Raw genomic sequence first — 57,671 nt, 5'->3', positions numbered from 1 at the left:
GTCCTCGCCGTAGCGCACGCCCATGATCCGCAGGGTCTCCCGGGTCGCCATGACGGTCCGGTGGCCCGAGCGGGCATGGTCCGAATGACCGTGGGTGATCAGCGCCCGCTTCACGGGCCTGACCGGGTCGATGTGGAAGTCGCCGAGGGGGCAGTAGAGCCCTTGCGGGGTCTGGGTGAGGATGTCGGTGGAACGCAGCGCCATGGTGGGAATATAGGGTCCGGCTTGGTGATGTCAGGCCGAGGGATAACGCCGAACCAGCGCCTTCGGGCCCGCAGCGGGTGGGCTGCGAGCCGTCGGGTGAGATCGAGGGAGGCGTGCTGGGCAGCCCGGCTCGATGGGTGTGGTGAGAAGTGAAGAGCCGGACCTGCTCGTCACGCGCGGTTTGTTTCAGCGGACCTGGATCTGCGCCAGGATCGGCCACCCGCGATCACAGGCGTGCGAGACCTGCGGCGGGACCGCTCCTTCGTCCCGCATCTGCGACGCCTCGCGAGCGCGCCCCTCTGTGGACGAGGATGAACCATGATATAGCCCAGCTTAGGACAGAAGTCAAGAACAAAGTGAGAACAAGACGTAGCCTCACACCCGTAGCCCTCATCCTGAGGAGGTTGCCTAGGCGACCGTCTCGAAGGAGGCACCAGTGCTCTCTGGATCCTCCTTCGAGACGCAGCCTCACGGCTGCTCCTCAGGATGAGGGCGGAGGAAGACCAGACGTGGATCCCCGGACCGAGGCCAGGGATGATACAGGGCTTGCGCACCATTGACAGCCTCTCCACTCTCCCGCATCCACACGCCATGCCGCAGACCCAGACTGCCCGATCCACCGGCGATTTTCGCGCCGACCGCCGCTATGAATATGCCCGCGCCGCCTTCGACGAGCGCGACTTCGCGGCCGCGGCCGATCTGGCCCGGCAGGTGCTGGAGCTCGCGCCGGATTTCGCAGCCGCCCATGCCATGCTGGGGCGTTCCCTGGCTGAACTGGGCACACGGGACGAGGCGGTCGAGGCACTGCGTCGGGCGCTGACGCTTGAGCCTGCCGACGAACTGGGTGTGCGGCTCGACCTCGCCAAGCTTGGAGCGTTGGCGCCCGATGAGGCGATCACGGAGGGCTATGTGCGGGCGCTCTTCGACGATTATGCGCCGAAATTCGACCGGCACCTGACCAAGAGCCTCGCCTATCGCGGGCCGGAGCTGATCGCCGACGCCCTGCGCCGCGCCTGCTCCACGCAGATCCGTGATTACCGCTTCGGCCTCACCCTCGACCTCGGCTGCGGCACCGGACTCATGGCGCAGGCGCTCGACGGGACGTGCGCCTCCATCGAAGGTGTCGACCTCTCGCCCGGCATGCTGGAGAAGGCGCAGAAGACCAAGCTCTACGATGCCCTGCACGAGGGCGAGCTGGTGTCGTTTCTCGCAGGTCGCGCAACCGCGGAGGCCGATCTCGTGGTGGCGGCCGACGTGTTCGTCTACATGGCGGCGCTCGACGCCGTGTTCCGCGAGGCACACCGGGTCCTGAAGCGCGAAGGGCTCTTCGCCTTCACGGTGCAGGCCCATAAAGGCGAAGGCTTCATCCTCGGCGAGGACGCGCGCTACGCGCACAGCGAACCCTACGTGCGTGAGCTCGCCGAGACGGCGGGCTTCACGATGGTGATCTTCGAGCGGGTTTCGACCCGGGAGGATCGCGGCGTGCCGGTTCCCGGGTTCTTATGCGTGCTGCAGCGTTGATTTCCAACGTTGGAGTCACCTGAAGCCTCACCCTGAGGAGGTCGCTTCAGCGACCGTCTCGAAGGAGGCTCCAGTTCTCTCTTGACCCTCCTTCGAGACGCAGCCTCACGGCTGCTCCTCAGGATGAGGTTGAGTTTGTGGGAGCGGTCTACTGCCCCGGCGTCGAGGGATGCGGCGCGCTCTCGTAGCAGCCCATCACCGACTGGTCGAAGTCGATGATCGAGCCGGTCATCATGCCGGATTCCGACGAGGTCAGGAAAGCCACGGCGCGGGCGACCTCGCGTGGGTCGAGCAGGCGGCCGAAGGGCTGTTCCTTTTCGGCCTTCTCGAGCCAGCCGTCCTGGGCGCCGTGGTAGAGACGCACGATCCGGTCTTCGCCGGGCGTGTTCATCCAGCCGATGTTGAGGCCGTTCACGCGGATGCGCCAGGGCATGAGGCTGAAGGCGGCGTTCTTGGTCAGCGTGGCGAGCGCCCCCTTCGAGCCGCAATAGGCCGCAATGAAGGGCTGTCCGCCATGGGCCGACATGGACAGGATGTTGACCATGCTGCCTTCGATCTTCTCGCGCCGCATGATCTTGGCGGCCTCCTGCATCAGGAAGAACGGCGCGCGCACGTTGACGGCGAACATGCGGTCGAAGAGCTCGGGGCTCGTGTCGAAGATCGTGCCGCGGTCGGTGATGCCGGCGGCGTTCACCAGCACGTCGACACGCCCGAAGACGCTGTCGGCCCGCGCGGTGACCTGACGCGCCTCGTCGATGTTTTCGAGGTCGGCCCGCACGAATTCCGTGTGGCAGCCCTGGTTGGAGATCTCGCGGGCCACCGCATGCCCGCGCTCCTCGTTGCGGCCGCAGATCACGATGCCCTTGGCGCCGCGCTCGGCCAGCGTGCGGGCGATGGCCTCGCCCACCCCTTGCGTGCCTCCGGTGACGACGGCGACGGCGTTCTCGAACTGGGTATCGTGCGGCATAGCGTTGGTCCTCTACGGTATCGTTTTTGGCGTTGGTTGAACTGAGGCGATCCTGGGCTGGATGGCAAGCGGTCAGACAGGGGCTTTCACATGTTCCGAAATCGTGCCGTGGGTGTCATCCCCGGCGAGCGAAGCGAGGAAAGGGATCCACGATCGAACGCGGGCTATGGATTCCCTTCCCCTCCGCTACGCTCCGGCCGGAAATGACAACAGGGTGGGGCCCGGCCATGGCGGAACCTTCCCGGCGGCCTTATCTTGAGGATTCATGTCTCAAGCGTCCCTTCTCCCTAAGACCTTTCGTGACTGGTTCAAGAGCCGCGGCTGGAAGCCGAGGGCGCACCAGCTCGACCTGCTCGCCAAGGCGCGAGAAGGCCGCTCGGTGCTGCTCGTGGCGCCCACCGGGGCGGGCAAGACGCTGGCCGGATTCCTGCCGAGCTTGGTGGAGCTCTCGGAGCGGAGGCCAAGCCGCGGCACGGCCAAGGACAGGCGCGGGCTCCACACCCTCTACATCTCGCCCCTGAAGGCGCTCGCCACCGACGTCGCCCGCAACCTCGAAATCCCGGTCGCCGAGATGGGGCTCCCCATCCGCGTCGAAACCCGCACGGGCGACACGCCCTCGCACAAGCGCGCCCGCCAGATCGAGCGGCCGCCGGACATCCTGCTCACCACGCCGGAGCAGCTGGCGCTGCTGCTGGCGCACGCGGAGGCGCGGGAGTTCTTCAAGGACCTGCGGCGCGTGGTGCTGGACGAACTGCACTCGCTGGTCACCTCGAAGCGCGGCGACCTGCTGTCGCTCGGCCTTGCACGGCTGATGATGATCGCCCCGCAGGCGACGGCCGTTGGCCTCTCCGCGACGGTGCGCGAGCCGGATGATCTCAGGCGGTACCTGGTGCCGCAGCGTTCCGCAGATTCCCTCCCCCTGGCGGGGAGGGATAAAGGGTGGGGGTCGGAAAGCCAGAACTCCGCGCGTTCTTCGGCTCGCGAAAGCATCGCTGCAACGGTGGACTCGAGCGAGCGCTTACCCGGTCGCACCACCCCCACCCCTAGCCCCTCCCCGCAAGGGGGAGGGGAAACACCGATGGCCGACCTCGTCGTGGTCCAAGGCGGCGCGCAGCCGGACATCCGCATGCTCGACCTCGACGAGCGCCTGCCGCTCGCCGGCCATACGGCCTCCCTGTCGATGCCGGCGATCTACGATCTCATCCGCGGCCACAAGACCACGCTCGTTTTCGTCAACACGCGCCTGCAGGCGGAGTACACATTTCAGGAGCTCTGGAAACTCAACGACGACAACCTTGCCATCGCACTCCATCACGGCTCCCTCGACGTGTCGCAGAGAAGGCGCGTCGAGGAGGCGATGGCGGCGGGAAAGCTGAAGGCGGTGGTCTGCACCGCGACGCTCGATCTCGGCATCGACTGGGGCGATGTGGATCTCGTGGTGAATGTGGGCGCGCCGAAGGGGGCGTCGCGCATCATGCAGCGCATCGGCCGCTCGAACCACCGCATGGATGAGCCCTCGGAGGCCTATCTCGTGCCGGCGAACCGCTTCGAGATTCTCGAATGCCGTGCAGCGCTCGATGCCGTGCACGAGGCCGCGCAGGATACGCCGGATGCGCGTGTCGGTGCGCTCGATGTGCTCTGCCAGCACATCCTCGGCATGGCCTGCGCCGGGCCGTTCGACCTTGCGGAGCTGTACGAGGAGGTGCGCTCGGCGGCGCCCTATGCCGGCTTGAGCTGGGAGGATTTCGAGGCCTGCGTCGCCTTCGTCGCCACAGGCGGTTATGCGCTGCGTGCCTACGAACGCTTCGCCAAGATCGTACGGGGTAACGATGGCCTGTGGCGCGTGCGCGATGCCAGGGTAGCGCAGCAATACCGGCTCAACGTCGGCACCATCGTCGAGTCGAGCATGATCAAGGTGCGGCTCGGCAAGAGCATGCGCTCGCGGCCCGGCACCGTGCTGCCGCGTGGACGAATTCTCGGCGAGATCGAGGAATACTTCGCCGAGACGCTGACGCCCGGCGACACGTTTCTCTTCTCCGGCGAGGTGCTGCGCTTCGAGGGCATCTCCGAGGATGAAGTGCTGGTCACCCGCGCCGGCTCCGGCACCGATCCGATGATCCCGTCCTATGAGGGCGGCAAGTTCCCGCTCTCAACCTTTCTCGCCGCGCGTGTCCGCGCGATCCTCGCCGACCCGTTCGAGTGGGATCGCCTGCCGCCGCAGATGACGGAGTGGCTCTTGCAGCAGCGGCGCCGCTCCATCGTGCCGGGGCCGCGCGATCTCCTGGTCGAGACCTTTCCCCGCGGCAACCGCTTCTACATGACCTGTTTCCCGTTCGAGGGCAGGCTCGCGCACCAGACGCTCGGCATGCTCCTCACCCGCCGCCTGGAGCGGGCCAAGCTCAAGCCGCTCGGTTTCGTCGCCAATGATTACGGCATCGCGGTCTATGCCTCAGGCGACATCGCAGGCCGCGCCGGGCGCGATCCGGGCTTCATGGACGAGCTGTTCTCGCAGGACATGCTGGGCGACGACCTGGAGGATTGGCTCGCCGAATCCTCCCTGATGAAGCGCACCTTCCGCCAATGCGCCGTGATCGCCGGCCTCATCGAGCGCCGCTTCCCGGGGGAGAAGAAAACCGGCCGGCAGGTGACGATCTCCACCGATCTCGTCTACGACGTGCTGCGCAAGCACGAGCCCGATCACGTTCTGTTGCGCGCCGCCCGGGCGGATGCGGCAACGGGACTCCTCGACGTGAGGCGCCTCGGCATGATGCTTGAGCGCATCCGGGGGCGAATCATCCACAAGCCGCTCGACCGGGTATCTCCTTTGAGCGTGTCCGTCATGCTGGAGATCGGCCGCGAGCGCGTCTATAGCGACAACGCGGACGAGATTCTGGCCGAGGCGGAAGCAGCGCTTCTCGACGAGGCTTTGGCGTGACGGCATTGCAGAAGAACAAACAGACAACGCACGAAATCGAGCTGAAGGGGCAGCTGGCGCTGCTCGACCTGACGGGGGCGATGTATCTGCCGGCCCAGGATGCGCTGCTCGTGGCCGATCTTCATTTCGAGAAGGGCTCGTCCTTCGCCCGGCGTGGCATGATGCTACCGCCCTACGACACGCGCGAGACGCTTCTCGCCCTCTCCGATGCGGTGTTCCGCTTCAATCCGAAGACCGTGATCGCGCTCGGCGACAGCTTCCATGACATCGGTGGGCCGGAGCGGCTCGGGACTGAGGAGCGCACGACGCTCACGCAAGTGCAGCAGGGCCGCGACTGGATCTGGGTCACGGGCAACCATGACCGCATCCTCCCCGACAGCATCGGCGGGCAGGTGGTGGAGGAGATGGCGCTCGGATCCCTCACCCTGCGCCATGAACCCGCAGCCGGCGAGCAGGCGGAGGTCGCCGGCCATCTCCATCCGGTCGGCAAGGTGGTGATGCGCGGGCGCTCGACCCGGCGGCGCTGCTTCCTCACCGATGGCCAGCGTTGCGTGATGCCGGCGCTCGGGGCCTATGCAGGCGGACTGAATGCCTGCGATGCCGCCTTCAAGCCTCTGTTCCCGAACGGCTTCACGGCCCATCTCATCGGCACCGAGCGGATCTTCGCCATCGCCAAATCCATGCTCTGCCGAGACTAAGCATCAAACCGCCGTCACGGACGCACTTGGTTTACGGCCACCCACGTCTTCGAACCACGGCGCCATGAACACGTGGATACCCGGGACAAGCCCGGGCATGACGTCGAGAGTGTCATCCCTTTGCCTTCACTACAGGCGCCTCCGAAAAACGCGCCTGCCGTGGTGCGAGTTCATGGCCCTGCGGCTGTGTGAGAAGCCCGTAGAGGTCCGGGCGGCGGCCGCGGATCCAGCGGCGGCCGGTGGCGAGCGGCAGGAGGTCGAGGTCGAGATCGGCGACGACCAGAGCATCGTCAGCCTTCCAGGTTTCCGCGATGATCCGGCCATAGCAATCGATGATCATGGCGTTGCCGGTGCGCACCTCGCCGTCGTCCTCGCCGACCCCGTTGGCAAAGAGCAGGAAATACCCATTGTCGTGCGCGCGGGCCGGCAGCCAGCGCAGCAGCCATTCGCGCCCCTTGGGGCCACGGAACTCCGCTTCGATGGCCTCGGGATTGGTGTGCCGGTTCTTCCAGAGAGCCGGGTCGATCAACCCCATGGCCTGAGGGCTGCGCGAATGACAGCCGCCGGTCTGGTGCGGCGCCATGACGATATCGGCGCCCAGCAGGGCCGTGGCGCGGGCATTCTCGACGAGGTTGTTGTCCCAGCAGATGAGAACGCCGACCTTCACGCCCCATGGCGTGTCGAACACCGTGTAGCTGTCGCCGCTCGCGATATCGTCGCTCTCGAAGGCGTGGAGCTTGCGGTGGCGGTGCACCTGTCCGTCAGGCATGCACACCACGTAGGTATTGAAAAGGCGCCCGTCCTTTGCCTTCTCGATCAGGCCGACCCCGATGGCCATGTCATATCGTGCAGCAAGGCTTAAGACCGCCTGCGTGGAGGGACCCGAGGGTACCGGCTCGGCAAGTGCCTCCAGCTGCTCCCGCCCGAGATTGCGCACATGCCAGTAGCCGGTCAGGCACATTTCGGGAAAAGCGAGGATCTTGATCGTCTTCGCGGCAGCCTCACCGCAGAAGCGCTCCACCACCGACATGTTGTAGGCCTTGTCGTTGGCCCTGTGGTGAAATTGAACCGTCCCAGCCTTCAGCATCATCCTGCTCGTTCTCCTCCAGCGGAGAGCAGGATCACCCGACGATTTCTTCCTGTAAAGGCGAAGGCCGGCGGCGGTTTCAGTCGCGGCGGAAGATGACGCTTGCGAGCCAGCCGAAGAAGATGGCGATCGCGGCGGTTGCGAGGCCATAGAGCAGCGACCAGTCACGGGCCACCACACCGATCTGCTCCTCGAAGCCCGTCTTCACCAGTTCGAAATGGGTGTTGGTGCGGGCCAGGATCACGGTGTCGGCAAAGAGCGTCACATCCACATCGTAATTGCCGGGCGGTGCGGTGGCCGGCAACGGAATGCCTGCGCGGAAGATGTCCGATGTCAGGAAGGTCACGCCTCGCTCGTCTTCGAGATAGAGCCCTTCCTGGGCCTTCAGGCGGTGCAGCGCTTCGCGGAACGGCTTGTCCGCGCCGTCGCGCCCATAGGTGAAGTCGTTGGCGCTGATGATGGCCTCAAGGCCGATCTTCTGTCGCTGGCGCAGCTGGTCGCTCGTGATCTCGGTAATCGGCCGGGAGGTCATGACGCTGATATAGGCCGGAACCGATGGGAATTTCTGCTGGTCCTGGTTGATCCAGACGGGGCCGAGCCGCTCCTTCTCGCGCACTGTCAGGAACTGACGCGGACCGCGGACCGTGACGACCACGTCGTAGCCCGTGGCGCGGGCGACCGTCTGGGCATCCCGCTCGATGGCGCCGAACACGGCGATTTGCGTGCCGGTATAGTTGGAATTGATCAGGACCCGATGGTTTGACAGGGACGTGATCAGGGTCTCGGCCTGCGCCGGAGTTAAGCCAGCCCACAGGAGCAGGAGGAGGCCGAGCACCCTCACTGGCGCACCTCCTGGACGGAGATGGAGAACGGCTCCTCCGGCTTCAGCACGAGTTCGAGCCCGAAGCGCAGGCCCACGGCCAGCAGCAGGAGCGCGAGCAGGAAGCGGAACAGCTCCGCCCGCAGATGGCGTCCCATCCGTGCCCCGAACTGAGCCCCGAAGACGCCGCCGACGATGAGGAGGATCGCCAGCACCATGTCGACCGCCTGATTGGTGATCGCGTGGAGGATGAGAGCCACCAGGGTGGTGCAGACGATCTGGAACTGTGAGGTGCCGACCACCACGGTGGTGGGCACGCGGAAGATGTAGAGCAGCGCCGGCACCACGATGAAGCCGCCGCCGATGCCGAGCAGCGCGCCGGCGAAGCCGATGAAGAGAGAGAGGCCGAGGATGGGAATGACGCTGACATAGAGCTTCGAGCGGTAGAAGCGCATCCGCAGGGGCCAGCCGAGATAGGGCGCGTGCTCGCCGGCCCGGCGGCGCAGGCGCACCGCGCCGCCCTTGCGCCTGTGCCAGAACTCCCGGATGCTCTCCTTCAGCATCAGGCTGCCGACGATGGTGAACAGCGTCACGTAGGAGATGACGATCACGAGATCGAGCTGTCCGGCCCGGCGCGCGGCCGCAAAGAACCAGACGCCGAGGGCGGATCCGACGAAGCCGCCCGCCACCAGAATGGCGCCGAGCTTGTGATCGAGGGCGTTGCGCCTCAACGCGCCGAGCACGCTGGTGGTGGAGGAGGCGACGATCTGGGCCGATTGGGTTGCCACCGCGACGGCCGGGGGGATCCCGAGAAAGATCAGGAGCGGCGTCATCAGGAAGCCACCGCCGATGCCGAACAGGCCTGAAATGAAGCCCACCGCCGCACCCATCCCGAGGATGAGAAGAACGCTCACAGGCATCTCAGCGATAGGCAAATAGATTTGCAACCCGGTTCCCCTATGGCCGGTGCAGCCACGTGGTTGTTACAGTTCGTTGTTACAGCATCATGCAGGCGATGTAACGGTCACGTTCTGAACGGAAGATGACAGAGCCTGCCTGCTGTCAACTCCTGTCGGGTGAAGATCGATCCAGGGCAGCCGTCCATTCCGGGGCCGCCGTCGGGGGCTCGTTGGCAATCGGGTCCACGGCGCGCGGGCGCCACTGATCGATCGTGTTTCTAGCGCTTTTCAGATCCGCAGGGGTGAGGCGAGCAGCCAGATCGTCACGCTTTCGGGCGGCTTCCGCGTCGCCCTGAGCGGCCGCGAGAGAAAACCACTGGAAGGCCTTGGGCAGGTTCGCCTTCGAGCCGATGCCGCGGGTCAGCAGCAGGCCTGTGTTGAACTGGCTGTCGCGAAAGCCCGCCTCCGCGGCCTCGGTGTACCAGCGCAGGGCCGTGGCGTAGTCCGCCTTGCCGCTGGCCCCGGAGGCGAGCAGGGTCGCGAGGTTGTGCATGGCGCGGACATGGCCGCCCAGGGCCGCCCGCTCATACCAGAAGACCGCCTGCTTGAGATCGCGCCCGACCCCGAGGCCTTGCTCGAACATCGAGGCAAGACGCTCCTGGGCCGGTGGGAGACCTGCCTGGGAGGCGCGCTCGAAGAGGCGTGCCGCCGCTGCCAGGTCCTCGACCATGCCGCGCCCTTCGGCCAGTCGCGCTCCGATCTCATAGAGCGCCGCCGCATCGCCTGTGAGGGCCGCCTGGCGTAAACCTGCCGGAATCTCGGTCGGGATGCCGCCGATGGTTTCCGGGTCCACGAGGAACCTGCCCGCGGCCAGAGGGGCCGGGGTCGAGGATTGCGCGGCGAGGCTGGATGCCTGGAACAGGCTCACATCCTGCTTTGCTGCGGGAGCGCTTGGCATGCTCTGGGGCTGCGCTTCGGGAGCTTGAACGTCCTGCGGCGCGCTTGCCGACGCGGATGCGACGGCCGAGACGCTGGGCGTTCCAGTCAGGATCTGTGCGGTGCCGGCCGCCAGAACCAGGAATGCGAGGCCCAGAAGGAGAGGGCGGCGATGGCTGTCGAGGGTCCGGCGCAGGCGCTCGAACAGCGAGGGCAGCTGCGATGCCTCGGCCTCGTCGTTTGCATCCCGCTCTTCGCTTGTGAGCTCTGCGTTCGGCTCCTGAGCCAGAAGGGCGGGTTCTGCGGGTTCCGACACCGCATTCTGCGCAGCCCTCCGGGCCGCCGCGATGAAGCTCGCGCGCACATGGCCGGTGTCTTCGTCTGCGGCTGCCACGGGCGCGATCTCTGCCGGCCTTGGAGCTTGCGCGGGTGCGTCGGGAGCAGGGAGCGCGGTGTCCTCGATCCGGGACAGAGTGACCGCATGAAGCTTGCGCACAGCCGCTTCGAGGCGGTCTGAGGGCGGCAGGTCCGAGGGCGGAAGGGGCTGGCTGCCGGTCGCGGGTGCAGCTTGGCTCTGTAAGCGGGACGCCAGCCCCTCCAAGGCCTCATGAACCGACTTCAGGGTTTCCTGCGTCTTCCGGTCCGAGCGGGTGTGAAGGGCCTTCAGCTCGACGAAGCCATGCTTGAGAACATCCAAATCGCCCGCATCGGGCAAGGTTGCTCGAATGTCGTTCAACGCGGCCCTGGCCGCACGCTCGGCAATCCCGGCAGCCTCGTTCTGCAGATGTGTCAGCTGCCCGGCCGCATCCTGCAAGGCGTTGCGCAGCGGTTCGTCGGTTGTGGATCCGAGGCGTTCCGCCAGCGCCGCGACCTGCCGCTCCAGGGCATCGAAGCCCGCCGGTGGGGCGGGCGGGCGTTCAAGCTTTTCGTCGATGGAACGGAGCATCCGCGCCACGTCGGCCGTATCAGCTTGCTGGCCGAGCTGGCGCAGTTCCTGCTCGATCCGATCGAACCGCTCCAGCAGAGGCTCATGGGAGAGCGTTTCCCGCGCGGCCACTTCCCTGATCTGGAACGACAGCCGATCTTCCATCCCACTGACCGGGGCGCCCTCGGTCGAGCGGCTGTCGGACAGGGCGGCCATGCGCTCGGTCAGGAGGGCCAGCTGCTCGCTGATCGGGGCAAAATCGGCTGGTTGCGGGTCAGGGCGGCGGACGAGGAGATCGAGGCGGCGATCCACGCTCTCCAGCAGTTCGGGAACCTTGCTGGCGTCCTGGGCCGTGGCGGTCACGTAGAGGGCCGAGCAGACATCGTCGAGGGACCGCTTCAGGGCGGTGAAATCGCTCTTGCTCACCTGATGGAGGCGAAGCTCGGCGATCTGCCGCCCCAGAGCTTCGATGTCGCCGGAGAGCCGGACCATCTGCTGCGGCTCGGCGCGGCTCGCCAGGTCATGGCGCAGGTCCACGATCTGGCCGCTGAGGAATTCGATCACCGAGCGGTCGATGCCCGCCTCGGCCATGCGGTCGATCTTCTTCGTGACGCGATCGATCCCGAGGCCGAGATGCTGATGCAGCTCATGATTGACCCGCTCGGAGAGGGTCTGAACCTCTTCATAGAGCACGGTCATCGAGCCGGCGAGGGTGTGCAGGTCCTTGGAGGTCGGACCCTGCCCGAGATCCTTGGCCAGGGAGCCGAGGGATGCGCCAAGGGCCGCGATCTCGCTGCGGGTCGCCAGATGCTCCAGGCCGGATCGGAGCGTGTCGATTTCGGCGCGGATCGTCTCAACGGCGGGCGAGACGTCCGGGACTGGCTGCTCCAGGCGAGTGGCGAGCCGGGACATGTCGGCCCGCAGGCCGGATAAGGTCTGGGACACGGGGGCGAGCGCCTTGAGGGCCTCCTCCATGGGGAATTCCATGCGCGGCGGAGGGGGCCGCTCAGTGGCAACCCGGCGCTCGACCGTGTCGAGGCGCTCCTTCAGGGAGGACAGGGCCTGGGTCAGGATCGCGGCGATGCGCTCCTGCTGATCCACAGACGTGCGGGCAGCGTCGTTGAGCCGGGTCTCGGCCTGCTCGATCCAGCTTGCCATCGATTCCAGGGCGATGGCCGTCCGCGCAGCCTGATCCTCGGCCTGCCGCTCGCTCTCGGCCGCGATGGCCGCCCTGAGGGTTTCGTAATCCTTCTTCGGCCGCGGGGAGGACATCCGGGCGATCAGGGCATCGAGGTCGCTGCCGGTCGTCCAGCGCGCCCTCGGTCGAAAGGAGGGGACGGGTTCGTCGTCCTGGTCGGCCAGAACGGCCGCGGCCCAGTCCTCGAGGCTCAAGCCCGCCCGGCGCGCCGCGGCCATGGCCAGCTCGCGGGCGTCGAGGTCCGGGTCGTCAGGTCTTGAGAGGACGTGTCGTCTCATCATGGGCTCGCGGGGATACGCTGAAACTTCTCAAGGCGAAGATGAGCCCCGTGCCGACCTTCGCCTGACGGGCAAAGGGATGTCGAGAAAGGCGAATCATGCCGCCTTAAGAACCCTTTGTCCGATGGCGCAGCTTTCGTCGAGCGTAGTAAAAAACCCGTTAAATGGAGAGGGTTTCAGTAATGTTGCCTGCCTGAGAGGCAGAATATTCCCTTACGTCACGACGAAAGAAGCGCGTTCTTTTGCCCTACCGGCACCTGATATCTGTAATACCCTTGCATCTTTCGAAACATATGTTCTATCATTTCATTACCAAAGGGGATGTGCTTCGAGCACAAAGCCGAGAACAACGAGATGACGGGGCATTCCATGGACCAATTCGCAATCGGCGCCAAAGCTGGAGATGCAGCAGAGGGTGCCAAGTACTATACGATCGGAGATCTGGCGCGCGAGTTCGGGGTGACCCTGCGGACTCTCCGGTTCTACGAGGATCGCGGCCTCCTGTCCCCCCGCCGGGACGGCACCGCCCGCATCTACGACGCCCGCGACCGTGAGCGCCTCTCCGTGATCCTCAAGGGCAAGCAGCTCGGCTTCACCTTGACCGAGATCCGCGCCATGCTGGCCGAGGAGCGCTCCGGCAACGGCCCGGCCATGAACCTCAAGCTGTCGCTCGACCAGATCGAGGACCAGATCCAGCACCTCGAGCAGCAGAAGAAGGAAATCGAGGAGGCCTTGGCCGAACTCCAGGCCCGCCGCGCCGGCTTGGCTGCCGCGGCCTGATCTTCGCACACCTGCCAACCGTCTAAAACAAGCCCTTTGGCATCAGGCTGCACGCCTCGATGCCAAAGGGCTTTTTGTTTGCGCGCTGTCGATCGCAGAAGAGGCCATGGCCTGACAGAAGCCGGCAAGTCTTCCTGACGAGCACCCGGGGCCTACCCCTCGAAAGATTTCGTGCCCCGGCTCTTCCAAATCCGGCCGGATAGTTTATATGTGAACTATCTATTTGGCTGGCATGCTTCCGTATGGGAAGATCGTGCCGGAATCCGATCTGGGAGACACCCACAATGCCGGTCTACAAGGCCCCCGTCGAAGACGTCATGTTCCTTTTGAACGACGTGTTTCCGATTGAGCGATACAACAACCTGCCGGGTTTCGCCGATGCGACGTCCGACACGGTGGAGGCGATCCTGGCCGAGGGCGCCAAGCTCTGCGAGGAGGTATTCGCGCCCCTGAACCTGTCCGGCGACCAGGAAGGCTGCACCCGCAACCCGGATGGATCGGTGACGACGCCGAAAGGCTTCAAGGAGGCCTATGAGGCCTATGCCGCCGGTGGCTGGATGGGTCTGGCTGCGCCCGACGAGTTCGGCGGGCAGGGGCTTCCGTCCGTCCTCAACACGATCATGCAGGAATTCGTCTCCTCGTCGAACCTCGCGCTCGGCATGTATCCGGGCCTGACTCAAGGAGCCATCGCGGCGCTCATCGTGCACGGCACCGAGGAGCAGAAGAAGACTTACCTGCCGAAGATGATCGAGGGCACATGGACCGGCACCATGAACCTCACCGAGCCCCATTGCGGCACGGATCTGGGCCTGCTCAAGACCAAGGCCGTACCGAATGGCGACGGCTCCTATGCGATCTCCGGCACCAAGATCTTCATCTCGGCCGGCGAGCACGACATGGCGGAGAACATCGTCCACCTAGTGCTGGCCCGCATCGAGGGCGCACCGGCGGGCACCAAGGGCATCTCGCTCTTCGTCGTGCCGAAGGTCCTCGTGAACCAGGATGGCTCGCTGGGTGAGCGCAACGGTGTCTCCTGCGGCTCGCTCGAGCACAAGATGGGCATTCACGGCAATGCCACCTGCGTCATGAACTACGACGGCGCCAGGGGTTGGCTCGTGGGTGAGGCAAACCGCGGCCTCAACGCCATGTTCGTGATGATGAACGAGGCGCGCCTCGCCGTCGGCGTGCAGGGGCTGGCACAGTCCGAGGTCGCCTACCAGAACGCGGTGGCCTATGCGAAGGACCGTCTCCAGGGCCGCTCGCTCACCGGCGCGAAATTTCCCGACAAGCCCGCCGACCCGATCATCGTGCATCCGGACGTGCGCCGCACGCTGATGTCCATCAAGGCCTTCAACGAGGCCGGCCGCGCCTTCATCGTCTGGACGGGGCTGAACAACGACATCGCGCACCGCTCCTCCGACGAGGCGCAGCGCCAGGTGGCCGAGGACTACATGGGCCTCATGACGCCTGTGGCGAAGGGCGTGCTCACCGATCTCGGCTTCGACAATGCCGTGAAGGCGCAGCAGATGTTCGGCGGCCACGGCTATATCGAGGAATGGGGCATGTCGCAGTTCGTGCGCGATGCTCGTATCGCCATGATCTACGAGGGCGCCAACGGCATCCAGGCCATGGATCTCGTCGGCCGCAAGCTCGGCAAGGACGGCGGCCGCGCGGTCATGACCTTCTTCAACGAGGTCGGCGCCTTCTGCCAGGAGAATGCCGGCGACGAGAGCCTGAAGCCCTATATCGCGCCGCTGCAGCAGGGCCTTGGCCATCTCCAGCAGGCGACCATGTGGTTCATGCAGAACGCCATGGCGAAGCCCGACAACGCGGGCGCCGGGGCGACCGACTACATGCACCTCTTCGGCCTGGTGGTTCTGGGCTATATGTGGGCCCGGATGGCGAAGGCGGCTCAGGCCAAGAAGGCACAAGGCAACGGCGTCGCCGAGAAGATGGACGCCAAGCTGCTCACCGGTCGCTTCTTCATGGAGCGCTTGATGCCCGAGACCGCAACGCGCCTCGCCCTCATCACGACGGGCGCCGACACGACCATGGCGATGCCGGTCGAGGCGTTCTAAGTAACAGGCGTCATCCCGGCCGGAGCGTCAGCGAAGAGCCGGGATCGCGTGACGAGTGAACACTCTTGAAAACGATCCTGGGTCGCCCTTCGCTAGCCCAGGATGACGCTGATGAAATTCCAGGAGGCCTCCATGGCTGAAGCCTATATCTACGACGCCGTTCGCACCCCGCGCGGGCGCGGCAAGCCGGATGGTTCGCTGCACGAAGTGCCGACCGTGGACCTCGCCGTCACGGCGCTCGACGCGATCCGCCGCCGCAACAACCTCGACCCGAAGCTGGTGGAGGATGTGGTGCTCGGCTGCGTCGATCCGGTCGGCGAGGCCGGCGGCGACATCGCACGTGCGGCGGCTCTGAAGGCCGGCTTCGGCAAGGAAGTGCCGGGCGTGCAGATCAACCGCTTCTGCGCCTCGGGTCTCGATGCGGTGGCTCTGGCCGCCGCGCAGGTCATGTCGGGCATGAAGGACATCACCATCGGCGGCGGCGTGGAATCCATGAGTCGCATCGGCATGGGCGCATCCGGCGGCGCATGGCCGGTCGATCCGGGGATCGCCATCGACAACTACTTCCTGCCGCAGGGCATCTCGGCGGATCTGATTGCCACCAAGTACGGCTTTTCGCGCGACGACGTCGACGCCTATGCGGTCGAGTCGCAGAAGCGTGCCGGGAAGGCATGGGACGAGGGGCGCTTTGCCAAGTCCGTGGTGCCGGTGAAGGACATCAACGGCCTCACCATTCTGGCCAAGGACGAGCACATGCGGCCGCAGACCGACATGCAGTCACTCGGCCAGCTCAAGGCCGCCTTCGTGCAGATGGGCGAGATGGGCGGCTTCGACGCGGTGGCGATTGCAGCGCATCCGGATGTGGAATTCGTCAACCACGTGCATCACGCGGGTAACTCGTCGGGCATCGTCGATGGCGCGGCTGCCGTTCTCGTCGGCAACAGGGAAGGTGGCGAGAAGGCCGGCCTGAAGCCGCGGGCGCGCATCAAGGGCTTCGCCTCCATCGGGTCCGATCTCGCGCTCATGCTGACCGGCCCCATCGACGTGTCGGAGCTGGCACTGCGCAAGGCCGGCATGACGAAGGACGACATCGACCTCTTCGAGATCAACGAAGCGTTCTCCTCCGTGGTCCTGCGCTACATGCAGGCGATGGATCTCGATCCTGCGAAGGTCAACGTGAATGGTGGCGCCATCGCCATGGGCCATCCGCTGGGCGCCACCGGAGCCATGATCCTCGGCACGGTGCTCGACGAGCTGGAGCGCACCAACAAGCAGACGGCGCTTGTGACGCTCTGCGTCGCTGCCGGCATGGGCACGGCAGCCATCATCGAGCGGGTTTGAGGATAACACAACGCAGGCATCCTCATCCTGAGGAGGCGCAAAGCGCCGTCTCGAAGGACGAGGATGTGGATCCAGAGCACACTGGACCATCCTTCGAGACGCCCGCCAAGGCGGGCTCCTCAGGATGAGGTCCGAGGGAGGATGAGATGAACTTCACGAACTTCCGCTTCGAGCTTGACGCCGACGGTATTGCGCTTGCCACCTGGGACATGCCCGGCCGTTCCATGAACGTCATCACGCCTGAAGTGATGAGCGAACTGGAGCAGATCATCGACAAGGTTGCCGGCGACGAGGCCATAAAGGGCTGCGTCATCACCTCCGGCAAGGAGGCGTTCTCGGGCGGCGCGGATCTCACCATGCTCCAGGGGCTCGGCGCCGAGTATGCAAAGCTTGCAAAGGAGAAGGGCGAGGAGGCTGCGATGCAGTTCTTCTTCGACGAATCCCGCAAGCTCTCGCTGCTCTACCGTCGTCTCGAGACCTGCGGCAAGCCGTTCGCGGCGGCCGTGCATGGGGTCTGCCTCGGCGGCGCCTTCGAACTCGCGCTCGCCTGCCATTTTCGCGTGCTGTCGGATGTGGATTCCACCCGCGTCGGCCTGCCCGAGGTGAAGGTCGGATTGTTCCCTGGCGCCGGCGGCACGCAGCGCGTGGCGCGTTTGATGCAAACAGGCGATGCGCTGCAGATGCTGTTCAAGGGCGAGCAGATCCGTCCGCTCATGGCGCGCAACATGGGCCTTGTCCATGCAGTCGCGCCGCGCGACGGAATCGTGCAGGCCGCGAAGGACTGGATCAAGGGCGGCGGCTCGGCCCTCGCGCCGTGGGACCAGAAAGGCTACAAGCTGCCCTCCAACAAGGTCTATTCCGCCGCCGGCATGCAGATCTGGCCGCCGGCGAACGCCATCTACCGCCGCGAGACGCAGGACAACTACCCGGCGATCCGCGCGATCCTGGAATCCGTCTATCAGGGCCTGCAGCTGCCGATGGACTTGGCGTTGAAGGTGGAGTCGCGCTGGTTCGCCAAGATCCTGCGCTCGAAGGAGGCGGCGGCGATGATCCGCACGCTCTTCATCTCCATGCAGGACCTGAACAAGGGCGCGCGCCGTCCCAAGGACGTGCCGCCGACGAGCCTCAGGAAGGTGGGTGTCATCGGCGCCGGCTTCATGGGCGCGAGCGTGGCTTACGTCACGGCGAATGCCGGCATCGAGGTCGTGCTCATCGACCGCGACGTGGAAGCGGCCGAGAGGGGCAAGGCGCATTCGCACAAGCTCGTGTCGGACCAGATCATGAAGGGCCGCGCCAAGACGGCGGATCGCGATGCGCTGCTCGCACGCATCACGGCATCGGCCGATTACAACGATCTCAAGGATTGCGATCTCGTCATCGAGGCGGTGTTCGAAGACCCGAAGGTGAAGGCCGAGGTGATCCAGAAGGTGGAGGCCGCCATCCGCCCGGATTGCATCTTCGCCTCCAACACCTCGACCCTACCGATTTCGGGATTGGCCCAGCAATCGAAAGAGCCTAACCAGTTCATCGGCATTCATTTCTTCTCGCCGGTCGAGAAGATGATGCTGGTCGAGATCATCTTAGGAAAAGAGACGGGCGACAAGGCGCTCGCCACCGCCCTCGACTACGTGCGCCTGATCAAGAAGACGCCGATCGTCGTGAACGACTCGCGCGGCTTCTTCGCCAACCGCTGCGTTCTGGCCTACATCCTCGAAGGCCATCTCATGCTGACGGAGGGTGTGCCGGCCACGATGATCGAGCAGGCCGGCAAGCAGGCGGGCATGCCGGTCGGGCCGCTCTCGCTCAATGACGAGGTCGGCGTCGATCTTGGCCTCAAGATCCTGCGCGCCACCAAGGCACAGCTGGGCGCTGCCGCCATCATCCCTGAGCAGGAGCAACTGCTCACCACGCTCGTGGAGCAGGAAGGGCGCCTAGGCCGCAAGAACCGCAAGGGCTTCTACGATTATCCGGAAGGCGGGCAGAAGCGTCTCTGGCCCGGGCTGAAGGATCTGCAGGTGAACCCGGCGGCGGCCGAGCTCATCGACATGGACGAGCTGAAGCAGCGCCTGCTCGTGACCCAGGCACTGGAAGCCGCGCGCACCGTCGAGGAGGGCGTGGTCACCGATCCGCGCGAGGCGGATGTGGGCTCGATCCTCGGCTTCGGCTTCGCGCCCTATACGGGCGGCGCCCTGTCCTACATCGACTTCATGGGGGCCAAGGCCTTCGTGGAGTTGTGCCAGCGGCTCCAGGCCAAACACGGCGACCGCTTCGCGCCGCCAAAAATCCTGCTCGACATGGCCCCGTCCGGTGAGACCTTCTATGGACGTGCCGGAGCCAAGAAGGCGGCATGACGTGCGCTTAACCCTCTCCCTTTTGTGGGAGAGAGTGACCTGCGTAGCAGGTCGGGAGAGGGGACGTCATCGGATAGGCTCTGCCCCTCTCCCGGGGACGGGAGAGGAAAGAGGAGGTGATCCATGAAACCGCACTTCGCCATGATGGCCGGCTACAATGCCTGGTGCAACGAGCGCATCTATGCGGTGGCCGCGCAGCTGTCCGATGCGGATTATCGTGCCGATCGCGGGGCGTTCTTCAAGTCGGTGCACGGCACCCTGAACCACATCCTCGTTGCCGACCGCATCTGGTTGAGACGGTTCACCGGAGAGGGTGAGGCGCCGAACCGGCTTGATGCCATCCTCTTCGAGAACTTCGCTGAGCTCAGGGCTGCACGCGAGAGCGAGGATGCGCGGATCGTCACCTATATCGACGGCCTTTCCGAAGCTGACCTCGCGGGGCGCTTCCGCTACCGGACGATCACGAACCCGACCGATGTCGAGCAGCCCCTGGCGCCAACGCTGCTGCATTTCTTCAACCACCAGACCCATCACCGCGGACAGGTGCACTGCCTGCTGACAGGCCTCGGCCTTGAGGCCCCCTCCCTCGATCTCGTCCTGTTCCAGCGCCAGTCCGGGATGGGCCTCACATGAACCTCTGGCTGCGCCTGCTGCACCTGATCGTCGCTTCTTTCGTCCGACCGAGGCTCGATCCGCTACGGGACGTCTCGCGCCTCACCTTCCGGGTCTGGCCGCACGACCTCGACACGTCGCTGCACATGAACAACGGGCGTTACTGGACGCTCATGGATCTCGGCCACACGGACATGATGATCCGCTCCGGCCTGTGGCGGCCCGTCCTCAAACACGGCTGGGTGCCGGTGGTCGGCGCGGGGCAGATCCGGTTCCGGCGGGAGCTGAGGCCCTTTCGCGCCTTTACTCTTGAAACGCGCATCCTCACCTGGTCGGCCACCCATGTGGTGATGGAGCACAGGCTGGTCTCGCAGTCCAAGGACGGCAGCACCATCCTCAACGCCATCTCTCTGGTGAGGGCGGGGCTCTATGACCGCAAGGAACGAAGCTTCGTGTCGATGCCTCGCCTTCTGGCGGAAGTCGGCCTTCAGGCAGAGGCGCCGGCGGCGGCTCCCGAAGTCGAGGCCTTCCTCAGGGCAGAAGAGACGTTGAAGAGCGCGGCCTGATGGTCCAAGCTGGAGCATCGCCGTTCCGGCCCATCAACTCCGAATCGGACCTATGCCCCGCATCATCGACTATTACTTCTCCCTCGTGAGCCCCTGGGCCTATATCGGCCATGTGCCCTTCATGGACATCGTCCAGAGGCATGGGGCCGAGGTCAATTACAAGCCTGTCTTTCTCGGCCGGGTCTTTGCCGAAACCGGCGGCCTGCCTCTGCCGCAGCGCCACCCGGCCCGTCAGCGCTACCGGATCCTTGAACTCCAGCGCTGGCGCGAGAAGCGGGGATTGTCCTTCAACATCACCCCGAAGCACTGGCCCTTCGACGTGAACCTTGCCGACAGGTTCGTGATCGCCATCAATGCTTCCGGCAAGAGCCCGGACGCGTTCCTGCGCCGTGCTTTCGCTGCGGTCTGGGAGGAGGAGCGGAATCTCGCCGATCCGCTCGTCCTCACGGAACTGGCGGAGCAGGCCGGGCTCGACTCGTCCTCGCTGATGGATGTGGCCACCGGCAGCACCACCGAGGCGATCTATGCCCTCAACCTCGAGAACGCGGTTGCGAGCGATGTCTTCGGTTCCCCGGCCTATGTGCTCGACGGCGAGGTATTCTGGGGCCAGGACCGGCTCGACCTGCTCGCCGATGCGCTCGCGAGCGGCCGCGCCCCCTATACGCCCAATCCGTAAAGGCTCGCCATGAAGACGATCGGTCTCATCGGCGGCATGAGCTGGGAAAGCTCGGCCGAGTATTACCGCATCATCAATCAGGAGGCGAACCGTCGCCTCGGCGGCGTGCATTCGGCGCAATGCCTGATGTATTCCTTCGATTTCGAAGGGATCAAACAGCTGCAGCACGATGGTGACTGGGAGCGGCTCGCCGATATGATGAAGGAAGCCGCGTTTCGGCTGGAGCGCGGCGGAGCCGATGTCATCGTGCTCTGCACCAACACCATGCACCGTTTGACCGATGCGATCTCCTCCAATGTCGGCATCCCGCTTCTTCACATCGCCGATCCGACGGCGGAGAGGATCAAGGCTTCAGGCTTCGAGCGGGTCGGCCTGCTCGGCACCGCCTTCACGATGGAGCAGGATTTCTACAAGGGCCGGCTTCAGCAGCGCCACGGCCTCGACGTTCTGGTACCGGACGAGGACGACCGCCGGATCGTCCATGAGATCATCTACAAGGAGCTCGTGCTCGGGCAGGTCAGGCCGGAGTCCCGCCGGGCCTATCGCGCCATCATCGCCCGCCTGATCGAGCGCGGCGCGCAATGTATCATTCTCGGCTGCACCGAGATCATGCTGCTGGTGAAGGATGAGGACAGCGCGGTGCCGCTGTTCGATACGACGACGATCCACGCCGTGGCGGCGGTGGATTGGGCGCTGAAGGCTGCGTGATACGCCCGTCATGGCCGGACTTGTTCCGGCCATGACGAAGGAGCCTGTCTTTACTCTGCCGCCACCTTCGTTGCCCGCCACTGCGTCAGCAGCGCCCGGAAAGCCGCGGGCTTCAGCGGCTTGTTGAGAACGTGGATGTTCATCGCGGCAGCGGCCTCGCGCACGGCGGGCGTGCGGTCGGCTGTCACGAGAACGGCGGGTGTGTCGACCTGCGTCTTCCAGCGCAGGGCCTTGATGAGCTCAAGGCCATCCGTGTCGTCAAGGTGATAATCGGCGATGATGACTTCGGGCAGCGCCCTGTTCGCGCGCAGGGCCTGCTGGGCCGTCTCAAGATCCGAACCCGTCCAAACCTCGCAGCCCCATCCCGTCAGCAGAAGTCGCATGCCTTCCAGGATGGCGGGCTCGTTGTCGATGACGAGCACGCGCAGGCCCGACAGCACGGTGGCTGGAGCCTTCGGCGGCTCAGGCGCTGCGGCGCTGGCCGGAAGAGCCGCGACCACCGGCAACTCGACCCGGAACACCGAGCCGTGCCCGACCTCGGAGTTCAGCGTGATCGGGTGCTTGAGCACGCGGCCGATGCGCTCGACGATGGAGAGGCCGAGGCCTAAACCCCGCGCGACCTTCATTCCCTGATCCAGGCGCTGGAACTCGCGGAAGACGACCCGCTGCTTGGAAGCCGGGATCCCAAGGCCGGTGTCCCACACCTCGAGAACGAGATTCCCGGCGCGCCTGCGCCCGCCGACGAGCACGCGTCCCGAGGGCGTGTACTTGATCGCGTTGGAGATCAGGTTCTGCAGAAGGCGACGCATGAGCCGTCGGTCCGAGCGCACCGTCAGAGAGGAGGGGACGAAGGTGAGCTTGAGGTTCTTGGCCTTGGCCACCGGCTCGAATTCGCGCTGCAGTTGGCGGAACAATTCGTCGATGCGGAAGCTCGACCATTGCGGCTTCATGGCGCCCGTATCGAGGCGCGAGATATCGAGGATGGCCGTGAGGATTTCCTCGACGGCGTCAAGCGACGCGTCGATGTTCTCGGCCAGCGTCACGTCGCCTGCCTCGCGATCCCGCTCCACGAGCGACGTGGCGTAGAGGCGCGCCGCATTGAGTGGCTGCAGGATGTCGTGCGAGGCGGCGGCGAGGAAGCGCGTCTTCGAGATGTTGGCCTCATCGGCCTCCGCCTTGGCGTTCCTGAGCGCTTCGTTGAGGCGCGTGAGCTCCTCGGTTCGCTCGCGCACCCGCTGCTCCAGGGTCTCGTTGGCGCGGCGGCTCGCTTCTTCGGCGAGAACGGTTTCGGTCACATCCGTATAGGTGGTCACATGGCCGCCGTCAGGCAGAAGGTTCGAGCGGATCTCGATCACCTTGCCGGAAGGATAGAGCCTGAGGCGCACCGGCTCCACATCGTGCCGGAATGAGTGGAGGCGGGCCTCCACGAGATCCTCGATCTTGCCGGGCCCATAGGAACCGCGCGAGGCGTTGTAGCGGACGATCTGCTCCATGCCGATTCCCACCTGCACGAAGTTGGGCGGCATGTCGTAAAGGTCGAGGAAGGCCTGGTTCCAGGCGAGCAGCCGCAGGTCGCTGTCGATCACCGTAATGCCCTGCTTGGCGTAATTGAGGGCGTGCTGGAGAAGATCTCGACTGTGCTGGATCGCCGCCGAGGCATCGTCGAGCAGCTTGAGGGCGGCTTCCGTGGAGACGGTGCGGCGGCGCAGCAGCAGCGACAGGGCCAAGCGGGAGGATGCGGTGCCGATGGCCGACGCCAGCAGGTGCTCCGCATAGCGCAGGAGATGGATGTCCGCCTCGGCACGCGTGTCCAGATTTTGTCCGCGGCTGTGAGCGAACCCTTCAAAGGACCGGACCGTCCGCTCCTCGCCGAGATATCGGGCGACGGTAGCCCGCAGCTCGCCGACGCTCACGCTGGCGCGAAACAGGCGGAAGCTCGGCGTCGCGGAAGCAGCGGCCTCGCCGAGGAAGACGTTGGCCTGGATCTGCTCCATGGCCGTCACCGGCCGCCACAGGGAGAAGCCGATATAGCACAGGATGTTCAGTGTCAGGCTCCAGATGACGCCATGGGTCAGCTGGGGCAGATCGACTCCGAAGAGCGATGTCGGCTTCAAAGCCGTGATACCGAAGGGGCCGGTCACAACCACATCCGACCAGAACACGCCGTCCCAGACGAGGCTCGGCAGAAGGAGCGTGTAGGCCCAGGTGATGAAGCCGACCACGAGCCCGACGCTGGCGCCGAGCGCCGTGCCGCGCGACCAGATCAGGCCGCCGATGAAGGCCGGCGCAACCTGGGCGATGGCGGCAAAGGACAGAAGCCCGATCGCCGCGAGCGCCGCTTCCCCAGAGGCGCGGTAATACGCATAGCCCAGCAGGATGACGAGAACGATGGAGATCCGCCTCACGCCGATCACGAAGCCGCCGGGATCGATGCCTGAGAAGGCGCGCCGCCGCAGCACGATGGGCATGACGAGGTGGTTCGAGATCATCACCGCCACGGCGACGGAATCGACGATCACCATGGCGGTCGCTGCCGAGAAGCCGCCGAGGAACGCGATCACCGCCAGCGTCCCGGCCTTGTCCGACAGCGGCAGCGCCAGCAGGGTCATGTCGCGGTCGATGGCGCCCTCCGGGAATGCCGCGAGGCCTGCCAGGGCGATGGGCACGACGAAAAGATTGATGAGGACGAGGTAGAGCGGAAACAGCCAGGCCGCACGCTTCAGGTCCGCGATGTCGTGGTTCTCCACCACGGTGACATGGAACTGGCGCGGCAGCAGAAGGGTGGCGCAGGTCGAGAGCAGGATCAGCGTGATGTAGCTGCCGAAGCCCGATGTCCGCTCCATCAGGGCGGAGGTGGTGCCCTGCGCGTTGAGCCGCTGGACGATGTCGTCATAGCCGCCGAACATTACGAAGGTGATGTAGCCGCCGACAATCAGGAAGGCGATCAGCTTCACCAGCGACTCGATGGAGATGGCAAGGAGAAGTCCGTTCTGATGGGCGGTCGCATCCGTGTGACGCGTCCCGAAGGCGACGGCGAAGCCCGCCAGGACGAGAGCGACGACGAGAGCCAAATCGCCGAGGAACGGCAACTGGGTCAGGGATGCGCCGTTCGCTGCCGTCAGGAACACGTCGAGCGACGATGAGACCGCCTTGAGCTGCAGGGCGATGTAGGGAACCGAGCCGATGAGAGCGATGAGGCTGACGAGGGCCGCCACTCTTTCGCTCTTGCCGTAGCGGGCAGCGACGAAGTCGGCGATGGAGGAGATGTTCTGGGTCTTCGCCACCCGCACCACCCGGGCGACCAGTGGGAACCCTAAGCCGATCACCAGGACCGGACCGATATAGATGGCGAGAAAATCGAAGCCCGAATGGCTGGCAAGCCCGACCGATCCGAAGAAGGTCCAGGAGGTGCAGTAGACGGCCAGTGCAAGAGCCGCGATCGTGGATCGAGCCGGTCCCTGAACGAAGCGCCGCCCCCAGTTGTCGCCCCAATAGGCCACGGTGAACAGGAAGCAGAGATAGACCAGTGCCGACAACACGACGGCCCAGGTGGCAACCATAGGCGTGAACCCTCGAAAACAGACGTGGATTAGCTTTAGCCGGTAAAGGATGCGAAGACCACCGCTACCCGGTCATAGACCGCGGTCCCAATCGGGCTCCGGCGCAAAGCGCTGTGCCAGGAACGCCATGAAGGCGCGTACCTTGGCGGGCGCCTGACGGCCGGAGGGCAGGACGGCATGGATGCCGGGCTGATAGGTCGGGTAGCCGCCGAGCACCCGCACGAGCCTGCCGTCGCGCAGGCAATCTCCCACGATGAAGGTGGGTTGGTATATCAGCCCCTGTCCGGCAACGGCTGCAGCGAGCAGGGCATCGCCGTTATTGGCCCGCAGATTGCCCTGCACCGGCACGACCGTCTCGCCATCCTGGCCGAAGGTCCAGCGGTTCGCCCCGATGGCGCTGGGCAGGGTGTAGCCGAGGCAGTTGTGCTGGGCGAGATCGTCGAGCTTTTCCGGCGTTCCATGCTGCTTCAGGTAGGAGGGAGCGGCGCAGACCACGGTGCGGCATGGGGCGAGGCGCCGGGCGACGAGGCTCGAATCCTTCAGCCGTCCGATCCGGATCGCCAGGTCCCACCCCTCCTCGATGAGATCCACGTAGCGGTCGGCGAGGCCGAGATCGAAGGAGACGGCCGGGTGAAGACGGGCGAATTCCGGCAGCGCGGGGGCAATGTGGCGAAAGCCGAAGGTAAGGGGCACGTTGAGCCGCAAGGTCCCGCGCGGCTCGATCCGGTCGAGGCTGGCGGAGGCCTCCGCCTCCTCGATCTCGGCCAGGATGCGCTCGCAGGCGGCCAGATATGTCCGTCCGCCCTCGGTCAGCACCAGTTTGCGGGTGGAGCGATGCAGCAGCTTGACCCCGAGCCTGTCTTCGAGAGCGGCCACGTGCTTCGTCACCATGGTCTGGGAGAGATCAAGCATTCGTGCTGCCGCCGAGAAGCTGCCGAGAGCTGCGACACGAACGAAGACCTGCATGCTTGTGACACGGTCGAGCATAAGGATATTTCACTCTATGAGTGTGAGATCATATTCCAAGGCGCTTATTATCTTATCAGTGGTTTGAGATCATATGAAGGTTCCATTCTGGAGACATTCCGATGATCGACACCCGCACTGCTCCCTATGCCGCCCTGATTCTGCGCATCACTCTAGGCGTCCTGTTCCTGGCCCATGCCGGCCTGAAGGTCTTCGTCTTCACGCCTGCGGGTGCCGCTCAGTTCTTCGGCAGCCTTGGCCTGCCGCCGGCTTTGGCCTACCTGACCATCGCGGCCGAGACTCTCGGCGGCATTGCCCTCATCCTCGGCTTCTTCACCCGCTGGGTGTCGCTCGCCCTGATTCCAATTCTGCTCGGCGCCATCGTGTTCGTGCATGGCCCGGCCGGGTTCTTCTTCAACAACCCGAATGGCGGTTGGGAATACCTGGCGTTCTGGATCGCAGCTCTCGTGGCTCAGGCCCTTCTGGGCGATGGCGCCCTTGCGGTGCGGACCGGATCGGCCAGGACTGCCCCTGTGCTCCACGCACGTTCAGCCTGAGGTCGGTTCCGATGATCAAGCCCATATCCCACGACGCTTCTGGTAAGCCAGCGGCACGACCCATTGATCCCGGCGTCAGGATCGGCCATGTCCACCTGAAGGTAGCCGATCTTGATCGCGCGCTTGCCTTCTATTGCGGTGTGCTCGGCTTCGAGCTGATCCAGCGCTACGGCACGCAGGCCGCCTTCGTGTCGGCCGGCGGCTACCATCACCACATCGGGCTGAACACATGGGAGAGCAAGGGCGGCTCCCCGCCGCCTCCCGGCACCACGGGGCTCTATCATGTGGCGATCCTCTACCCGACCCGGGCGGCTCTCGCCGATGCGCTCTACAGGCTGGTCCAAGCCAATATTCCGCTTCAGGGCGCAAGCGATCACGGAGTGAGCGAGGCGCTTTACCTGAGCGATCCCGACGGCAACGGTATCGAGCTCTATGTCGATCGTCCCGAGGATCAATGGCCGCGAACGGCCAACGGCGAGCTCGCCATGGTCACCGAGCGCCTGGACCTCCAAGGCCTCCTTGCCAGTCGAACCGCTTGACGAAATTCCTGAATCGGGCAGCCTGAAGCTTGAGAGCAAGCAACAGGAGGCCCGCCATGTGGAATGAGTTCAAGCAGTTTGCGCTTCGCGGCAACGTGGTCGATCTCGCCATCGGCATCATCATCGGTGTCGCTTTCGGGAGGATCGTGGATTCCCTCGTCGGCGACATCTTCATGCCCATCATAGGGGCCGTGACGGGCGGCCTCGACTTCTCGAACTACTTCACGGCCCTTTCGGGCAACGTTACGGCGGGATCGCTTGAAGAGGCCAAGAAGCAGGGCGCCGTGCTCGGCTGGGGCAACTTCATCACGGTTACCATCAACTTCATCATCATCGCCTGGATCCTGTTCCTTCTGGTCAAGGGCATGAACCGCATGCGCCGCACAGAGGACGCCAAGACCGGCACGGCCGACAAGCCGGCCGAAATCCCTGCCGATGTGAAGCTGCTGACGGAAATCCGCGACCTCCTGAAGACGGGCCGGACGCTCTGAATCATCACCGGTTTCGATCAGACCCTTCGTCTTTTGTCATGCGACGCACTCGGCGCTTGCCTTGAGAGGCCGGACGGGCCATCCCTGTTCGCCGGCTTCTCAAGGAATTTCCCATGAATGCGTCTGTTTCGATTCCGTCCGTTCTCAACCTGCGGCCCGAGGCCGAGCAGGCGCCGACCAGCGGCATCGTCGACGTGTTCAGCTATGGCCGGCTGAAGCCCGGCATCATTCCGCTCTGGGTGGGCGAGGGTGATCTGCCGACGCCATCCTTCATCTGCGAGGCGGCGGCGCAGTCGCTCGCGAAGGGCGAGACCTTCTACACCTATCAGCGCGGCATCCCCGAACTGCGCCAGGCGATTGCCCGCTACCACGAGCAGGTCTACCGCAAGGCTTTCGATCCCGAGCGCTTCTTCGTCACCTCCGGCGGCATGCCGGCCATGCAGCTTGCCTTCCGCATGCTCGCGGGCAACGGCGACGAGGTGCTGATCCCGACGCCCGCATGGCCGAATTTCGCTGGCGCCATCACCATCGCGGGCGCACGCCCTGTGCCGGTGCCGATGACGATCGATGACAAAGGCTTTCACCTCGATTTCGAGCGCCTCGAAAAAGCGATCACACCGCGCACCCGCGTGCTCGTCATTAATTCGCCGTCGAACCCGACAGGCTGGGTGGCAAGCCATGCCGATCTTCGTACCGCGCTCGATCTCGCCCGCCGTCACGGCCTCTGGATCGTGGCGGACGAGATCTACAGCCGCTTCATTCATGATCCTGCGCTCACCATCGACGGACGCACGCCTTCGTTCCGCGATGTGATGGAGCCGGAGGACAAGATCCTCTTTGTCCAGACATTCTCCAAGAACTGGGCTATGACCGGCTGGCGGCTCGGCTGGCTTGAAGCCTCGCCTGCACTGGGGCAGGTGATCGAGAATCTCGTGCAGTATCAGACCTCGGGAACGCCGGTCTTCGTTCAGCGTGCCGGCGTGGCGGCCATCGAGCAGGGAGAAAGCTTCCTGGCCGATCAGATCGTCCGCGCCCGCCAGGGGCGGGAGATCGTCGGGAGGCTTTCTGAGACTGGTCTCGTCGAGTTGCCGCCGCCGAGCGGCGCCTTCTATGCCTTCCTGAAGATCAAAGGGGCGACCAGCTCGAAGGACATTGCCTTCCGCCTCATCGACGAGGCCAATGTCGGTCTCGCGCCGGGCTCCGCCTTCGGCGAGGCGGGCGAGGGCTATCTGCGCCTGTGCTACCTGCGCAAGCCCGAGGACGTGGAAGAGGCGGTTCGCCGCATCAGCGAGGCTCTGCCGCGGCTCGTGGCGTAAGCTCCGAGCACTTTCCTGGGCTTTGCTGAAACCTGGGCTGTGCCCGACAGGCGCTGACCGCATGGCTTGTGCGCATCATCGGCATTTGACCGCAGGCGAAAGGGTGTCCATTGAGCAACCCGTGATGCGTCTCGTGCTTGCCCATCTCGTCCAGATTCTGATCGCCGCTCTCGGTGGCCTCGTGTTCCACTGGCTTGGCGTTCCAGCCGCGTGGCTGTCGGGAGCCGCCGTAGCGGCTGTCCTGTGGGGGTTGACCGGCCGGGCCGTGACCATGCCCCATGCCCTCGCCGATGCCGCCATGATGGTTTCGGGCGCCGCCATGGGGGCGGCGGTGACACCTGCGGCCATCTCGGCCATGGGGCGCTATCCTGGCAGCTTGATCATGCTGGTGATCGCGATTGTTGCGATCTCCTATGCCTCGTCCTTCTGGCTCGTTCGCGTTTCCGGCTGGCGCAGGCTTGATGCCTTGCTGGCCTCTGCTCCCGGAGCGCTCTCGACGGTGATTGCCGTGGCCATCGACCGCAAGGCGGACGTCGCCTCCATCGCCATCGCTCAGAACCTCCGCCTCTTCGTCCTGATCGCGCTCCTGCCGAGCATCGTGGTGGTCATCGGCGGCGCCGAACACTCGAGCGCGCTGGTGGGGGAGGGGCTCCCGATCCAGAGCCCGGAGGGGATGGCGATCATTCTACTCGGAGGGATTGCCCTCGGGGCCGTCTTCAACCGGCTGAGGGTGGCAGCCCCCATCCTGCTGGGCGCGACGATCATGAGTTCGGTGAGTCACGGCACGGAGTTTGTGACCGGCGTCATCCCTCCCGTCATCGCCACCGGTGGTCTCGTTCTGATCGGCCTCTTCATCGCCGAGCGGTTCCGCAACATCCAGCGCTCGACCCTGAAGAACGCCTTCCTTGCGGCCCTCGGCTCCTTCGCGGTGGCCATGGCAGTCGCGACGATCTTCGCAGGTCTGGCCGCTTGGCTGGCAGGCGTGAGCTTTGCCAACAGCCTGATCGCCTTCGCGCCGGGCGGGCTGGAGGCGATGACGGTGCTTGCCCTGATCCTGGGACTCGACCCGCTCTATGTGGGCATCCACCACCTCGTCCGCTTCCTCGGTATCGGGCTCGTGCTACCGTTCCTGATCGGCTGGCTCCAGCGGGGCAAGACCGCGGCTGCGGAATAGGGTTCTAGGAGTTCTCGTTCCTCAGCCGCTCCACCGCCTCCATGCGTGGTTTGGCGGTGTCCCACAGGCGCTTGGTGACCGCCGCGACGAGCGCCTCCGTCAGAAGCAACAGGCCTGCCGAGGAATCCCAATTGGACGGAGCGATGATGTGAGCCGGCAGCACGTGCCGCGCCACGCGGGCGATCGGGGAGAGCCACGGATCCGTCAGAAGGACGACCGTCGCTCCCTGCTTCGCGGCCGTTTCGCAGAGTGCCGTGACATCCTCCTGGTAGCGGCGGATGTCGAAGGCGACGACCACGTCCTTCCGTCCGATCTCGATCACCCGGTCGCGCCAGAGGGCAGGTTGGCCTTCGATGAAGTCCACATGGCTGCGCACGATGCGGAAGTGACTTTCCGCGTAACGCGCGAGGGCGCCCGTGAAGCGCCCGCCCGTGAAATGGATATGCCGGCGCGAATCGGACAGGAGCGTCACCACCGCGTCGAACTCGGCCGGTGCAATGTTGTCCACAGTTGCCTTCAGGTTTCCGATCACTGCTTCTGCAAAGGAAGCAAGCGCCGGCGCCCCTTGGCTCTTGTCGGAGGGACTGGCCTTGGCGAGCGGCGAGAGCAGCTGGGCCTCCAGCTCCTCCCGCAGGTGCTTCTGGAAATCCGGGAAGCCGCCAAACCCCAACCGGGTGACGAAGCGCAGCACTGAAGGCGCGGAGATTCCGGCTCGCGTGGCGAATTCCGCAACGGTATCGAGACCGGCGAAGGGATAATGGCTCAGGAGCAGGTGGGCGGCGCGCTTTTCGCTGGGCGTGAAGGACTCCATCTCGAGCCGAATGCGCTCGGCGAGGCTCGGCGGGTCCTTTGGAGAGCGGCGGTCGCCACGCATGCCGGATTGATTCACAGCCCCTCCTTGACGGTTTCGAAAAGCTGTATCAGAAATTTCAGAACCTGAGAATTTCATAAGAAACGTATCAAGCGTTCAACCGGGGACAATCCCTGCCTTTGGGTAGGTTGACGGAGAACCGCATGACGCAGGCGAGTCGGGTGACAGCGGATCGATCCTCTGCCGCAACGGCAGAGCAGCCGGTCGCCGCCATTGAGAACCCGCAAGGGCACTCGCCCATCCTGCTCATCTGCGAACATGCGTCCAATCGCTTGCCTGCCCGATACGGCACGCTCGGCCTCGGGGACGACGAACTCGAAAGCCACATCGCCTGGGATCCCGGCGCCCTCGGAGTGGCGAAGGAGCTCTCACGGCTCCTCGATGCGCCGCTGATCCACGCCACCGTCTCGCGCTTGGTGCTGGACCTCAACCGCGATCCGTCCGCGCCGGATTCGATCTGGACCCTGAGCGAGCGCACCACCATCCCGGGCAATCTCGACCTCGACGAGGAGGAGCGGGCCTATCGCACCCGTGAGGTCTACGACGCGTTCCACAATGCGGTCGATGCCTTTGCGAATGCGCGCATGGCAGCGGGCCAGCTTGGCGCCGTCGTGTCCATCCATTCCTTCACGCCCGTCTACCGGGATGTGCCGAGGCCTTGGCAGATCGGTCTCATCTTTGATCGCGACAAGCGCTATGCCCGCTATGTCGAAGCTGGATTGAGGCAGGATCCGGCGCTCGTCGTCGGCATGAACCAACCCTATTCGCCAGCGGACCGGGTGTTCCACACCCTGGAGCGCCACGCTGAGAAACGTGGCCTGCCTCCGCTGATGATCGAAATCCGCAACGACCTGATCCGCACACAAGACGGACAGGCGTCGTGGTCACACCGTCTGGCGCCGCTTTTGAGGGAGGGGGCACGGACGCTCTGATGACGGGCATGGCGCAAGGCGTGCCATGACTCGAGAAGCAGAACTTCTTGGAGGATCAACTCAATGTCAGTCGGACAAGGAAATCCCGGTGTTCATGCCCCGCCAGCCGGGGTGCAGAATGCCGCCGGCGTCACCTACACCACGGTCGACGAAACCTATTTCGAAGCCCGGCGCCTGAAGCGCCACGCACGTGTCTGGTCGCTCTGGGCGCTCGGGGTCGGCGCGGTGATCTCGGGCCATTATTCGGGCTGGAATCTCGGCCTCGCCAACGGCTTTGGGGCGATGTTCTTCGCCACCATCATCATCGCGATCATGTATCTGGGCCTCACTTTCTCGCTCGCCGAGATGTCGCCGGCCCTGCCGCATACGGGCGGCGCCTATTCCTTCGCCCGCACTTCCATGGGGCCTTGGGCGGGCTACATCACAGGCATTGCCGAGAACATCGAGTTTGTGCTGACACCGGCCGTGATCGTGTTCTTCATCAGCTCGTATCTGTCGGCGATCTTCGAGACGGCACCAGCCTTCCAGCCGGTCTATTGGGTGCTGTGCTACGCGCTGTTCGTCGGCCTCAACATCATTGGTGTCGAGCTCTCGTTCAAGGTCACGGTGGGCGTCACGGTGGCGGCGCTTGCAGTGCTCGGCTTCTTCTATATCTCGGTCCTGTTCTCCGGCCAGTTCGACTTTTCGCGCTGGGCCCTGAATATCGGGCCCGATGGCGCAGAGCTTCCAAGCGGCAATGGGCCTTTCCTGCCCTTAGGCATCGGCAGCATCCTGGCCTCGTTGCCCTTCGCAGTCTGGTTGTTCCTCGCAATCGAGCAACTGCCGCTGTCGGCCGAAGAGTCGCACGATCCGCAGCGGGACATGCCCAAAGGCATCATCGCAGGAATTCTGACGCTGATCGCCTCCGCGTTCCTCGTGCTGTTCCTGAACACGGGCATCGCACCGGGTGCGGTGGGCCTCGGCAAATCCGGCGAGCCGCTGCTCGACGGGTTCCGGACCCTGTTCGGCACGGATATCGCGAAGATTCTGGCGGCGATTGCCGTGATCGGCCTCATCGCCTCGTTCCACACGATCATCTTCGCCTTCGGCCGGCAGATCTATTCGCTGTCGCGGGCAGGGTACTTCCCGAGCTTCCTCTCGGTGACGCACGGCGAGCGCAAGACGCCTCACGTGGCCCTTATCGCAGGCGCGGTTCTGGGCCTCCTGGTGATGATGATCATCTGGTTCTCGGCAGGCGCCGAGGCGGGTGCGACAGTCATCGGCGGCACGCTGCTGAACATGGCGGTGGCGGGCGCGATGCTGGCCTACTTTATGCAGGGCATGTCCTATGTCGTGCTGAAAAGGAAGTTCCCGAACCTGCACCGGCCCTACAAGAGCCCGTTCGGTGTCGCGGGTGCTGTCACCTGCATGGTGATCGCGGCGGTGACGCTCTACTTCCAGCTCACCGACTCGGTCTTCCGTACGGCCGTTATCGGCGTTGCCGTCTATTATGCGGTAATGATGGCCTACTTCCTGCTGGTCGGGCGGCACAAGCTCATCCTCTCGCCGGAGGAGGAGTTCGCGCTCACCAAGGGCGAGAGCGAGTACAAGTCCTACTAACCCTTCGGGAGCGCGCAGTCTGCGCGCTCCCTTTCTCCAATTGCGGTCAAGGTTTTTCGTATGGACGCTCCCAAAATCAAGAACGCCGCCGATGCCATGGAATACGTGCGCAGCCGCGATCTTCCCTTCGTGAAGATCGGCCTCACGGATGTCGACGGCATCATGCGCGGCAAGTACATGGCCCGCGACAAGTTCGAGTCCGCCCTCGAAAAGGGGTTCGGCTTCTGCGACGTGGTGCTGGGCTGGGACTCCAACGATCAGCTCTACGACAACACCACGCTCACCGGCTGGCATACCGCCTATCCCGATGCGACGGCGCGGGTGATCCCCGAATCCATGCGGCTCACCCCCTTCGAGGACGACCTGCCGTTCTTCCTCGCCGAGTTCGAGGGCTATGCGGAGGCGGCCTGCCCGCGGGGTGTGCTGCGGCGGGTGCTGAAGAAGGCTAAGGACATGGGCTTTGCGGTCTCGGCCGCAGCCGAGTTCGAGTTCTTCCTGTTCGAGGAAACCCCGCACTCCGTGCGTGAGAAGAGCTACCGCGATCTCAAGAGCATCACGCCAGGCTTCTTCGGCTATTCGGTGCTCCGCTCCGGTGTGCACGCAGATTTCTACCACGAGCTTCTCGACCTCGGGAAAAGGATGGATTTCGAGATCGAGGGACTGCACACGGAGACCGGCCCCGGCGTGCTGGAGGCTGCGATCCGCGTCGACGACGCGCTGAATGCAGCCGACAAGGCGGCTCTGTTCAAGACCTACACCAAGATCCTGGCCCAGCGCCGCGGCTGGATGGCGACCTTCATGGCCAAGTGGTCGCGCGATTGGCCCGGCCAGTCCGGCCATCTGCATGCCTCGCTCAAGGATCTCAACACTGGCAAGGGTGCCTTCTACGATCCGCAGGCTAAGCACAACATGTCGGAAACCATGCGCTGGTTCGTGGGAGGCCAGCAGAAGCTGATGCCCGAGATCCTCGCCATGGTGGCTTGCACGGTGAACAGCTACACGCGGCTGATCCCCGGCTTCTGGGCCCCCACCGATTCCGCCTGGGGCGTGGAGAACCGCACCACGGCGCTTCGCGTCATTCCCGGATCCGAGAAGTCGCAGCGCGTCGAATACCGGGTCGCGGCGGCCGACATCAATCCCTATATCGCGCTCGCTGCCGCCATCGGCTCCGGCCTGTGGGGCATCGAGAACCGGATCGATCCGGGCGAGCCCATCCAAGGCAACGCCTATGCGGTCGAGCACCCGAAGGAGCGGGCCCTGCCGCGCTCCCTCGGCGAGGCGGCCGAGAGGCTCAAGAGCTCGCAGGCCGCGCGACAGCTCTTTGGCGACACCTTCGTGGAGCATTACGCTGCAACCCGCGAATGGGAGGAGCGCGAGGCGCGCAAGGCTATCACCGATTGGCAGCTCGCCCGTTACTTCGAGATCATCTAAAAGCCTTTTTGAGACTCAAGCACAGGAGAGGACCATGGCCTGCCGGGTTCATGGTCTTTCAGACATCACACCATGGCTGATACCGATATCATCTGTATTTCCCCGGTTGACGGACGCGAACTCGTCCGTCGCCCGATCATGTCCGAGGCCGCTATCGATGCGGCGATCACGTCTGCCCGCGAGGCGCAGAAATCGTGGCGGAACACCACCATTGGGGAGCGCGCGAGCAAGGTGTCCGCCTTTCTCGATGCGCTGCTTGCCATGAACCAGGAGGTCGTGCCGGAGATTGCCCAGCAGATGGGCCGTCCCGTGCGCTATGGCGGCGAGTTCCGCGGCGTCGAGGAGCGGGCGCGCTACATGATCGGCATCGCCGAGAAGAGCCTGAGGCCCATTCCGGCCGATGACGAGAAGCCGGGCTTCCGCCGCATGATCAAGCGCGAGCCCGTGGGTCTCGTGCTGGTGATCGCGCCGTGGAACTACCCCTATCTCACCGCCATCAACACCATCGTGCCGGCGTTGATGGCCGGCAATGCGGTGCTGCTGAAGCATGCTTCCCAAACCGTGCTGGCAGGTGAGCGCTTCCAGATGGCGATGGACCGGTCCGGCATGCCGAAAGGCCTGTTCCAGAACTTCCATCTCAGCCACGATCAGACGAGCCGCATACTGGGCAACGGCCTCGTCGATCACTGCAACTTCACCGGCTCCGTCTCCGGCGGTCGCTCCATTGAGCGCGCGGCAGCCGGCACCTTCACCTCGCTCGGTCTCGAACTCGGCGGTAAGGATCCGGCCTATGTGCGCGAGGACGCCAATCTCGATCACGCCATCGAGAACCTCGTGGACGGGGCTTTCTTCAATTCGGGCCAGTGCTGTTGCGGCATCGAGCGCATCTATGTGCACGAAAAGCACTACGACCGCTTCGTCGAAGGCGCGGTCGATCTCGTGAACAAGTACGTGCTCGGCAACCCACTCGACGAGGCGACGACGCTGGGCCCCATGGCGCATAAACGCTTCGCCGATCTTGTGCGCGAGCAGAACGCGGAAGCGGTAGCCAAAGGCGCGAAGGCGCATATCGATGCGAAGAAGTTCGCGGCCGATGTGGGCAACACCGCCTATCTCGCCCCACAGGTGCTCACCAATGTTGATCATTCCATGAGCGTCATGCGCGAGGAGAGCTTCGGCCCCACGGTCGGCATCATGAAGGTGAAGGGCGACGAGGAGGCGATCCGCCTCATGAATGACTCGCCCTATGGTCTCTCGGCTGCCATCTGGACCTCCGAGGTCGATGCGGCGGAAACCATCGGCGAGAAGCTGGAGACCGGCACCGTGTTCATGAACCGCTGCGACTATCTCGATCCCGCGCTTGCCTGGACGGGCGTGAAGGATACGGGCCGTGGCGCGAGCCTGTCGCGGCTGGCCTACGAGTCGCTCACCCGTCCGAAATCCTACCATCTCCGCCAGATCTGATTGAAAGCATCATGACCACGTCTCCCCGCTCCAACTGGAACTACCCCACCGCCATCCGCTTCGGCGCAGGCCGCATCTCCGAACTGGCAGAGGCCTGCAAATCCGTAGGCATGCAGGCGCCGCTCATCGTGACGGATCCATTCCTCGCCACTCAAGCCATGACGAAGGCCGCGCTCGATCAGCTCATCTCTGCTGGCCTGAAGGCAGCGATCTTCTCCGACATCAAGCCGAACCCGGTCGAGACGAACGTCTATAAAGGTCTTGAGGCTTTGAAGGCCGGCAAGCACGACGGCGTCGTCGCCTTCGGCGGCGGCTCGGCGCTCGATGCCGGCAAAGTCATCGCCTTCATGGCGGGCCAGACGCGCCCCATGTGGGACTTTGAGGATATCGGCGACTGGTGGACCCGCGCGGATCCGAGCGGCATTCAGCCGATCATTGCCGTGCCGACGACCGCCGGCACGGGCTCGGAGGTGGGTCGCGCCGGCGTGATCACGCAGGAGGCGACGCACACGAAAAAGGTGATCTTCCACCCGCTGATGATGCCGAAGATCGTGATCTGCGATCCGGAGCTGACAGTGGGCATGCCGCCCCACATCACGGCCGGCACGGGTCTCGATGCGCTGGCTCATTGCATCGAGGCCTATTGTGCGCCGGGCTACCACCCGATGGCGGATGGCATCGCAGTGGAGGGCATCCGCCTCGTGAAGGAATACCTGCCGCGCGCCTACAAGGACGGCAAGGACATCGAAGCCCGAGCCCAGCTGATGTCGGCCGCCGCCATGGGCGCGACCGCATTCCAGAAAGGATTGGGTGCCATCCACGCGCTCTCGCATCCGACCGGCGCGCTTTACGACACCCACCACGGCCTGACCAACGCGGTCTTCATGCCCTACGTTTTGGTCTATAACCGCAAGGCCATCGAGGAGCGGATCGAGCGTCTCGCCGCCTATATCGGTCTCAAGCCGTCGTTCCAGGCTTTCCTCGACTGGGTGCTGCAGCTGCGCAAGGATCTCGGCGTGCCGCATACGCTGGAGGGATTGAAGGTCGACAGTGCCCGCTTCGACGAGATGTCCGAGATGGCGCCCAACGATCCGACGGCAGGCGGCAACCCCGTCCCGATCACCAAGGAGAGCGCCCGCAAGCTCTTCGAGGATGCGCTGGCCGGTCGGGTCTGATCCATCAAGCGTGAATGAAAAGGCACCGCTGCGGATGTCAGCGGTGCCTTTTGCTTGATTGGGGCTCTCGTTCCTTAAGCGGCAGCCTTCAGGGGAGCCTTGCGTTCGGCCCTGAGCGACCGGAGCGCCTCCGTCCAGCGGAAGAGTTCGTCCAGCATGGTCGCCGCCGATGTCCTGTAGATGTCCTGGGGCTTGAGCTTGCCGTTCTCGTCCAGGTTCTGGAACACCATCGGCATGGGCACGCCTTCCGGGATCGGCATCATCTTCAGGGTGGTGACGATCTGCTTCGCCACCTGGACCGAACGCAAACCGCCGGAGATGCCGCCATAGCTCACGAAGCCGGCGGGCGCGTAGTTCCACTCGCGCGACAGGTAGTTCAGTGCGTTCACCAGCGCCGGCGGCGGAGCGTAGTTGTATTCCGGCGTCACGAACACGAAGGCGTCGGCGGAGGACACGCTCTCGGCCCAAGCCTTGGTGTGAGCGTGGTGGTAGTTCTGCTTCATCGGATGCTCGGGCTCATCGAAGACCGGCAGATTGAACTCTGCGAGATCCACCAGCACAGGTTCGAACTTGCCATGCTCGGCCGTGTATTCGCTGAACCACTGGGCGATGCTCGGGCCGACCCGGCCGGGCCGCGTGCTGGCGATGATGATGTGAAGCTTGGGCTTCATGGGATGTCCTTCGGTTGCATTCGGCGGCAGGAACGCTTAAGTTCCTTTTTGTTACCGAGGCTCATTAAGTAACTTCCGCAGCCTTTCGCAAGGAGGCACTTTCGTGTCACCCAGTCACATCCATGTACCCACCGATTGCCGGACCGTGACGGAGATCCTGTCACGGGTCGGAGACAAGTGGAGTGTTCAGGTGGTGGTCCAGATGGGTGAAGGGCCTAAGCGATTCAACGAGTTACGTCGGGCGGTGACCGGGATTTCGCAGCGGATGCTGACCCTCACACTGCGCGGTTTGGAGCGAGACGGGCTCGTCACACGCACCGTTTATCCCACCATTCCGCCCCGGGTGGATTACCAGCTCACAGGGCTGGGTTGCTCCCTGCTCAAGACTGTGCGGGGTTTGGGCGATTGGGCCATCCAGAATCGGGACGAGATTCTCGCAGCCCGGCGCCGCTTCGATTCGGGAGGCGACGAACGCGACGAGACCCATTCGGACGCGGCTTGACCTTTAAGCTGCGTTCCTGCGCTCCAGAACCTCCCAGAGCGCACGGTCGCGGAACGTCTCGATGGTTCTGTCAGCACCGACTTTGGTAAGTTCCCCGGCGCTGAGGCCGGTAAGCACGCCGAAGGAAAACAATCCCGCTGCTTTGGCCGCTCTCATGCCGGAGGGCGAATCCTCGAAGGCGATCGCTTCCTCCGGTTGAATGCCAAGCCGCTCGACCGCGGTCAGGTAAGGCAGGGGATCCGGCTTGCCGCGCTCGACCTGATCGATGGTGATCTTGACCTCGAAACGATCCGTAATGCCGAGAATATCGAGAATGTGGGTTGCGTTCAGCAGCGGGGCATTGGTGACGAGGGCAAGCCTGATGCCGCGGGCTTCCGCCCAATCGAACAGATCGAGCAGGCCCTCCAGGGGCTTGAGCTCAAGCGCGAGACGCCGGAAGGCAGCCTCCTTGCGCTCGGCATAGACCTCATGCTCCTCGACCGGAAGGTGAGGCAGGAGGGTGGCGAAGATCGATTCATTCGTATGGCCGATGATCGAGGTGCGATACAGATCCTCGTCGATCACGATACCCTGGGGACCCAGGGTCTGGGCAAAGGCCTCCAGGTGGGCTGGGTCGCTATGCACCAGGGTGCCATCCATATCGAAGATCAAGGCTTTGAGCATCACATCGTCTCTAGATTGGGTCAGAATTCCAGCAGGGCAGTAAAGCTCCGCGGTTGGAAAATCACCCCATTGGAAATGTAACCCTGCTCTATAGAAATTTTACGACCGGGCAAAGTGCGGCACCCATGCTGGTTCTCGAGCCGCAGCACCGGGACCGAAGGTGCCGTCTGACGGCTTCAGGCATCCGGGATGATGGCAACGCCGCGCTGGGTTGCGAAGGAGATTGAAACCGGAGTGCCGGGCACGATCACCTCTTTGCGTCCATACTGGACAACGAACAGGTCTCCGATCGGGCTCTCCACATCGTACTCAACCTGCGTGCCGAGATAGGATGCCTTGCGCACCGTGCCGGCCAAGGATCCGGTCTGAACGGTTTCATCGAGCAGGATCGCATCAGGCCGCGCAGCCAGCTTTACGGGGCCTTGGCTCGCTCCGCGATGAGGCAGCTGAAGGCTCAGGCCGCCGATCCTCACCTGAGCGGTCGGTCCGGCGATGCTTGCGAGATCTCCGGTGATGATGTTGGCGTCGCCGATGAAGTCGGCGACGAACAGGTTCGCCGGCTCCTCGTAGAGCTCGCGCGGCGAACCGGTCTGGGCAATGCGGGCATTTGACATGACGATGATGTGGTCGGAGACTGCAAGCGCCTCCTCCTGATCGTGGGTCACGTAGGCCACGGTAAGATTAAGGTTCTGCTGCAGCTCGCGGATATCCTCGCGCACGCGCCGGCGCAGCTTGGCATCGAGGTTGGACAGCGGCTCGTCGAAGAGCAGAACCTGCGGCTCCAGCACGAGCGCCCGCGCCACCGCCACACGCTGCTGCTGCCCGCCGGAGAGTTCCGACGGCGCGCGCTTCTCGAGGCCTTTCAGGCCGATCAGTTCGAGCTTCTCCATCGCCATCGCGTAGGCATCCTTCTTCGGGACACCTTGCACTGTCGGCCCATAAGCCACGTTCTCCAGAACCGACATGTGCGGGAAGAGCGCGTAGGACTGGAACACCATGCTCACGTCCCGGTCGGCGGCGGAGAGGTTCGTCACGTTCCTGTCGCCGATCAGGATCTGGCCTTCGCTTGCCATTTCCAACCCTGCGATCATGCGCAGAGTCGTGGTCTTGCCGCAGCCGGAAGGGCCGAGCAGGGTCACGAGTTGGCCGGGCTCAATCGTGAAGGAGACGTCGTCCACGGCCGTGACGGTGCCATAGCGCTTCGTCACGTTGCGGAATTCAACCGAAGCGGCCTGCTTCTTGGATGCGGCGGGGCGGGAGAGGGAATGGATGGAGGACATTTTGTTCATGGAACCGCCTGCACGGCAACGGGGGAGGGAGCGGCGCTCGCGGAACGGCGCCCAAGGCGCCGCTCGCCGACCATGAGCTGGATCGCCACGATGGCGAGAAGCATGACGATGATGAGCGCGGTGGAATAGGCAATCGCAAGGCCGAACTCGCCCGCCTCGACGCGGCCGACGATATAGGTCGTGGCCATGTTGTACTCGGCGGTGACGAGGAAGATTACGGCGCTCACAGCCGTCATGGCGCGCACGAAGGAATAAACCAGCGAGGCCACGATGGCCGGCCGCAGCAGCGGCAGCACCACGCGTCGCATGGTGGTGGACGAGCGGGCGCCGAGGGTGAGGGAGGCTTCGTCAAGGCTCTTGTCGATCTGGCTCAAGGTGGCGATGCCGGAGCGCACGCCCACAGGCATGTTGCGGAACACGAAGCACATCACCAGGATGAAGCCCGTTCCGGTGATCTCGATCGGCGGCACGTTGAAGGCAAGGATGTAGGACACGCCTACCACCGTGCCGGGAATGGCGAAGCTCAAGAGTGTGCCGAACTCGAAGGAGCGTTGGCCGGAGAAGCGCTGGCGGGTGAGGAGATAGGCCGTGAGCAGGCCGATGGCAGCGGTGAGCGGCGCCGACAGTGCAGCCACCTTCACGGTAGCGAAGAACGAATTCCAGGCCGAGCCCGAGAAATAGAGGCCCCAATCAGCATGCTCGACGCGGAAGGCGGTGACGAAATGCTCAAACGTCGGCGTGTAGTCGCGGCCCATGGAGCGGACGAAGGCGCCCACGACGATGATGGCGTACACGGCCACCGTGAAGATCGCCCATGGAATGGCCGTGAGATAGGAGGCCAGCGCGACCCGCCGCGGCAGTGGCAGCGGAATGCCTGAATCGCCCTTGCCCGTCACCGTGGTGTAGACCTTTTTGCCGAGCCAGGCATGCTGCAGCCAGAAGGCGCCGAGCGTGAAGGCGAGCAGGATGATGGAGAGCACGGCAGCTCGGCCCTGATCCTGCTGCGCGCCGACGACCGCGAAGAAGATCTTGGTGGAAAGCACCTCGTAATTGCCGGCGAGCACCAGAGGGTTGCCGAAATCGGCAAGGCTTTCGACGAAGCCGAGCAGAAATGCGTTGGCGAGGCCCGGACGCATGAGCGGCAGCGTCACGGTCCAGAAGGTCGTCCAGCTTTTGGCGCGCAGGGTCTGCGAGGCTTCCTCCAGGGTTGGGCTGATGCCCTGCACGACTCCGATGAGAACGAGGAAGGCGATGGGCGTGAACGCCAGGAGCTGTGCAATGAATACACCGGGTAGGCCGTAGATCCATCGCGAGCGCGGAATGCCGAACCATTCCCAGAGGACGCTGGACAGGGCACCCGAACGGCCGAAGAGCAGGATTAGGGCGAGGCCGATCACGAAAGGCGGCGTGATGATGGGCAGGACGCTCATCACGCGCAGAAGCTTCTTGTAACGGAATTCGGTGCGGGTCGCGATGAGCGCGAAGGCAAGACCCAGAGCCGTGGTGCCGAAGGCCACCAGCAGCCCGAGGAACAGGGTGTTCCAGGCTACGCCGCAGCGCAGATCGCTCGTCAGGCAGTCGAGGCCCCAGATTGACTTGTCGGTGAACTTAGTCACGAACTCGGACGGCGCGAAATTGCCGCTGTTGTCGGCGAATGCGCTTGCCAGGATCGTGGAGACCGGGAAGAAGACGAACACGATGATGAGCGCGATAACGACGCCGATGGATGAGGTGACGAAAGCATCACCGCGGCACCAGCCGCGCGCCGCAAGACCATGACAGAGAATGATGAGGAACGACGCTGAGGTAAGGGCTGCGCCATAGCCCATGCCAGCCTGGTGGGGGCCGGGATCCCCAAAGACCTTCAGGACGTCCATCGTCCAACCGTTCAGGCCGATCGTGAAGCCCTGAAGAACGATAAGAGCGAGACCGACAGCGCCCGACGCGACCAGCCAGCTGCCCCGGTCTTGTGACGAAGGCCATACGACGGGAACCAAGGCCATGCCGAGCGGCAGAAGGATCGGCAGGAGCCACCAGGCGCCGCGGAGACCATGAACGAGGGCCGATCCGCTGATGAAGTAATCGGCAATGGTGGGAGTGGCCGAACGCTCGAAGCCATACCAGGGCAGGAGGGCAAATCCGACCCAGCTCAGAACGATCCAGCCAAGGGTTGCCCGTGACATCTTTATGATCCCGCCTCATGGCCGGCGAAGAGACCGGCTGTCATTCGATCAAATCTGAAAAATGAAGCCTTCGGCGAGGCCTGAGCTGCCTCGCCGAAGGTGATCCGCGCCGACTATTTCGGCAGGTTCTTCACCTCGTTATCCCACTTGGACAGGAGACGCCTGCGCTCCGCCGAGGAGCCGTATTTCGCAAAGTCGAAGTTGATCAGCTTGATGTCGCTGAGCTTCGGAGACTGGGGCGGGATCGGTGTGCTCTTGTTCGAGGGCACCTGATAGGACTTAGCGTCGGCACCGAGCTTCTGTGCATCTGCCGTCAACGCCCAGTCGTAGAACTTCTTGGCATTGTCCATGTTCTTGGCACCCTTGATGATCGACATGGAGCCGATCTCGTAGCCCGTGCCTTCGCAGGGAGCGACAACCTTCACCGGTGCCTTGTCGACCACCATGGTCACGATATCGTGCATGAAGGCAATGCCGGCGGTCGTCTCACCGAGCGCCATGGCCTTGGCGGGAGCCGCGCCCGACTTGGTGTACTGGTTGACGTTCTTGTGCAGGGCCTTGAGGTATTCGAAGCCCTTGTCCTCGCCCATGATCTGAACGATCGTGGCGAGAAGCGTGTAGGCCGTGCCGGAGGAGTTCGGATCCGCGACCTGGACCTCGTCTTTGAACTCAGCCTTGAGCAGATCCGCCCAGCATTTCGGCTCCGCGATGTTGTTGGATTTGGCGAGATCGGTGTTGTAGCCGAAGCCCAGCGCCCCGGAATAGATGCCGACCGTGCGCTGCTTGGACTGTTCCCACTGGCGCACCGCCCAATCCTGCAGCTCGCTCATCTTGGGAGATTTATACTCTACCGTAAGGCCTTCCTCGGCCGCCTGCATATGAGGGTCGCCGGTACCGCCCCACCAGATATCGGCCCGAGGATTGGCAGCTTCCGCCTTCACCTGGGCGTAAACCTCGCCCGCGCTCTTGCGGGTCATGGAAACCTTGATGCCGGTTTCGCGCTCGAAGGCGGTGGTCATGGCGCGGCACCATTCCTCCTGCACGCCGCAATACATGACGAGCTCGCCCTGGGCCTGGGCGGCTCCGGCGGACATGAAGGACAGAGCCGTCATAGTGCCTGCCAGCATGGTCGCCGCAGCAAAGGTCTTCTTCAGTTTCATTCTATCCTCCCGTTTTGATATTGTTATCATTGTTGCTTGGCCGGCTAAGCTCCCCCCATTGCAGCGGCGGGTCAAGAGCCTTGCCAATCATTCAAATGTGAATCTTTAGAATAACATGCCTGGCTCAAGGCTCTTTGGAGATTCCCGTGGCCGCCATCAGGGCAGTCGCCAGTTCCGGCGTGCAGGCGAGGACAGGATTGCCCTTGCGAAGGCCGTCCTTGGCCAGGAAATCGTTGGTCCAGCCGCCTGCCTCCTCGATGATCAAAAGGCCGGCCAGAGCATCCCAGGAGTTGATGTGAAGCTCGCAATAGGCGTCGATGCGCCCATCCGCGACATAAGCCAAGCCGAGCGTCCCTGAGCCGGCGCGACGTACATTGGCACCGCCCGTCTTCAGCTTGTCGACGACGGCGATGTAGGGCTCGGGCGGCAGGCGCGGCGACCAGCCGGCTTCCACGGTTGCCTGATTCATGTCGGCCAGCCCACTGACCCGGATCGGCTCGCCGTTGAGAATGGCGCCGCGCCCGCGCTGGGCCGTGTAGAGCTCCGCATGCATCACATCGTAGATCACGCCGATCTCGACGCGACCATCACGCACGAACGCGATGGAGATGGCAAAATGCGGGATGCCGCGGGCAAAATTCGCCGTGCCGTCGATGGGATCCACTACCCACACGTCACGCTCGAAAGAGCCGCCGCCTTCCTCGCCGAAGAACGAATCCTCCGGGAACAGGGCGCTCAGGCGGGTCCGGATCAACTCCTCCACCTCCGCATCCGTGGCGGTGAGAAAGTCCTGGGGTCCCTTGAAGTCGGGCCGCTGCGAGCGGGGACGCTCCAGAAAGCGCTTGCGCGCCAGCACGCCGGCCTCGCGCGCGATGGCGCAGGCAGCGGCAAATCTCATGTCCAGACCGTTGGTCGTCATAGGGGCAGCGTGTCCTTCTGGATCAAAAGCGGGGCCTGCATTGTTATGCGCCCGTCATGCAGCTTTGAGAGGATGGAGAATCGTATGAGGCCGATGGCAACAATGTCCTCATATTGTTTCGCTCAGGTCCTTTCTTAGCCGGCTCAAATCATCTACGTTACAATTTTACCCGATAGGAATCCTACTCTCGTCGAATGTCTCAGCTCCCCAAAGAAAAACTCAGTCAGGTCGCTGCGCTGCCCTTTCGTATCCGAGAGGGCAGGGTCGAAGTGCTTCTCGTTACGTCACGCGAGACCAAGCGCTGGCTGATTCCGAAGGGGTGGCCCATGAAGGGCAAGAAGCCCCACAAGGCGGCGGCCCAGGAGGCCGAGGAGGAAGCAGGCGTCAAGGGCGAGATCAAGAACAAGCCCCTCGGCTCCTACGATTATTGGAAGCGCCGGGCCGCACATTTCGATCTGTGTCAGGTGAATGTCTATCCGCTCGAGGTGTCCAAGCAGCTCAAGTCATGGCGCGAGAAGGGGCAGCGTCAGGCGCAGTGGTTCGAGGTCGAGGAGGCAGCCCACCAAGTGCTGGAGCCGGCACTTGCCGACCTGATCCGAAGCCTGCCCAAGCACCTCACTCCCGTTGCCCGGACGGGGTAGGCAGCAGTTTTTGCGGCCGTTCAGGGAACGCAAAGCCCTTCAAGAAGTCTTTCCTGTGACGAAGGCGGTTGAGCGGTGTAGCTCGGCCATTTTCCAGACAGTGAGGGAGACGTCGATGAAGGCGCTTGTTTGGCATGGCACCACCGATATCCGTTGCGATTCGGTTCCCGATCCTCAGATCGAGCATCCGCGCGACGCGATCATCAAGGTGACGAGCTGCGCCATCTGCGGCTCGGATCTACACCTCTACGACCATTTCATGCCCGGCATGAAGTCGGGCGACATCATGGGCCACGAGACCATGGGTGAGGTGGTCGAAGTCGGATCGGAATCGAAGGGTAAGCTGAAGGTCGGTGACCGGGTGGTGATCCCCTTTACCATCATCTGCGGCGAGTGCGACCAGTGCAAGCGCGGCAACTTCTCGGTCTGCGAACGAACGAACCGCAATGGCCATATCGCCGCAAAGGCCTTCGGGCACGCCACCGCGGGTCTCTTCGGCTACACGCATTTGACCGGTGGCTATGCAGGCGGGCAGGCGGAATATCTGCGCGTACCTTTCGCCGACGCGACCCACATCAAAGTGCCCAGCACGCTGTCCGATGAACAGCTGCTCTTCCTCAGCGACATCTTCCCCACCGGCTGGCAAGCCGCGGTGCAATGCGACATCGAACCGACCGACACGGTGGCGATCTGGGGTGCCGGCCCTGTCGGCCAGATGGCGATCCGCAGTGCGATCCTGCTCGGCGCGAAGCAGGTCATCGCCATCGACCGCGTTCCCGAGCGCCTCGACATGGCGAGAGCCGGCGGTGCGATCACGATCAACTTCGACGAGGAGAGCGTGATCGAGCGCCTCAACGAACTCACCAACGGCAAAGGCCCTGAGAAGTGCATCGACGCTGTCGGCATGGAGGCGCATGCGGCCGGCACGGTCGATGCCATGTATGATCGCGTCAAGCAGGCGACCATGATGGAGACCGACCGTCCGCACGTGCTGCGCGAGATGGCCTATGTCTGCCGCCCGGCGGGCACGCTGTCGGTGCCCGGCGTTTATGGTGGTCTTCTCGACAAGATTCCGTTTGGCGCCATCATGAACAAGGGGCTGACCATCCGGACCGGCCAGACGCATGTGAACCGGTGGACCGACGATCTCCTGCGCCGCATCGAGGAGGGACAGATCGATCCGTCCTTCGTCATCACCCACACGGTGGGACTCGATGAAGGGCCTGACATGTACAAGATCTTCCGCGACAAGCAGGACGGTTGCATCAAGGTCGTCCTCAAACCCTGACAGGTGAGATCATGCGCTACGAAACCGAAAGAACGCGCCGCCGTGGCCATGCCGACACGGCCACCGACACCCTGGCCCGTGGTCTTGGCATCTTCTCCATCGCCCTCGGCATCGCCGAGATTGCAGCACCGCGCGCCCTGGCGCGGGTGCTCGGGATGAAAGGGCAGGAGGGCCTGATCGCAGGCTACGGCGTGCGCGAGATCGCGACCGGCATCGGCATCCTGGCTTCCAAGGATCCGACGCCCTGGATCTGGGGACGTGTGGCGGGCGACGGGCTCGATCTGGCGACGCTGGCAACGGCCCTTGAGGGCAGAAACCCGAAGAAGGGGAATGTCGGCATCGCCATGGCGGCTGTGGCCGGCGTGACGGCCCTCGACGTCTACTGCGCCCAGACGCTCAGCCGCGAGAGCCCGCATCCGCTCCCGCCGATGCAGGATTATTCCGACCGCACCGGCTATCCAGGCGGAATCGAGCGGAGCCACGGTGCAGCGCGGGACTTCGAGGTGCCGCGGGACTTCCGCACGCCCGAGGCCATGCGGCCCTATACCCAACCGGAGCCGCCTCGACATCCTCAGCCGTCCATGTAACCTGGCGGTATGGCGAAGCCGCAGGTTTTCACGATCGGGTACGAGGGAGCGGATGTCGACCGCTTCCTCACCACTTTGAAAGACGCAGGGGTTGCAACCCTGGCGGACGTACGCGCCGTCGCGCTCTCTCGCAAGCGCGGGTTCTCGAAATCCGCCCTGCGCGAGGCCTTGGCGCATCAGGGCATCGGCTATGAGCATTTCATCAAGCTCGGAACGCCGAAGGAAGGCCGTCAGGCGGCCCGTGCCGGCGACGGCGATCTGATGCGCCGGATTTATTGCGACGAGGTTCTGGCGACCAAGCCGGCTCAAGAGGCTTTTCGCGAGCTGGAAGCTTTGGCTCAAGCACAGCCGATCTGCCTGTTGTGCTTCGAGCGTGATCCCGCCAACTGCCATCGCACGGTGCTGGCTCAGCGCCTTGCCGAGAGGGGCTTCGAAACGGTGGATCTCACGGTCCTCTAACGCTACAAGGCAGGAAGCGCAGGGGAGTGGGGCATTCATGAAGGCAATCGTCACGGCCGTGAGCCGCAGCTCCAGCCACAGCTTCAGCAAGCCGAACCAGGACTCCATTCACCTGCTGGCCGGACTCGGGATCGAAGGCGACGCCCATCTCGGCATCACCGTCAAGCACCGATCGCGGGTGGCCAAGGATCCCACTCAGCCGAATCTGCGGCAGGTCCATCTCATCCAGTCGGAGCTCTTCGACGAACTTGATGGCAAAGGCTTTGCCGTTGCGGCCGGCGAGATGGGCGAGAACGTCACGACCCGCGGCATCGATCTTCTGAGCCTGCCGGCCGGAGCCCGGCTGCTTCTCGGTGAGCATGCGGTCATTGAGGTGACCGGCTTACGCAATCCCTGCGTCCAGATCGACAGGTTCCAGAAAGGTCTCATGAAGGCGGTGCTGGGCAAGGATGAGCAGGGTAACGTCATCCGCAAGTCAGGCATCATGGGAATTGTGCTTGAGGGTGGGGAAGTCCGCCCTGGGGACGCAATCCGGGTCGAGCTGCCGGCAGGTCCGCGCCGGCCGCTCGAAGTCGTATAATTCCGCTGGAGAGCAATGAAACAAAACCGCGGTTGCCAAGTTGGACGAACTGCACTACTTTGCGCACAGGTTTCAATTCTAGAGAGGGAGGACTGCATGGCTTTTGTATGCTTGCTGAACGTTCCTCCCGCGTCCCGGCCGAAATCCTAGGCTGGACCAGGCGGGGCTCCAAGGCCCGGCAAACCTTACCCAGATTCCCAAATCCTTGATCATCGAGCGACGCCGAACGCTGTGAGCTGCCGTTCCTCCTGTCGCTCCTCGAAATTCCGGGAGAGGTGCGCGCATCAGGCGTCACCTGTTCGTTGCTATGAACCAGCAGAAGAAACGCGGGGACGCAACCCGTGACGTCCTGAAATTCACGTTCCGCCACTGGCGCGAAGAGCCGCGCTATGTGGTGTTGATCGTCGTCACCATGATGGTCTCGACGCTGGCCGACGTGTTCATGCCCGTTTTCGCCGGTAGGCTCGTCGATGCCATCGCCATGGGTGGCGACAGCCGTGACGATGCGCTGCATGCCGCTCTCATGGCGTTCGCGTTCATGACGGGGCTTGGCCTTCTCATGATCGTCATGCGCCATCTTGCCTTCTACGGAATCGTGGAGCTGACGCTGCGCGTCATGGGCCGCGTGGCGCAGGATGCCTTCGCGCGCGTGCAGCGCTTCTCCACCGACTGGCACGCGAACTCCTTCGCCGGATCGACCGTACGCAAGATCACCCGCGGCATGTGGGCGCTCGACCTGATGCACGACACCCTTCTGCTCGCACTCCTGCCCTCGCTGACGGTGCTTGCGGGATCGATGATCGTGCTCGGGCTGCGCTGGCCCGTGATGGGGATCGTCATCGGGGCGAGCGCGCTGATCTACATCGTCATGACGGCTGGGCTCGCCACCCGCTATGTCGCGCCGGCAGCGCGGCTCGCCAATGCCTGGGATACGCGCGTCGGCGGCACGCTGGCTGATGCCCTGAGCTGCAACCCGGTGGTGAAGGCCTTCGGCGCGGAGACACGGGAGGACGCGCGCCTCACCTGGGTGCTGAACAAGTGGCAGAAGCGCACAAGCCGCCTCTGGCAGCGTGGGACCAACAGCGGCACGGTGCAATTCATTGCGCTGCTCGGCATCCGCGCGGCGATCATCGGCACGGCCATCTGGCTGTGGTGGGACAACCGCGCGACACCGGGCGATCTCGCCTATGTGCTCACGACCTATTTCGTGATCCACGGCTACCTGCGCGATATCGGCATGCACATCAACAACCTGCGCCGCTCGGTCAACGACATGGAGGAGCTCGTCGAGATCCACCGGGAACGCATCGGCGTGCCGGATCGTACCGATGCGCGGCGTATCCGCATCGAGCGCGGAGAGGTCACGTTCGACCGCGTCACGTTTCATTATGCCGGGCACGACACGCCGCTCTACCAAAACCTGTCGCTGACGGTTCAGGCCGGTGAGCGCGTCGGCCTCGTCGGCCCGTCCGGATCTGGCAAGACGACCTTGGTCAAGCTAATCCAGCGGCTCTACGATGTCACGGGCGGCGAGATCCGCATCGACGGCCAAAGCATCGCCGAGGCGCAGCAGGCGTCGCTCCGTTCGCAGATCGCCATCGTGCAGCAGGAGCCGATCCTGTTCCACCGCACGCTGGCCGAGAACATTGCCTATGCCCGGCCCGGAGCCCGCATGGCGGAGATCGAGCGTGCGGCGCGGCTCGCCAATGCGCACGACTTCATCATGAGCCTGCCGAAAGGCTATTCCACCCTCGTGGGCGAGCGGGGCGTGAAGCTCTCGGGCGGCGAGCGTCAGCGTGTGGCGATTGCCCGCGCGTTTCTAGCCGACGCGCCAATCCTGATCCTGGACGAGGCGACCTCCGCCCTCGACTCGGAGTCGGAGGTGCTGATCCAGCAGGCCATGGAGCGGCTCATGGTGGGCCGCACCTCCATCGTGATCGCCCACCGCCTCTCGACGGTGCGCGCTCTCGACCGCATCCTCGTCTTCGACAAGGGGCGGATCGTGGAGGAGGGGGATCATCACAGCCTCTACCGCAAGGGCGGGCTCTACCGCCGCCTCTGCGACCATCAGGGCCTCGATTTCTCCAGGGCTCACCGGCCCGACATGGCGGCCGAGTAGGAGGATCTGGACAAGGGATCCTGAGAATCATAAGGAAAACCGCATGTTCGAAGTCAAAGACATCCCCATCTCCGACAACAAGCGGGACTTCTATGCCTCGCTTGCCCAGCAGCTCACCGGCCTTCTGGAAGGTGAACGGGACATGATCGCCAATGCGGCCAACATGTCCGCGCTGATCTTTCAGTTCCTGCCGGATCTGAACTGGGCCGGGTTCTACTTCATGCGTGGGGGAGAGCTCGTGCTCGGTCCCTTCCAGGGCAAGACAGCCTGCGTGCGCATTGCGGTCGGACGCGGGGTCTGCGGCACAGCGGTGGAACGCCGGGAATCCATCGTGGTGGCGGATGTTCATGCCTTTCCGGGCCATATCGCCTGCGACAGCGCTTCCCGCTCCGAACTCGTCGTTCCGCTCGTCAAGGATGGCCGGGTTCTTGGGGTGCTCGATCTCGACAGCCCCAACCCGAACCGCTTCGATGACGAGGATCGTGAGGGCTGCGAACAGCTCGTGCAGATCTTCCTCGCGGCCACCGAGATGACGCTCTAACCCGGCCAGCATGTCGTCCGCCTATATCGACACCTATTACAGCCGCACCGCGGCAACATCGGAGACCTATCCGGCTGCGGCCGGCCGGATCGAGGCGGACGTCTGCATCATCGGCGGCGGGCTCGCCGGACTGACTGTGGCGCTGAAGCTTGCCCGCAGTGGGCGAAAGGTCGTGCTGCTCGAGGCGCAGCGGGTGGCCTGGGGTGCTTCAGGGCGCAACGGCGGTTTCGTCTCGGCGGGCTACGCAACGGGGCTTTCGTCTATCCAGCGGCGGGTAGGGAAGGACCAAGCGAAAGAGTTCTTCTGCCTGTCGATGGAGGGCGTCGAGATCGTCCGCCGCACCATCGGCGAACTCGGCATCGCGGATGCCAAACTCGTTCCCGGCATCGCGAAGGCGCTGCGCTACGACTCGCGCGGCGCTCTGCAGGCTGCCTGCGAGAGCCAGCAGCGCGAGTTCGGGCTGAACCTGCGCTACCTGGATCGGGACGAGGTGAGAAGCCTCTTCGTCTCCCCGAAATACCAGGAGGCGATCCTCGATGAGGGCGCGTTTCACTTCCACCCGTTGAACTACGGACGCGCGCTCGCCCGTGAAGCAGCGCGCCTGGGCGCGGCGATCCATGAGAGCTCCGCGGTCACTTCCATCGACCTTGAGGGCGCTCGGAAGACCATTCGGACGAATGACGCCGCGATTGCGGCCGAGCATGTGGTGTTCACTACGGGCGGCTATACGGGCGCCGTGCTGCCCGCCTTGAAGCGCGCCTTCCTGCCGATTGCCACCTACGTGCTGTTGACGGAGTATGCGCCTGAACGGGTGCAGAGCGCCATCCGTACGCGTGCCGCAATCCTCGACGATCGTCGGGCCGGGGATTATTACCGCCTCGTCGATGACGGCAGCCGCATTCTCTGGGGCGGGCGCATCACCACCCGCACGACGGACCCGCGAGACATCGCGGCCCTGCTGCGGCGCGAGATGGTGACGACGTACCCGCAGCTTGCCGACCTGAAGGTCGAGATCGCCTGGTCGGGGCTCATGGCCTATGCCCGGCATCTGATGCCCCAGATCGGACAACTCGAGCCGGGTGTCTGGTACTGCACTGCTTTCGGCGGCCACGGGATGAACACCACGGCCATTGGGGGAACGGTGATTTCGGAAGGGATTACCGGTGAGAGCGAGCGCTACCGTCTCTTTGCACCCTTCGGCCTCACATGGAATGGCGGCGTTCTGGGGCGGGCCGCGGCTCAACTCACCTATTGGAGCTATCAGGCTGCCGACGCGGCCAAGGAATTGCGTTCCCGCTGATGGAGCGGAAGCAGGGCCACCTCACATCTTGGCCGCGGAGGCGACAACCCAAAGGCAGCTGATGCTGAAGGCAAGCCCTATCAGGTTCATTAGATAGGCCAATGCGTCATTGGCAGGGTGGCGCTTTCCCGAGCGATCCATCGTGCTTCCCCAAGAGCCGAAAGATATTTCACTGGGAATATGCCTAAGCTTGAGCCTTGTCCAGATAGTTAATAGAGGGTTTCTGTGCATGTGGGCTCAGCCAATAGATTGAGCCCATAGGCCTTATCAGATACTCTGTATCAACAATCATCAAAGGTAGAAATCGGCCTTGGATAGAGCCGATAGCTCGGCGATCTTGATACCGAAGTCGGGGGTCTTGTCTCCGTTCGTGTCACCCGCGACGATACCGTCGGCGAACCGCAGTTCCCCAGCCTTTCCATGGAAAGCGTTCTTTCCGATGAAGGTGAATGCCTGGTTGCCTGCAACTTTCGTGTTGGCATCGATGCCGCGCAGATCGACGTGATCGGAGCCGCGACGGAAATCCTTGATCGTGTCTGCAGACGACATCCGTGTGTGAGACGAAGAGGAAAAGACGAACGTGTCCGCTCCAACTCCACCGATCAGCAGATCCTTCCCGCCTTCTCCGTAGAGCTTGTCGTTGCCGGTGCCGCCATTCAGCACGTCATTCCCGGCCCTCCCATAGAGCGTGTCACCACCGGAGCCGCCGCTGATATTGTTGGCCAAGCCATTGCCGCGAAGAGTGTCGCTGTAGGAACCGCCGATGATCGACTCGATGCTGGAGTACGAGTCGCCTGCGGCATCTCCTCGATTGTTGCTTGTAGTCAGAAGGTCCGCCACCACACGAGCCTTCGCGGTGCTGTAGCTCGCTGTGTCCGTGCCCGATCCGCCGCTCAGCACGTCACGCCCGCTGCCGCCGACCAGCACGTCGTTGCCGGTCAGACCATAGAGCTTGTCGTTGCCGGCATTGCCACGCAAAACATTGCCCGCGACGTTGCCCTTGATGGTGTCATTGGCAGAGCCGCCATAGGCATTTTCGATAAGAGCGCGCGTGTCGCCTTGATGGAGAAGTGCATTGGCAATGTTGCCGGTAGCGATCTTGGATCCATTCCAGTGGAGCTTGGCCCGCTGGTCCTGCGAGGTGATGCTCCACGCGCCTGGCTGAAGGTCGATCGTCAGAGCCGTCGTGTAGTTGGTGAAGCTGTACGTGTCCGTGCCGCCACCGTCCCAGACGGTCAGGAAAACCTGATTGCCGCCGGGAGCGCCCTGGCCGGCACCGTTGACGAACATCTCGCCGGTTGTCGGGCTCCATGAATACGTCGTGCTGCCGCTGTTCGTCTGATAGTTCGCGCCGTAGATATGTTGGAGAGCGGCGATGTCGTACATCATCAGGGACTGTGCATAGCCCCATGTCTCGTTCATGTAACCCGTGCTGGTCGATGCTCCGGAGTATGAGCGGTAGCTCATGACCGTATATTCCATACTGTCACGATCGAGCGGCATGTTGCCCTCATGGGCATGCTCGAGCCCGAGAGCGTGCCCGATCTCATGCACGATGGTGAGATAGGCGTAGTTGCCCTTGGCAGGGCTTGCATAGTTCCGGCTGGAATTGTTGACCCACACATCGCCGCCGGTTGCGTCAGTCGTCGGGAAGTAGGCCCATGCGGTTCCCGGCACATCCGATTGCGCAAAGCGCAGATCAGCTGACGATGCGCTCGCCCCCGCGACTTCCTGGAACGTCAGGTTGCTCACGGATGAGAAAAGCGTCAAGGCCGACCGCGTGATTGCTTGCTGCGTGTCGTTGAAGGACCCGAAGCCCTTAGCTGTCTCGCCGTCTCCATAAAGCGTGCCATAAGCGCCTGCACTGGTCGGGAAGCTGTATGTCAGGTCGCTCGGCACCCATTTAAGGTTGCCAAGAATGGAATCGATATAAACATTACCGGTTGTGCTATAGGTCTCGACAGCAGGCATTTTGAACAGACTTCAAAGATAGATGGAGAGGTGAGATGTCCCGCGCGTGGCTCGGCGCTTGAGGCAAGTCGAATTGCTCTTTGAAGGATTATCTAAACTTCGGAGAGAGCCCGCGCTTGCTGCGCCATGTCGTGCAGGGCGAAGCTCTACAGTAAAATGAAATGTGCCATTGTGTGATGCCCCGCGGCGAGACCGTTATATTTTGTCTGTCTCGCTTGAAAATAACGTTAGGTAAGTTATTAAAAGATTAGCCGCAGGACTAAAAGCGGATTGGATTGAGTTTAGCCTTTCGAGACAATGTGCCGCACAATTGTCGTTTACAGTCCAGAAGGGCGAGGCGAGAGAAACGCCCAAAGGCAAAGCTTCAGTCGAGGGGAAAAGGCAGAGCTTAGGTGATCGATACCTTTGAATGGGATCTCATTTAATGGACCTGATTCATAGGATTTCCTACGGTGTAGTTCCTCGTTGCGCCGACCCTGGCAACTCTGAGCTTGGCATCAGACGGCCCCGAGGCTGAAGAGCTTGGATGACTGCTTTGGTGCGATCTCGATCGTCGACATTGCCTCGTTTCGCCATCGTCTCCTGAACCAGGAGGCGAATGTCCTCAAGCCGCCATTCCTCGCTCAGCCACGACCTGCCGATAATTTTAAGAATATTTTCCAGAGTCGCATATGGATCCGCGATCTCAGGCGCTATGGCCGAGTCTTTCATGGTCCTTACCCCTTATGAAGCCGGAAGTTCTCCTCCGGTCATGTTCTTCAAGAGGGCTTCGTCTCTCTGGCAAAAGCCTCTCCCGATGCAGGATTATTGCAAGGCTTTATAAGGAAAGACAACTGCATCTTTGGTGAGGGTGCGACCATGATCTTGGCTGAACGAGCGTCCGGGTGAGCTATTTCCCCTGTTAACGCGGCTGTTGCGCTCCGCACCTCAGGCAGCGCATTCAGTGCTCCAGGATTGGCCTGATCTCCTGGAGATTTCCGATGGTGTGTTCCAGATGCCGGCGCAATGCTTGCGATGCCTCCTCGTTCCGCTCCTGCTCCAGCAGGTCGAGGATCAGGAGGTGCTCCTCGCATTGCTGGCGATAACGCTTGCGATCAATCATCGAGCGGTAAGAGAGCAGGCGGCGAACACGGTTGATGCGCCGCACGGCCTCCAGGAAGAACGGGTTGCCGGAAGCGCCGATGATGGCTTCGTGGAAGCGTACACCGCGTTCATGGAGGGCGTCGGCGCTATCGGTTTCAATTGCGCCGCCAAGAAGCCGGAGTTCCGCCTCGCGGCAGCGGGCGGCGATGTCACGATCGAGGCGGTACGTCGGCTCCAGCAACGCTGCAGGCTCGAGGGCGAGACGCACACGATAGGTCTGCTCCAGGCTATCCGGCGTCGTGAGCATGGGCGAAAAGGACCAGCCGTAGCCGGGGCGCCGCTCGGCCCAGCCCTCCTGGGCAATCCGGCCCAGCACGGCGTTCAGTTGCGCCTTCTTGATCCCGTAGGTCTCCTTGAGGTAGGCCTCAGAGGCCGGATCGGGCAAACGGCCGTGAAGATGATCCTCGGCCATTCTGAAGTAGAGATCGGAGGCATTATCCCTGGTGCTCAGGCCAAGGGCCTCAGGAGACACGTCCCCGACGTCCGACACGAAGTATCCGCGGTTGCGCTCATGGGTGAGCGCGCCCTTGGCAGCAAGCAGTTGCAATGCCTGGCCGACGGGAAATCGGGACACGCTGAACCGCTCGGCCAGCTCCTGGGCTGTCAGGTGCGCTCCAACAGACAGCTTCCCGCCTCGGATATGGTCAAGGATCTGCGCAGCGAGTCCCTCGGTCAACTCGCGCTTTCCGTTGACCGTGCGCTCCCCGGACGAACTCATGAACAGACCCTCGTCGATCCTGAAGATGATGCACAACTCCCTTACCCGAAACAGCGCGGTGGCGGTACTCTCACCTTCGACAAATCGTGAGTGAGAGATTGCCCTCAGGGCAAGGAAGGGGAGCCTATAGGGGCTCCCCCAGGGATGAGCATTTACGATTTCACGAGGCCAACCGACTTGAGCACATCGCCGACCCGCACCTGCTCTTCCTTGAGGAAGGCCTGGAAGGGCTCGCCGGCAAGATAGAAGTCTTCCCAGCCACGCTGCTTGAGGATCTCTGCCCATTCTTTTGATTTGACCATCTTCTCGACAGTCTCGGTCAAGGCCTTCTTCTGCTCAGCCGTGATGTCGGGGCCTGCCATGAGAGCGCGCCAGTTGACCACCTCGACATCCATGCCCTGCTCCTTGAGGGTGGGCACATCGGCATTGGCGAGGCGCTTGCCGGACGAGATCGCGAGCGCCCGCAGCTTGCCGGCCTTGATCTGGCTCTCGAACTCGCCGTAGCCCGAGATGCCGGCCGTCACGCGGCCGCCAAGCATGGCCGCCAGAGCCTCACCGCCGCCGGAGAAGGCGATGTAGTTGACCTTCGCCGGGTCGGAACCCGCCGCCTTGGCGAAGAGTGCAGCGAGGATGTGGTCCGCGCCGCCCGCCGAGCCGCCGGCCCAGGTGACCTTCGCAGGATCGGCCTTCACCGCATCGGCCAGTTCCTTGACCGATTTGATCGGCGAGTTGGCCGGGACGACGATCACAAGCGGGTCGCCGGTGAGTCGCGCAATCGGCGTCACCTGATCGAGAGTGACCGGCGCCTTGTTGGTAAGGATCGCGCCCACCATGGTGATGCCGTTGACCATGAGCTGGCTCGGGTCGCCTTTGGCTTGGTTGACGAACTGGGCGAGGCCCACGGTGCCGCCGGCGCCGGTGACGTTCACCACCTGCACGCTTCTCGCGAGCCCCGTTTGCGTGAGCACCTGCTGGATCGAGCGGGCGGCCGAGTCCCAGCCGCCGCCGGGGCCCGCCGGCGCTATGATCTTGAGTTCCTGCTGCGCGAAGGCAGACGATGCGACGAGCGTCATGGCGGCGAAGGCGACGCCGCGGATGGTCTTGGTCAAGTGGCTCACGAGTTCCTCCCTTAGGTTGCGTGAGGTGGTGAACGTTGAGCGGGCGTTGCCGCTCAGCGCCTGGGGCTCGGCGAAGTCTCTCGCCGAAGGTCGTCACCGCTGCCGGCGATCTTTGGAGCGTTCGTCTCGCGGCTTGTCGCCTCCGCGTTGGTGACGCGACGCAG

49 protein-coding genes (2 of these 49 only partly in view) are annotated in these 57,671 nt (G+C 63.8%); 30 read left to right on the top strand and 19 right to left on the bottom strand.

All coding sequences use genetic code 11. The features are described 5' to 3' along the window. On the bottom strand, positions 1-204 hold the 5' end (the start) of the coding sequence (locus tag FHR70_RS11330) for a ligase-associated DNA damage response exonuclease (RefSeq protein WP_183450071.1). Its footprint begins 972 nt before the window's first position; 204 of the gene's 1,176 nt are visible here — the first part of the coding sequence; the start codon lies at positions 202-204; its stop codon lies beyond the left edge, outside the window. A gap of 546 nt (positions 205-750) precedes the next feature. Between FHR70_RS11330 and FHR70_RS11325 the strand changes: the two genes are divergently transcribed. Continuing rightward, a complete protein-coding gene (locus FHR70_RS11325) occupies positions 751-1,725 on the top strand; it encodes a class I SAM-dependent DNA methyltransferase (RefSeq protein ID WP_246408016.1) in 975 nt (324 codons plus the stop codon). Positions 1,726-1,873: 148 nt separating this feature from the next. Here FHR70_RS11325 and FHR70_RS11320 read toward each other — a convergent pair whose 3' ends face one another. After that, entirely contained in the window at positions 1,874-2,692 is an 819-nt protein-coding gene (locus tag FHR70_RS11320; protein ID WP_183450070.1) for an SDR family oxidoreductase, read from the bottom strand. A gap of 265 nt (positions 2,693-2,957) precedes the next feature. Between FHR70_RS11320 and FHR70_RS11315 the strand changes: the two genes are divergently transcribed. Then, positions 2,958-5,627: a ligase-associated DNA damage response DEXH box helicase gene (locus FHR70_RS11315; RefSeq protein ID WP_183450069.1), complete on the top strand. Its 2,670-nt coding sequence runs from the start codon at positions 2,958-2,960 to the stop codon at positions 5,625-5,627. Then, complete coding sequence (gene pdeM / locus FHR70_RS11310) at positions 5,624-6,325, top strand: ligase-associated DNA damage response endonuclease PdeM (RefSeq protein ID WP_183450068.1); 702 nt, start codon at positions 5,624-5,626, stop codon at positions 6,323-6,325. Before FHR70_RS11315 ends, pdeM begins: the two co-directional genes overlap by 4 nt. Positions 6,326-6,437: 112 nt before the next feature. On the opposite strand, the gene FHR70_RS11305 is transcribed toward pdeM, so the two are convergent. The 4 genes from FHR70_RS11305 to FHR70_RS11290 form a co-directional block, all read right to left on the bottom strand. After that, on the bottom strand, positions 6,438-7,415 hold the full coding sequence (locus FHR70_RS11305; RefSeq protein ID WP_183450067.1) for a nitrilase family protein: 978 nt from the start codon (positions 7,413-7,415) through the stop codon (positions 6,438-6,440). Between the two features lie 76 nt (positions 7,416-7,491). Beyond that, entirely contained in the window at positions 7,492-8,253 is a 762-nt protein-coding gene (locus FHR70_RS11300; RefSeq protein ID WP_183450066.1) for a TIGR02186 family protein, read from the bottom strand. After that, positions 8,250-9,179 carry a sulfite exporter TauE/SafE family protein gene (locus FHR70_RS11295; protein WP_183450064.1) on the bottom strand — a complete coding sequence of 310 codons (930 nt, stop codon included), beginning with the start codon at positions 9,177-9,179 and terminating at the stop codon, positions 8,250-8,252. Before FHR70_RS11295 ends, FHR70_RS11300 begins: the two co-directional genes overlap by 4 nt. 115 nt (positions 9,180-9,294) lie before the next feature. Continuing rightward, the gene (locus FHR70_RS11290) at positions 9,295-12,468 is read right to left on the bottom strand and encodes a tetratricopeptide repeat protein (protein ID WP_183450062.1); all 3,174 of its coding nucleotides are present in this window, start codon (positions 12,466-12,468) and stop codon (positions 9,295-9,297) included. Between the two features lie 369 nt (positions 12,469-12,837). On the opposite strand from FHR70_RS11290, the gene FHR70_RS11285 reads away from it, so the two are divergent. The 8 genes from FHR70_RS11285 (at position 12,838) to FHR70_RS11250 (ending at position 21,580) form a co-directional block, all read left to right on the top strand. Beyond that, complete coding sequence (locus FHR70_RS11285) at positions 12,838-13,248, top strand: MerR family transcriptional regulator (protein ID WP_183450060.1); 411 nt, start codon at positions 12,838-12,840, stop codon at positions 13,246-13,248. Positions 13,249-13,532: 284 nt separating this feature from the next. Next, positions 13,533-15,326 carry an acyl-CoA dehydrogenase C-terminal domain-containing protein gene (locus FHR70_RS11280; RefSeq protein ID WP_183450058.1) on the top strand — a complete coding sequence of 598 codons (1,794 nt, stop codon included), beginning with the start codon at positions 13,533-13,535 and terminating at the stop codon, positions 15,324-15,326. 132 nt (positions 15,327-15,458) lie between these two features. Then, the gene (locus tag FHR70_RS11275) at positions 15,459-16,667 is read left to right on the top strand and encodes an acetyl-CoA C-acetyltransferase (RefSeq protein ID WP_183450056.1); all 1,209 of its coding nucleotides are present in this window, start codon (positions 15,459-15,461) and stop codon (positions 16,665-16,667) included. Positions 16,668-16,813: 146 nt separating this feature from the next. Next, positions 16,814-19,018 (top strand): FAD-dependent oxidoreductase, encoded by a 2,205-nt coding sequence (locus tag FHR70_RS11270; protein WP_183450054.1) that lies wholly within the window; start codon positions 16,814-16,816, stop codon positions 19,016-19,018. Positions 19,019-19,141: 123 nt separating this feature from the next. Then, positions 19,142-19,651, top strand: a complete 510-nt coding sequence (locus FHR70_RS11265) for a DinB family protein (protein ID WP_183450052.1) — start codon at positions 19,142-19,144, stop codon at positions 19,649-19,651. After that, positions 19,648-20,196, top strand: a complete 549-nt coding sequence (locus FHR70_RS11260) for a thioesterase family protein (protein WP_183450050.1) — start codon at positions 19,648-19,650, stop codon at positions 20,194-20,196. Before FHR70_RS11265 ends, FHR70_RS11260 begins: the two co-directional genes overlap by 4 nt. Positions 20,197-20,248: 52 nt before the next feature. Further along, complete coding sequence (locus FHR70_RS11255; RefSeq protein WP_183450048.1) at positions 20,249-20,872, top strand: 2-hydroxychromene-2-carboxylate isomerase; 624 nt, start codon at positions 20,249-20,251, stop codon at positions 20,870-20,872. Between the two features lie 9 nt (positions 20,873-20,881). Beyond that, positions 20,882-21,580, top strand: coding sequence for an aspartate/glutamate racemase family protein (locus tag FHR70_RS11250; protein ID WP_183450046.1), 699 nt, complete (start codon positions 20,882-20,884; stop codon positions 21,578-21,580). Positions 21,581-21,630: 50 nt separating this feature from the next. On the opposite strand, the gene FHR70_RS11245 is transcribed toward FHR70_RS11250, so the two are convergent. Together FHR70_RS11245 and FHR70_RS11240 are read right to left on the bottom strand one after the other, a co-directional pair. Further along, positions 21,631-25,140: a PAS domain-containing hybrid sensor histidine kinase/response regulator gene (locus tag FHR70_RS11245; RefSeq protein ID WP_183450044.1), complete on the bottom strand. Its 3,510-nt coding sequence runs from the start codon at positions 25,138-25,140 to the stop codon at positions 21,631-21,633. 72 nt (positions 25,141-25,212) lie between these two features. Continuing rightward, positions 25,213-26,127, bottom strand: a complete 915-nt coding sequence (locus FHR70_RS11240) for a LysR family transcriptional regulator (protein ID WP_183450042.1) — start codon at positions 26,125-26,127, stop codon at positions 25,213-25,215. Positions 26,128-26,228: 101 nt separating this feature from the next. Here FHR70_RS11240 and FHR70_RS11235 point away from each other — a divergent pair, with 101 nt between their 5' ends. The 5 genes from FHR70_RS11235 (at position 26,229) to FHR70_RS11215 (ending at position 30,183) form a co-directional block, all read left to right on the top strand. Further along, a complete protein-coding gene (locus FHR70_RS11235) occupies positions 26,229-26,663 on the top strand; it encodes a DoxX family protein (RefSeq protein ID WP_183450040.1) in 435 nt (144 codons plus the stop codon). Positions 26,664-26,674: 11 nt separating this feature from the next. Continuing rightward, complete coding sequence (locus FHR70_RS11230; protein ID WP_183450038.1) at positions 26,675-27,202, top strand: VOC family protein; 528 nt, start codon at positions 26,675-26,677, stop codon at positions 27,200-27,202. A gap of 56 nt (positions 27,203-27,258) precedes the next feature. After that, positions 27,259-27,693: a large conductance mechanosensitive channel protein MscL gene (gene mscL / locus FHR70_RS11225; protein ID WP_183450036.1), complete on the top strand. Its 435-nt coding sequence runs from the start codon at positions 27,259-27,261 to the stop codon at positions 27,691-27,693. A gap of 113 nt (positions 27,694-27,806) precedes the next feature. Next, on the top strand, positions 27,807-29,009 hold the full coding sequence (locus FHR70_RS11220; RefSeq protein ID WP_183450034.1) for a pyridoxal phosphate-dependent aminotransferase: 1,203 nt from the start codon (positions 27,807-27,809) through the stop codon (positions 29,007-29,009). Positions 29,010-29,133: 124 nt separating this feature from the next. Continuing rightward, entirely contained in the window at positions 29,134-30,183 is a 1,050-nt protein-coding gene (locus tag FHR70_RS11215) for an AbrB family transcriptional regulator (RefSeq protein WP_183450264.1), read from the top strand. Positions 30,184-30,187: 4 nt separating this feature from the next. Here FHR70_RS11215 and FHR70_RS11210 read toward each other — a convergent pair whose 3' ends face one another. Continuing rightward, entirely contained in the window at positions 30,188-31,072 is an 885-nt protein-coding gene (locus FHR70_RS11210; RefSeq protein ID WP_343058785.1) for a MurR/RpiR family transcriptional regulator, read from the bottom strand. Positions 31,073-31,197: 125 nt separating this feature from the next. Here FHR70_RS11210 and FHR70_RS11205 point away from each other — a divergent pair, with 125 nt between their 5' ends. From FHR70_RS11205 to FHR70_RS11185, 5 genes are all read left to right on the top strand, one after another. After that, positions 31,198-31,986, top strand: a complete 789-nt coding sequence (locus tag FHR70_RS11205; protein WP_183450032.1) for an N-formylglutamate amidohydrolase — start codon at positions 31,198-31,200, stop codon at positions 31,984-31,986. A gap of 63 nt (positions 31,987-32,049) precedes the next feature. Then, positions 32,050-33,585, top strand: a complete 1,536-nt coding sequence (locus FHR70_RS11200) for an amino acid permease (protein ID WP_183450030.1) — start codon at positions 32,050-32,052, stop codon at positions 33,583-33,585. A 60-nt stretch (positions 33,586-33,645) separates the two neighbouring features. After that, positions 33,646-35,016: a glutamine synthetase family protein gene (locus FHR70_RS11195; protein ID WP_183450028.1), complete on the top strand. Its 1,371-nt coding sequence runs from the start codon at positions 33,646-33,648 to the stop codon at positions 35,014-35,016. Positions 35,017-35,088: 72 nt separating this feature from the next. Next, positions 35,089-36,480 (top strand): aldehyde dehydrogenase family protein, encoded by a 1,392-nt coding sequence (locus tag FHR70_RS11190; RefSeq protein ID WP_183450026.1) that lies wholly within the window; start codon positions 35,089-35,091, stop codon positions 36,478-36,480. Positions 36,481-36,491: 11 nt separating this feature from the next. After that, complete coding sequence (locus tag FHR70_RS11185; protein ID WP_183450024.1) at positions 36,492-37,655, top strand: iron-containing alcohol dehydrogenase; 1,164 nt, start codon at positions 36,492-36,494, stop codon at positions 37,653-37,655. A 74-nt stretch (positions 37,656-37,729) separates the two neighbouring features. Here FHR70_RS11185 and FHR70_RS11180 read toward each other — a convergent pair whose 3' ends face one another. After that, positions 37,730-38,326 carry an NADPH-dependent FMN reductase gene (locus tag FHR70_RS11180; protein ID WP_183450022.1) on the bottom strand — a complete coding sequence of 199 codons (597 nt, stop codon included), beginning with the start codon at positions 38,324-38,326 and terminating at the stop codon, positions 37,730-37,732. Between the two features lie 103 nt (positions 38,327-38,429). Here FHR70_RS11180 and FHR70_RS11175 point away from each other — a divergent pair, with 103 nt between their 5' ends. Beyond that, complete coding sequence (locus FHR70_RS11175; RefSeq protein WP_183450020.1) at positions 38,430-38,828, top strand: winged helix-turn-helix transcriptional regulator; 399 nt, start codon at positions 38,430-38,432, stop codon at positions 38,826-38,828. 3 nt (positions 38,829-38,831) lie between these two features. Here the strand turns inward: FHR70_RS11175 and FHR70_RS11170 are convergent, their stop codons facing one another. From FHR70_RS11170 to FHR70_RS11150, 5 genes are all read right to left on the bottom strand, one after another. Continuing rightward, positions 38,832-39,491: an HAD family hydrolase gene (locus FHR70_RS11170; RefSeq protein WP_183450018.1), complete on the bottom strand. Its 660-nt coding sequence runs from the start codon at positions 39,489-39,491 to the stop codon at positions 38,832-38,834. Between the two features lie 176 nt (positions 39,492-39,667). Continuing rightward, complete coding sequence (locus FHR70_RS11165; protein WP_183450262.1) at positions 39,668-40,771, bottom strand: ABC transporter ATP-binding protein; 1,104 nt, start codon at positions 40,769-40,771, stop codon at positions 39,668-39,670. Positions 40,772-40,776: 5 nt separating this feature from the next. Then, the gene (locus FHR70_RS11160; protein WP_183450015.1) at positions 40,777-42,963 is read right to left on the bottom strand and encodes an ABC transporter permease; all 2,187 of its coding nucleotides are present in this window, start codon (positions 42,961-42,963) and stop codon (positions 40,777-40,779) included. Between the two features lie 113 nt (positions 42,964-43,076). After that, on the bottom strand, positions 43,077-44,123 hold the full coding sequence (locus FHR70_RS11155; protein WP_183450013.1) for an ABC transporter substrate-binding protein: 1,047 nt from the start codon (positions 44,121-44,123) through the stop codon (positions 43,077-43,079). Positions 44,124-44,247: 124 nt separating this feature from the next. Then, the gene (locus tag FHR70_RS11150) at positions 44,248-45,042 is read right to left on the bottom strand and encodes an inositol monophosphatase family protein (RefSeq protein WP_183450011.1); all 795 of its coding nucleotides are present in this window, start codon (positions 45,040-45,042) and stop codon (positions 44,248-44,250) included. A 194-nt stretch (positions 45,043-45,236) separates the two neighbouring features. Between FHR70_RS11150 and FHR70_RS11145 the strand changes: the two genes are divergently transcribed. The 8 genes from FHR70_RS11145 (at position 45,237) to FHR70_RS11110 (ending at position 52,557) form a co-directional block, all read left to right on the top strand. Next, complete coding sequence (locus FHR70_RS11145; RefSeq protein WP_183450009.1) at positions 45,237-45,683, top strand: NUDIX hydrolase; 447 nt, start codon at positions 45,237-45,239, stop codon at positions 45,681-45,683. Between the two features lie 115 nt (positions 45,684-45,798). After that, positions 45,799-46,971, top strand: a complete 1,173-nt coding sequence (locus FHR70_RS11140) for a zinc-dependent alcohol dehydrogenase (RefSeq protein ID WP_183450007.1) — start codon at positions 45,799-45,801, stop codon at positions 46,969-46,971. Between the two features lie 11 nt (positions 46,972-46,982). Then, positions 46,983-47,558, top strand: coding sequence for a cyclase dehydrase (locus tag FHR70_RS11135; RefSeq protein WP_183450005.1), 576 nt, complete (start codon positions 46,983-46,985; stop codon positions 47,556-47,558). Between the two features lie 9 nt (positions 47,559-47,567). Further along, positions 47,568-48,017 (top strand): DUF488 domain-containing protein, encoded by a 450-nt coding sequence (locus FHR70_RS11130; protein WP_183450003.1) that lies wholly within the window; start codon positions 47,568-47,570, stop codon positions 48,015-48,017. 37 nt (positions 48,018-48,054) lie between these two features. Continuing rightward, the gene (locus tag FHR70_RS11125; protein WP_183450001.1) at positions 48,055-48,597 is read left to right on the top strand and encodes an MOSC domain-containing protein; all 543 of its coding nucleotides are present in this window, start codon (positions 48,055-48,057) and stop codon (positions 48,595-48,597) included. 307 nt (positions 48,598-48,904) lie between these two features. Continuing rightward, positions 48,905-50,716, top strand: coding sequence for an ABC transporter ATP-binding protein (locus FHR70_RS11120; protein ID WP_183449999.1), 1,812 nt, complete (start codon positions 48,905-48,907; stop codon positions 50,714-50,716). Between the two features lie 43 nt (positions 50,717-50,759). Further along, positions 50,760-51,257 carry a GAF domain-containing protein gene (locus tag FHR70_RS11115; RefSeq protein ID WP_183449997.1) on the top strand — a complete coding sequence of 166 codons (498 nt, stop codon included), beginning with the start codon at positions 50,760-50,762 and terminating at the stop codon, positions 51,255-51,257. Positions 51,258-51,267: 10 nt separating this feature from the next. Further along, complete coding sequence (locus FHR70_RS11110; protein ID WP_183449995.1) at positions 51,268-52,557, top strand: NAD(P)/FAD-dependent oxidoreductase; 1,290 nt, start codon at positions 51,268-51,270, stop codon at positions 52,555-52,557. A 291-nt stretch (positions 52,558-52,848) separates the two neighbouring features. Here FHR70_RS11110 and FHR70_RS11105 read toward each other — a convergent pair whose 3' ends face one another. The 4 genes from FHR70_RS11105 to acnA form a co-directional block, all read right to left on the bottom strand. After that, positions 52,849-54,528 carry a M10 family metallopeptidase gene (locus tag FHR70_RS11105; RefSeq protein ID WP_183449993.1) on the bottom strand — a complete coding sequence of 560 codons (1,680 nt, stop codon included), beginning with the start codon at positions 54,526-54,528 and terminating at the stop codon, positions 52,849-52,851. A 940-nt stretch (positions 54,529-55,468) separates the two neighbouring features. Further along, positions 55,469-56,389 (bottom strand): GntR family transcriptional regulator, encoded by a 921-nt coding sequence (locus FHR70_RS11100; RefSeq protein ID WP_183449991.1) that lies wholly within the window; start codon positions 56,387-56,389, stop codon positions 55,469-55,471. Positions 56,390-56,541: 152 nt separating this feature from the next. Then, entirely contained in the window at positions 56,542-57,462 is a 921-nt protein-coding gene (locus FHR70_RS11095) for a Bug family tripartite tricarboxylate transporter substrate binding protein (RefSeq protein WP_183450260.1), read from the bottom strand. A gap of 98 nt (positions 57,463-57,560) precedes the next feature. Next, on the bottom strand, positions 57,561-57,671 hold the final stretch of the coding sequence (gene acnA, locus FHR70_RS11090; protein ID WP_183449989.1) for an aconitate hydratase AcnA. Its footprint extends 2,574 nt past the window's final position; 111 of the gene's 2,685 nt are visible here — the last part of the coding sequence; its start codon lies off the right edge, out of view — the gene reads right to left on this strand; it ends in the stop codon at positions 57,561-57,563.

Origin of the sequence: Microvirga lupini (genome assembly GCF_014191055.1) — a bacterium.
In the GTDB taxonomy this organism is placed as follows: domain Bacteria; phylum Pseudomonadota; class Alphaproteobacteria; order Rhizobiales; family Beijerinckiaceae; genus Microvirga; species Microvirga lupini_A.
Note: the sequence above shows the minus strand (reverse complement) of the source record. Positions and strands in the feature narration are given on the sequence as shown.

Coding starts and splice junctions, on each gene's coding strand:
- FHR70_RS11150 (WP_183450011.1), bottom strand. CDS start 45,042: ATGACGACCAACGGTCTGGACATGAGATTTGCCGCTGCCTGCGCCATC.
- FHR70_RS11160 (WP_183450015.1), bottom strand. CDS start 42,963: ATGTCACGGGCAACCCTTGGCTGGATCGTTCTGAGCTGGGTCGGATTT.
- FHR70_RS11250 (WP_183450046.1), top strand. CDS start 20,882: ATGAAGACGATCGGTCTCATCGGCGGCATGAGCTGGGAAAGCTCGGCC.
- FHR70_RS11275 (WP_183450056.1), top strand. CDS start 15,459: ATGGCTGAAGCCTATATCTACGACGCCGTTCGCACCCCGCGCGGGCGC.
- FHR70_RS11205 (WP_183450032.1), top strand. CDS start 31,198: ATGACGCAGGCGAGTCGGGTGACAGCGGATCGATCCTCTGCCGCAACG.
- FHR70_RS11120 (WP_183449999.1), top strand. CDS start 48,905: ATGAACCAGCAGAAGAAACGCGGGGACGCAACCCGTGACGTCCTGAAA.
- FHR70_RS11100 (WP_183449991.1), bottom strand. CDS start 56,389: ATGAGTTCGTCCGGGGAGCGCACGGTCAACGGAAAGCGCGAGTTGACC.
- FHR70_RS11320 (WP_183450070.1), bottom strand. CDS start 2,692: ATGCCGCACGATACCCAGTTCGAGAACGCCGTCGCCGTCGTCACCGGA.
- FHR70_RS11265 (WP_183450052.1), top strand. CDS start 19,142: ATGAAACCGCACTTCGCCATGATGGCCGGCTACAATGCCTGGTGCAAC.
- FHR70_RS11255 (WP_183450048.1), top strand. CDS start 20,249: ATGCCCCGCATCATCGACTATTACTTCTCCCTCGTGAGCCCCTGGGCC.
- FHR70_RS11180 (WP_183450022.1), bottom strand. CDS start 38,326: ATGAAGCCCAAGCTTCACATCATCATCGCCAGCACGCGGCCCGGCCGG.
- FHR70_RS11145 (WP_183450009.1), top strand. CDS start 45,237: ATGTCTCAGCTCCCCAAAGAAAAACTCAGTCAGGTCGCTGCGCTGCCC.
- FHR70_RS11220 (WP_183450034.1), top strand. CDS start 27,807: ATGAATGCGTCTGTTTCGATTCCGTCCGTTCTCAACCTGCGGCCCGAG.
- FHR70_RS11200 (WP_183450030.1), top strand. CDS start 32,050: ATGTCAGTCGGACAAGGAAATCCCGGTGTTCATGCCCCGCCAGCCGGG.
- FHR70_RS11235 (WP_183450040.1), top strand. CDS start 26,229: ATGATCGACACCCGCACTGCTCCCTATGCCGCCCTGATTCTGCGCATC.
- FHR70_RS11155 (WP_183450013.1), bottom strand. CDS start 44,123: ATGAAACTGAAGAAGACCTTTGCTGCGGCGACCATGCTGGCAGGCACT.
- FHR70_RS11270 (WP_183450054.1), top strand. CDS start 16,814: ATGAACTTCACGAACTTCCGCTTCGAGCTTGACGCCGACGGTATTGCG.
- FHR70_RS11190 (WP_183450026.1), top strand. CDS start 35,089: ATGGCTGATACCGATATCATCTGTATTTCCCCGGTTGACGGACGCGAA.
- FHR70_RS11165 (WP_183450262.1), bottom strand. CDS start 40,771: ATGTCCTCCATCCATTCCCTCTCCCGCCCCGCCGCATCCAAGAAGCAG.
- FHR70_RS11230 (WP_183450038.1), top strand. CDS start 26,675: ATGATCAAGCCCATATCCCACGACGCTTCTGGTAAGCCAGCGGCACGA.
- FHR70_RS11130 (WP_183450003.1), top strand. CDS start 47,568: ATGGCGAAGCCGCAGGTTTTCACGATCGGGTACGAGGGAGCGGATGTC.
- FHR70_RS11240 (WP_183450042.1), bottom strand. CDS start 26,127: ATGCTCGACCGTGTCACAAGCATGCAGGTCTTCGTTCGTGTCGCAGCT.
- FHR70_RS11315 (WP_183450069.1), top strand. CDS start 2,958: ATGTCTCAAGCGTCCCTTCTCCCTAAGACCTTTCGTGACTGGTTCAAG.
- mscL (WP_183450036.1), top strand. CDS start 27,259: ATGTGGAATGAGTTCAAGCAGTTTGCGCTTCGCGGCAACGTGGTCGAT.
- FHR70_RS11105 (WP_183449993.1), bottom strand. CDS start 54,528: ATGCCTGCTGTCGAGACCTATAGCACAACCGGTAATGTTTATATCGAT.
- FHR70_RS11305 (WP_183450067.1), bottom strand. CDS start 7,415: ATGATGCTGAAGGCTGGGACGGTTCAATTTCACCACAGGGCCAACGAC.
- FHR70_RS11195 (WP_183450028.1), top strand. CDS start 33,646: ATGGACGCTCCCAAAATCAAGAACGCCGCCGATGCCATGGAATACGTG.
- FHR70_RS11140 (WP_183450007.1), top strand. CDS start 45,799: ATGAAGGCGCTTGTTTGGCATGGCACCACCGATATCCGTTGCGATTCG.
- FHR70_RS11135 (WP_183450005.1), top strand. CDS start 46,983: ATGCGCTACGAAACCGAAAGAACGCGCCGCCGTGGCCATGCCGACACG.
- FHR70_RS11245 (WP_183450044.1), bottom strand. CDS start 25,140: ATGGTTGCCACCTGGGCCGTCGTGTTGTCGGCACTGGTCTATCTCTGC.
- FHR70_RS11110 (WP_183449995.1), top strand. CDS start 51,268: ATGTCGTCCGCCTATATCGACACCTATTACAGCCGCACCGCGGCAACA.
- FHR70_RS11115 (WP_183449997.1), top strand. CDS start 50,760: ATGTTCGAAGTCAAAGACATCCCCATCTCCGACAACAAGCGGGACTTC.
- FHR70_RS11280 (WP_183450058.1), top strand. CDS start 13,533: ATGCCGGTCTACAAGGCCCCCGTCGAAGACGTCATGTTCCTTTTGAAC.
- FHR70_RS11185 (WP_183450024.1), top strand. CDS start 36,492: ATGACCACGTCTCCCCGCTCCAACTGGAACTACCCCACCGCCATCCGC.
- FHR70_RS11125 (WP_183450001.1), top strand. CDS start 48,055: ATGAAGGCAATCGTCACGGCCGTGAGCCGCAGCTCCAGCCACAGCTTC.
- FHR70_RS11095 (WP_183450260.1), bottom strand. CDS start 57,462: ATGACGCTCGTCGCATCGTCTGCCTTCGCGCAGCAGGAACTCAAGATC.
- FHR70_RS11170 (WP_183450018.1), bottom strand. CDS start 39,491: ATGCTCAAAGCCTTGATCTTCGATATGGATGGCACCCTGGTGCATAGC.
- FHR70_RS11260 (WP_183450050.1), top strand. CDS start 19,648: ATGAACCTCTGGCTGCGCCTGCTGCACCTGATCGTCGCTTCTTTCGTC.
- FHR70_RS11215 (WP_183450264.1), top strand. CDS start 29,134: ATGCGTCTCGTGCTTGCCCATCTCGTCCAGATTCTGATCGCCGCTCTC.
- FHR70_RS11285 (WP_183450060.1), top strand. CDS start 12,838: ATGGACCAATTCGCAATCGGCGCCAAAGCTGGAGATGCAGCAGAGGGT.
- FHR70_RS11290 (WP_183450062.1), bottom strand. CDS start 12,468: ATGAGACGACACGTCCTCTCAAGACCTGACGACCCGGACCTCGACGCC.